59 protein-coding genes and 1 rRNA gene (1 of these 60 running past the window's edge) are annotated in these 57671 nt (G+C 47.4%); 49 read left to right on the top strand and 11 right to left on the bottom strand.

Annotation, left to right across the window (positions count from 1 at the left end):
- From IPJ67_03015 to IPJ67_03000, 4 genes are all read right to left on the bottom strand, one after another.
- Positions 1-577, bottom strand: the 5' portion of a protein-coding gene (locus IPJ67_03015; protein ID QQR77103.1) for an FAD:protein FMN transferase. 401 nt of this gene lie to the left of the window's left edge; the window shows 577 of its 978 coding nt (coding positions 1-577); its start codon is at positions 575-577; its stop codon lies beyond the left edge, outside the window.
- 24 nt (positions 578-601) lie between these two features.
- Complete coding sequence (locus IPJ67_03010; protein ID QQR77102.1) at positions 602-988, bottom strand: hypothetical protein; 387 nt, start codon at positions 986-988, stop codon at positions 602-604.
- Between the two features lie 15 nt (positions 989-1003).
- Positions 1004-1369 (bottom strand): hypothetical protein, encoded by a 366-nt coding sequence (locus IPJ67_03005; GenBank protein QQR77101.1) that lies wholly within the window; start codon positions 1367-1369, stop codon positions 1004-1006.
- A gap of 138 nt (positions 1370-1507) precedes the next feature.
- Positions 1508-2416: a magnesium transporter CorA family protein gene (locus IPJ67_03000; GenBank protein ID QQR77100.1), complete on the bottom strand. Its 909-nt coding sequence runs from the start codon at positions 2414-2416 to the stop codon at positions 1508-1510.
- Between the two features lie 46 nt (positions 2417-2462).
- Between IPJ67_03000 and yidD the strand changes: the two genes are divergently transcribed.
- On the top strand, positions 2463-2726 hold the full coding sequence (gene yidD / locus IPJ67_02995; GenBank protein ID QQR77099.1) for a membrane protein insertion efficiency factor YidD: 264 nt from the start codon (positions 2463-2465) through the stop codon (positions 2724-2726).
- A gap of 15 nt (positions 2727-2741) precedes the next feature.
- On the opposite strand, the gene IPJ67_02990 is transcribed toward yidD, so the two are convergent.
- On the bottom strand, positions 2742-3233 hold the full coding sequence (locus tag IPJ67_02990) for a DUF4931 domain-containing protein (protein ID QQR77098.1): 492 nt from the start codon (positions 3231-3233) through the stop codon (positions 2742-2744).
- A gap of 95 nt (positions 3234-3328) precedes the next feature.
- A complete protein-coding gene (locus tag IPJ67_02985) occupies positions 3329-3826 on the bottom strand; it encodes an adenylyltransferase/cytidyltransferase family protein (protein ID QQR77097.1) in 498 nt (165 codons plus the stop codon).
- Positions 3827-4049: 223 nt separating this feature from the next.
- On the opposite strand from IPJ67_02985, the gene IPJ67_02980 reads away from it, so the two are divergent.
- From IPJ67_02980 to IPJ67_02945, 8 genes are all read left to right on the top strand, one after another.
- Positions 4050-4796, top strand: a complete 747-nt coding sequence (locus tag IPJ67_02980) for a hypothetical protein (GenBank protein ID QQR77096.1) — start codon at positions 4050-4052, stop codon at positions 4794-4796.
- A gap of 39 nt (positions 4797-4835) precedes the next feature.
- A complete protein-coding gene (gene grpE, locus IPJ67_02975; GenBank protein QQR77095.1) occupies positions 4836-5726 on the top strand; it encodes a nucleotide exchange factor GrpE in 891 nt (296 codons plus the stop codon).
- A gap of 69 nt (positions 5727-5795) precedes the next feature.
- Positions 5796-6200 (top strand): Hsp20/alpha crystallin family protein, encoded by a 405-nt coding sequence (locus IPJ67_02970; GenBank protein ID QQR77094.1) that lies wholly within the window; start codon positions 5796-5798, stop codon positions 6198-6200.
- Positions 6201-6297: 97 nt separating this feature from the next.
- Positions 6298-8205 (top strand): molecular chaperone DnaK, encoded by a 1908-nt coding sequence (gene dnaK / locus IPJ67_02965; protein ID QQR77093.1) that lies wholly within the window; start codon positions 6298-6300, stop codon positions 8203-8205.
- Positions 8206-8558: 353 nt separating this feature from the next.
- On the top strand, positions 8559-9506 hold the full coding sequence (locus IPJ67_02960; protein QQR77092.1) for a glycosyltransferase family 2 protein: 948 nt from the start codon (positions 8559-8561) through the stop codon (positions 9504-9506).
- Positions 9507-9529: 23 nt separating this feature from the next.
- Positions 9530-10840: a UDP-glucose/GDP-mannose dehydrogenase family protein gene (locus tag IPJ67_02955; GenBank protein ID QQR77091.1), complete on the top strand. Its 1311-nt coding sequence runs from the start codon at positions 9530-9532 to the stop codon at positions 10838-10840.
- 9 nt (positions 10841-10849) lie between these two features.
- Positions 10850-12025: a glycosyltransferase family 4 protein gene (locus IPJ67_02950; GenBank protein QQR77090.1), complete on the top strand. Its 1176-nt coding sequence runs from the start codon at positions 10850-10852 to the stop codon at positions 12023-12025.
- On the top strand, positions 12022-12975 hold the full coding sequence (locus IPJ67_02945; GenBank protein QQR77089.1) for a flippase-like domain-containing protein: 954 nt from the start codon (positions 12022-12024) through the stop codon (positions 12973-12975). Before IPJ67_02950 ends, IPJ67_02945 begins: the two co-directional genes overlap by 4 nt.
- A 4-nt stretch (positions 12976-12979) precedes the next feature.
- On the opposite strand, the gene IPJ67_02940 is transcribed toward IPJ67_02945, so the two are convergent.
- Positions 12980-13708, bottom strand: coding sequence for a hypothetical protein (locus IPJ67_02940; GenBank protein ID QQR77088.1), 729 nt, complete (start codon positions 13706-13708; stop codon positions 12980-12982).
- A gap of 192 nt (positions 13709-13900) precedes the next feature.
- Between IPJ67_02940 and IPJ67_02935 the strand changes: the two genes are divergently transcribed.
- Complete coding sequence (locus IPJ67_02935) at positions 13901-14323, top strand: hypothetical protein (GenBank protein ID QQR77087.1); 423 nt, start codon at positions 13901-13903, stop codon at positions 14321-14323.
- Between the two features lie 31 nt (positions 14324-14354).
- On the opposite strand, the gene IPJ67_02930 is transcribed toward IPJ67_02935, so the two are convergent.
- Together IPJ67_02930 and IPJ67_02925 are read right to left on the bottom strand one after the other, a co-directional pair.
- Positions 14355-15128 carry a ComF family protein gene (locus IPJ67_02930; protein ID QQR77086.1) on the bottom strand — a complete coding sequence of 258 codons (774 nt, stop codon included), beginning with the start codon at positions 15126-15128 and terminating at the stop codon, positions 14355-14357.
- Positions 15125-17629, bottom strand: a complete 2505-nt coding sequence (locus tag IPJ67_02925) for an ATP-dependent Clp protease ATP-binding subunit (protein QQR77085.1) — start codon at positions 17627-17629, stop codon at positions 15125-15127. Before IPJ67_02925 ends, IPJ67_02930 begins: the two co-directional genes overlap by 4 nt.
- Positions 17630-17818: 189 nt before the next feature.
- On the opposite strand from IPJ67_02925, the gene pilM reads away from it, so the two are divergent.
- The 28 genes from pilM to pgk all read left to right on the top strand — a co-directional run bounded on the left by pilM (position 17819) and on the right by pgk (position 42876).
- On the top strand, positions 17819-18886 hold the full coding sequence (pilM, locus tag IPJ67_02920) for a type IV pilus assembly protein PilM (protein ID QQR77084.1): 1068 nt from the start codon (positions 17819-17821) through the stop codon (positions 18884-18886).
- An 83-nt stretch (positions 18887-18969) separates the two neighbouring features.
- Positions 18970-19497: a hypothetical protein gene (locus IPJ67_02915; GenBank protein QQR77083.1), complete on the top strand. Its 528-nt coding sequence runs from the start codon at positions 18970-18972 to the stop codon at positions 19495-19497.
- Positions 19498-19578: 81 nt separating this feature from the next.
- Positions 19579-20412, top strand: a complete 834-nt coding sequence (locus tag IPJ67_02910; protein QQR77082.1) for a hypothetical protein — start codon at positions 19579-19581, stop codon at positions 20410-20412.
- A gap of 61 nt (positions 20413-20473) precedes the next feature.
- Entirely contained in the window at positions 20474-22141 is a 1668-nt protein-coding gene (locus tag IPJ67_02905) for a type II/IV secretion system protein (protein QQR77081.1), read from the top strand.
- Positions 22142-22189: 48 nt separating this feature from the next.
- Positions 22190-22591 (top strand): response regulator, encoded by a 402-nt coding sequence (locus IPJ67_02900; GenBank protein QQR77080.1) that lies wholly within the window; start codon positions 22190-22192, stop codon positions 22589-22591.
- A 75-nt stretch (positions 22592-22666) separates the two neighbouring features.
- On the top strand, positions 22667-23746 hold the full coding sequence (locus IPJ67_02895) for a PilT/PilU family type 4a pilus ATPase (protein QQR77079.1): 1080 nt from the start codon (positions 22667-22669) through the stop codon (positions 23744-23746).
- 245 nt (positions 23747-23991) lie between these two features.
- Positions 23992-25203 carry a type II secretion system F family protein gene (locus tag IPJ67_02890; protein QQR77078.1) on the top strand — a complete coding sequence of 404 codons (1212 nt, stop codon included), beginning with the start codon at positions 23992-23994 and terminating at the stop codon, positions 25201-25203.
- A gap of 72 nt (positions 25204-25275) precedes the next feature.
- The gene (locus IPJ67_02885; GenBank protein ID QQR77077.1) at positions 25276-25692 is read left to right on the top strand and encodes a type II secretion system protein; all 417 of its coding nucleotides are present in this window, start codon (positions 25276-25278) and stop codon (positions 25690-25692) included.
- A gap of 76 nt (positions 25693-25768) precedes the next feature.
- The gene (locus IPJ67_02880; protein QQR77076.1) at positions 25769-26182 is read left to right on the top strand and encodes a type II secretion system protein; all 414 of its coding nucleotides are present in this window, start codon (positions 25769-25771) and stop codon (positions 26180-26182) included.
- Between the two features lie 145 nt (positions 26183-26327).
- Positions 26328-27134: a prepilin peptidase gene (locus IPJ67_02875; GenBank protein QQR77075.1), complete on the top strand. Its 807-nt coding sequence runs from the start codon at positions 26328-26330 to the stop codon at positions 27132-27134.
- A 126-nt stretch (positions 27135-27260) separates the two neighbouring features.
- Complete coding sequence (locus IPJ67_02870) at positions 27261-27797, top strand: type II secretion system protein (GenBank protein QQR77074.1); 537 nt, start codon at positions 27261-27263, stop codon at positions 27795-27797.
- Between the two features lie 60 nt (positions 27798-27857).
- Positions 27858-28421 carry a prepilin-type N-terminal cleavage/methylation domain-containing protein gene (locus IPJ67_02865; GenBank protein ID QQR77073.1) on the top strand — a complete coding sequence of 188 codons (564 nt, stop codon included), beginning with the start codon at positions 27858-27860 and terminating at the stop codon, positions 28419-28421.
- 12 nt (positions 28422-28433) lie between these two features.
- Positions 28434-28997: a prepilin-type N-terminal cleavage/methylation domain-containing protein gene (locus tag IPJ67_02860; protein QQR77072.1), complete on the top strand. Its 564-nt coding sequence runs from the start codon at positions 28434-28436 to the stop codon at positions 28995-28997.
- A gap of 99 nt (positions 28998-29096) precedes the next feature.
- On the top strand, positions 29097-31196 hold the full coding sequence (gene ligA / locus IPJ67_02855; protein ID QQR77071.1) for an NAD-dependent DNA ligase LigA: 2100 nt from the start codon (positions 29097-29099) through the stop codon (positions 31194-31196).
- A gap of 11 nt (positions 31197-31207) precedes the next feature.
- A complete protein-coding gene (gene gatC, locus IPJ67_02850; GenBank protein QQR77070.1) occupies positions 31208-31495 on the top strand; it encodes an Asp-tRNA(Asn)/Glu-tRNA(Gln) amidotransferase subunit GatC in 288 nt (95 codons plus the stop codon).
- Between the two features lies 1 nt (position 31496).
- Positions 31497-32954, top strand: coding sequence for an Asp-tRNA(Asn)/Glu-tRNA(Gln) amidotransferase subunit GatA (gene gatA / locus IPJ67_02845; protein ID QQR77069.1), 1458 nt, complete (start codon positions 31497-31499; stop codon positions 32952-32954).
- Positions 32955-32971: 17 nt separating this feature from the next.
- On the top strand, positions 32972-33502 hold the full coding sequence (locus tag IPJ67_02840; protein QQR77068.1) for a hypothetical protein: 531 nt from the start codon (positions 32972-32974) through the stop codon (positions 33500-33502).
- A gap of 183 nt (positions 33503-33685) precedes the next feature.
- Positions 33686-33874, top strand: coding sequence for a preprotein translocase subunit SecE (gene secE / locus IPJ67_02835; protein ID QQR77067.1), 189 nt, complete (start codon positions 33686-33688; stop codon positions 33872-33874).
- A gap of 24 nt (positions 33875-33898) precedes the next feature.
- Positions 33899-34444, top strand: coding sequence for a transcription termination/antitermination protein NusG (nusG, locus tag IPJ67_02830; protein ID QQR77066.1), 546 nt, complete (start codon positions 33899-33901; stop codon positions 34442-34444).
- Between the two features lie 116 nt (positions 34445-34560).
- Complete coding sequence (rplK, locus tag IPJ67_02825) at positions 34561-34983, top strand: 50S ribosomal protein L11 (GenBank protein ID QQR77065.1); 423 nt, start codon at positions 34561-34563, stop codon at positions 34981-34983.
- A gap of 64 nt (positions 34984-35047) precedes the next feature.
- Entirely contained in the window at positions 35048-35737 is a 690-nt protein-coding gene (locus IPJ67_02820; GenBank protein ID QQR78034.1) for a 50S ribosomal protein L1, read from the top strand.
- A 351-nt stretch (positions 35738-36088) separates the two neighbouring features.
- Complete coding sequence (locus IPJ67_02815) at positions 36089-37006, top strand: hypothetical protein (protein ID QQR77064.1); 918 nt, start codon at positions 36089-36091, stop codon at positions 37004-37006.
- Positions 37003-37818 carry a hypothetical protein gene (locus IPJ67_02810; GenBank protein ID QQR77063.1) on the top strand — a complete coding sequence of 272 codons (816 nt, stop codon included), beginning with the start codon at positions 37003-37005 and terminating at the stop codon, positions 37816-37818. The genes IPJ67_02815 and IPJ67_02810 overlap by 4 nt, the downstream gene beginning before the upstream one ends.
- 317 nt (positions 37819-38135) lie before the next feature.
- On the top strand, positions 38136-38846 hold the full coding sequence (locus IPJ67_02805) for a segregation/condensation protein A (GenBank protein QQR77062.1): 711 nt from the start codon (positions 38136-38138) through the stop codon (positions 38844-38846).
- Positions 38847-38853: 7 nt separating this feature from the next.
- Positions 38854-39444 carry an SMC-Scp complex subunit ScpB gene (scpB, locus tag IPJ67_02800; GenBank protein QQR77061.1) on the top strand — a complete coding sequence of 197 codons (591 nt, stop codon included), beginning with the start codon at positions 38854-38856 and terminating at the stop codon, positions 39442-39444.
- 53 nt (positions 39445-39497) lie between these two features.
- Positions 39498-40496: a D-alanyl-D-alanine carboxypeptidase gene (locus IPJ67_02795; GenBank protein QQR77060.1), complete on the top strand. Its 999-nt coding sequence runs from the start codon at positions 39498-39500 to the stop codon at positions 40494-40496.
- 57 nt (positions 40497-40553) lie between these two features.
- Complete coding sequence (locus tag IPJ67_02790) at positions 40554-41663, top strand: hypothetical protein (protein ID QQR77059.1); 1110 nt, start codon at positions 40554-40556, stop codon at positions 41661-41663.
- A gap of 169 nt (positions 41664-41832) precedes the next feature.
- Positions 41833-42876: a phosphoglycerate kinase gene (gene pgk / locus IPJ67_02785; protein ID QQR77058.1), complete on the top strand. Its 1044-nt coding sequence runs from the start codon at positions 41833-41835 to the stop codon at positions 42874-42876.
- A gap of 39 nt (positions 42877-42915) precedes the next feature.
- Here the strand turns inward: pgk and IPJ67_02780 are convergent, their stop codons facing one another.
- Positions 42916-44403, bottom strand: coding sequence for a PEGA domain-containing protein (locus IPJ67_02780; GenBank protein QQR77057.1), 1488 nt, complete (start codon positions 44401-44403; stop codon positions 42916-42918).
- A 132-nt stretch (positions 44404-44535) separates the two neighbouring features.
- On the opposite strand from IPJ67_02780, the gene IPJ67_02775 reads away from it, so the two are divergent.
- The 9 genes from IPJ67_02775 to IPJ67_02735 all read left to right on the top strand — a co-directional run bounded on the left by IPJ67_02775 (position 44536) and on the right by IPJ67_02735 (position 53941).
- Complete coding sequence (locus tag IPJ67_02775) at positions 44536-45033, top strand: hypothetical protein (protein ID QQR77056.1); 498 nt, start codon at positions 44536-44538, stop codon at positions 45031-45033.
- A gap of 351 nt (positions 45034-45384) precedes the next feature.
- Positions 45385-46844: ribosomal RNA gene (locus IPJ67_02770) — 16S ribosomal RNA — on the top strand.
- 333 nt (positions 46845-47177) lie between these two features.
- A complete protein-coding gene (locus IPJ67_02765; GenBank protein ID QQR77055.1) occupies positions 47178-47612 on the top strand; it encodes an LAGLIDADG family homing endonuclease in 435 nt (144 codons plus the stop codon).
- 748 nt (positions 47613-48360) lie between these two features.
- Positions 48361-49251: an RNA-directed DNA polymerase gene (locus IPJ67_02760; protein ID QQR77054.1), complete on the top strand. Its 891-nt coding sequence runs from the start codon at positions 48361-48363 to the stop codon at positions 49249-49251.
- Positions 49252-49383: 132 nt separating this feature from the next.
- On the top strand, positions 49384-49851 hold the full coding sequence (locus tag IPJ67_02755) for a hypothetical protein (GenBank protein ID QQR77053.1): 468 nt from the start codon (positions 49384-49386) through the stop codon (positions 49849-49851).
- A gap of 260 nt (positions 49852-50111) precedes the next feature.
- A complete protein-coding gene (locus tag IPJ67_02750; protein QQR77052.1) occupies positions 50112-50405 on the top strand; it encodes a YggT family protein in 294 nt (97 codons plus the stop codon).
- Positions 50406-50533: 128 nt separating this feature from the next.
- On the top strand, positions 50534-52717 hold the full coding sequence (locus IPJ67_02745) for a fibronectin type III domain-containing protein (GenBank protein ID QQR77051.1): 2184 nt from the start codon (positions 50534-50536) through the stop codon (positions 52715-52717).
- Positions 52718-52921: 204 nt separating this feature from the next.
- Positions 52922-53572: a hypothetical protein gene (locus IPJ67_02740; GenBank protein ID QQR77050.1), complete on the top strand. Its 651-nt coding sequence runs from the start codon at positions 52922-52924 to the stop codon at positions 53570-53572.
- 9 nt (positions 53573-53581) lie between these two features.
- Positions 53582-53941 carry a hypothetical protein gene (locus IPJ67_02735; GenBank protein QQR77049.1) on the top strand — a complete coding sequence of 120 codons (360 nt, stop codon included), beginning with the start codon at positions 53582-53584 and terminating at the stop codon, positions 53939-53941.
- Positions 53942-54107: 166 nt separating this feature from the next.
- On the opposite strand, the gene IPJ67_02730 is transcribed toward IPJ67_02735, so the two are convergent.
- Complete coding sequence (locus IPJ67_02730) at positions 54108-54935, bottom strand: hypothetical protein (GenBank protein QQR77048.1); 828 nt, start codon at positions 54933-54935, stop codon at positions 54108-54110.
- Positions 54936-54998: 63 nt separating this feature from the next.
- Between IPJ67_02730 and IPJ67_02725 the strand changes: the two genes are divergently transcribed.
- Entirely contained in the window at positions 54999-56054 is a 1056-nt protein-coding gene (locus IPJ67_02725; GenBank protein ID QQR77047.1) for a 23S rRNA (adenine(2503)-C(2))-methyltransferase RlmN, read from the top strand.
- Between the two features lie 3 nt (positions 56055-56057).
- Entirely contained in the window at positions 56058-57197 is a 1140-nt protein-coding gene (locus IPJ67_02720; GenBank protein ID QQR77046.1) for a MiaB/RimO family radical SAM methylthiotransferase, read from the top strand.
- Positions 57198-57671 lie beyond the last annotated feature (474 nt).

Raw genomic sequence — 57671 nt, 5'->3', positions numbered from 1 at the left:
CCATCATATCACCACCCGAGTCAACGAGGAAATTGTGCCAACCATCACTTTGTATTTGCTCTGCCATTTTGTCTAGAATATATCCTTTGGCGATTCCGGAAAAGTCCATAGGTGTGTCGAGTTGCACCATTTCACCCCAGACTTTGAGATCGTGCTTGAGTGGAGTGATGCGCGGGGAGAAGAACCTTTCAAGTATCGGCGATTGGGATTGTATATTGGAGAAGTCCGAGCTATATCCGATACGTTCAAGAACGGAGAGAATACGCGGATCAAAGAGGCCATCACTCTTTTTGTGAAATGAGAGTGCATGAAGCGCGATAGCGAGCATGTCAGGTGAAGCGTTTCGAAACTCTCCGATATGTCTGTTGAATTGTGAAAGTTCACTTTCGAGGTCGAATCGATTGAAGATCTTTATTTTTTCAAAGCAGCACTCGACGGCTTTTGCGAGTGAGTCTTCTGCTCTTCGGGTCTCGCCTTTTCGGTGGATTATTTCGAGATACGTTTCCGTTCCCATAGCACGAAAGAGACGGGTTGTAGAGAGAAGCGCCTCCTTCGAGTTGTGATGCTTCGGAGTCATGGACGTTCCGAAAAAGAGGGTGGTTTATGGGGAAGATTCGAAACGATCTGCGATGCCATTTTTGTTATCATCATGCACGATGTAAATTTCTGGAATATTTGGATGAGGATCTTCGTTGTCGTAGAGCCCGTCTCCGTCACTGTCCGTGAGTACAGTCGTGACTTCTTGCTGCGTGACTGTGGTTACAGGAATCAATGTTGGCTGATTGGTAATGGATGATTGTTTGGTAGGAGATGTATTATCTGTATTCGTTTTCTTTGTTTCATTGCTTTCATGGTCGTCTTCATCATGTTCTTCCTCGTGTTCTTCTTCGTCATCTTCGGCATGGAGGATGTTTTGATAGGTGGTGAGTGCTACCGAACCGAAGACAAGGAATAGAAAGGAAAATATGAAGAAGAGGCGTTTTTTCATAAGGGAGCGTATATTCTAAGATGTTTTCGTTGTTCGGTTTGACTTTTTGGGAGTCGTCGTGGAGCTTGGATTGGTTGATGCTGTCTGCTGAGCAGGGACAAGTGTTGTAGTTGTGACGGGTTTTGTTTCGGTGATGGTTTTCTGTAGGGCGGGGGTGGAGCTTTTGAGTTTTTGTTCCCGGTCTGCTTGTATGTTTCGTTGGATCTCGGAAAGTTTCGGGTCAATCGGTATGGTCTCGATACTGGGCTCGGCATTTTTAGCAAGACGCTCTGCGTCGGCGACACGGAGAGAGAGCGTTATTGCCACGATAACCATCACGCCAAGAAGAAATGTGAGCGATGTGACGGCGGGGTTTTTGATGGGGGATTGGTAGAAAGGCATAGGTTTGAATCTTGCTGATGAAATATTCTGTATCTTTCTGTGTCTGTTGTGTAGATTTCATTTATTGAAAAATGCATTGTTCGGGTATGTTCTGTGTCAGAATCTCTCGAGAGATCTCTCTTCCTTTTGGTATGCGCTCTAAAACCACTTTTTGGCACGGAAGACGATAATAGTGGCGAATGAGATGCAGAACATGATGCCGACATGGATCCAGAAGGCATAAGGGCTATTGGCAAAAGGAATGCTTGCGCTCATGGCGAGCACATTCGAATAGACAGTCATTGGGAGCATGATGGCAGAGAAGATAGTGAGCACCTTCATGGTGAGGTCGAGCTTGTTTGAGAGAAGAGAGTTGTTGGTTGCCTCGAGTGATTCGATAATCTCCTTGTTGTTTTCAAGGATATTCCAGAGGCGAATATTTGTACCGATGAGATCTTGGAAATACATAGTGAGACTGCTTGGAATAAACGGGCTTTGTTTCTGGGATATGGATTCAATGATGGATCGTTGCGGTTTGAGTGTCCGGCGGAAATTGAGAATGTCCCGTTTCACGACGGAAATTTCAAATACCATTTCTTTCTCCTTACCGTTGAAAACGTTGTCTTCGATGGCGTCGAGATTTCGTGCGATGTGATCGAGACGCGGAAAGCAGGAATTCATGAGCAAATCGAGGATATGGTACATGAGATGCGCAGGCGTTTTGTCCATGTGCAAGCGGCGCTTGCCTTCGTTTTTCTCGAGTGCTTCGAAGAATTCCGTCACCTGAAACATGTCGTCGTGATGTCCAGTGATGAGGTGTGTATCGGTCAATATAATGTCTATTTCTCCTGGGTAGGTGGTGCGATTTTTGGCGTCGAAGAGGGGAATATGAACGGAAAGAAAGAGACAATTGTCGAAGTTTATCGCTTTGGGCTGATAGGTTGGTGTGGAGAATTCTTCGATGGCTATCGGATGGATATTGAAATCCTCCTGGAGATGGAGTATATCTTCTGGACCAGGATTCGACATATCGACCCAGGAAATAGCACCGAAGGAGACAGTTTTCATAGCTTTTTGTTTGAAAATGAAGCCTCTTCATTATACCATAGAGACTATGAAAAAAGCGCTTCTTCTATTGATTACTTTCTATCAAAAAACCCTTTCCCTCGATCATGGGTTGTTGGGAAAAATTATGCCACTGCGTTTTTGCCGTTTTTATCCGTCATGCTCGGAATATGCGCGGCAATCAGTCGAGCGCTTCGGGGTTTTCCGAGGCGGGTACTTTGCTCTCCGACGGCTTTTGCACTGTCATCCGTGGCACTCCGGCGGGTACGACCCTGTCCCTTCGGGAAAAGAGAGAATGTCTCTCAGTGAGTAACTTTTCTATTTCTCTTTATGATTTCTTGGAAACACCTTCTTGTGCAATTGTATCCTCTATTCGTTTTCTTGTTTCCTCTGGGGGTATAGAGACAATGTGGAGGTCTGCCAATGTATTCATGACAGTGATATTTTTGAATGTTCTTGGAATGATTTGCCAGTGAATGTGGGCTATTGATGCTCCAGATTCCGGACCAAGGTTCATGCCAATATTGAAGGATTCTGTCTTGAAAACTTTCTCGAGTGTTCTTTTTGTCTTTAAGAGAAGCTGGCTGAAGTGTCTCCATTCTGTGGCGGTTATTTCTTCGAGTGTTTCGATATGTCGATTTGGAATGAGCATGACGTTTCCATCCATGTAGGGGAATCGGTTTGCTATGATTCGCCAGTACTTATTTTTTAACGAATGAATTTCAAGGGTTTCGTTTTCTTTGCAGAAGACGCACACGCCCCTATTTTTATCTCTGAACGACTGTGTGTACTGTGCTCTATTTGGATCGAGTATTCTCATAGAAAGATGGAGAAAGTAGGGTTAAGGGACGAGTAGTATAAGCGAAAGAAATCGACTGCCCTTCGAACGAGAGGGGCAGTCGAGAGTTATGCAGTCTAAGCGAAAGCACTTTGCGCTCGCGCAATGATATTCGTAGTTGACTCTTCTTTGTGAGCCGTTAACTCAATGATGGCTGTGCCCATATTCTGCAATGTTTGGAGTCGGTAGGTGTCATCCCAGATGCGAATGTGAGATGTATTAGATGCCACGTATATATCTGGTTGCACTGTTCGTATGAGCTCTACGTCGTCATTGAATATAACTGCAAGCTCAACTGGTTCGAATCCTGCAATCGTAAACAATCGATCTTCCTGTCCTCGCAGCGGTCTTGATGATCCTTTGAGTCGTCTGACGAAAGCATCGCTATTTACGCCAACAATGAGGAAGCCATATTTATTGGCATCGCAAAGATATTCGAGGTGTCCGCCGTGTAGGATGTCGAAACATCCGCTTGTAAGGACAATCTTTTCCTCATTATTATTGCGCACGATCGCCTGTCGTTTCTTGGCAAGGTCATTGAGTGAATGTGCTATCTTATCTTGAAAGTATTGCATCTTGTATTCTCCGAGGAAGGTTGTTGTGGAAGGTACTTCTGTTAGTATATCCAGGTTAGGTATTTCGTCAAAGTGCTTCATGCTGCATTCCTCTTGGGAATTTGAGCAGCTTCCTCCCTGATTATTTAGGTAAGAACGTCATCTTAAGCTGTCCCTGAGCCAAAAAATTGGAATTAGCACTCATACTTGACGAGTGCTAATTGATGAATTATACTTGAGATATATGAATGAAAGGCAGCAAACCATTCTTTCGGCGGTGGTGGAGCTCTACACAAAGAGTGCGCTCCCGGTTGGGTCGGAGGCGCTTCTCTCGCGGGTTCATCTGCCAGTGTCGTCTGCGACAGTGCGGAGTGATATGGCGACGCTGGAAGCGGAAGGCTATCTCTATCAGCCACACGTTTCGTCTGGGCGCATCCCGACTGATCAGGGCTATCGATTTTATATCGAGCATGGGATGAAGGAGGAATTGCTTTCGAAAGAGGAAGAGGCTCAATTAAAGAAAGAACTCCTGGTGCTTGAGGCGCGGAATGTGCGCCTCTCGCGCACGACAGCCAAACTTCTCTCGGCATTTTCGGGGAGTCTTGCGGTGTCGGGTGTCGTGAGTCGCGATGAGTTCTATGACTTTGGGATGAAGGAGCTGATGGGAGAGCCGGAGTTTCAGGAGCTTGACGAAGTGTGTCGATTGGTAGAAGCGCTCGATTCGATTGATGAGAATATTGATACGTTGCTTGCGAAGATGAAAGACGGCGAGGTGAAAATATTTATCGGTTCGGAGAATCCTATCAAAGAGATTTCCAATTGTTCCATGATGGTTTCTCCGTATCAAAATGCCGATGGTGATCGAGGAGTCCTCGCTATTATCGGTCCAAAGCGTATGAAGTATGCCAAGAATAAGTCGCTTCTCGAATATATGAAACGAATGCTTGGCGGGTCGATGAGCGTCGTCGCGATGTTTATCATTGTGCAGTAGACTGAAGGAGTTTTGAGATTTTCTTTTGAAATTATTCGTATGGAAACAAAAACTGTTGACGGAAAATTCATAGCGGATGCAAAGGGACATGAGCTCTTTCAGATATCGCAAAAACTTGTTGTGTATGATCCAGAGAAACAGACTTTCTTGATGTTGAAGATTGCTGATACGGAGAGTTTCTTTGTGGAAAAATATGGATTGTGGGATTTCCCTGGTGGACGAGTGGACGTTGCGGAGAGTCTTGAAGATTCTTTGTCTCGAGAACTTGGCGAAGAAATTGGTTTTGATGATGTTGATACTGTGAAGCAGACTGGCGTCTTTCTTGCTGAATATCGCAAGAAGCGGGTGCTGACTATTGGATACGTTGCTTTCATCTCTTCTTCACGTGTTATTGAATTGAGTTCAGAACACAGTGAATATCGATGGGTGACAGCAGAAGAAGTTTCGAGTGGTGACGAATTTGGTCACATGGCAAAATATTTTGTAGCAGCTACTACAGAGCGACTCAAAGAACAAGAGTACTTGAATGATGTGAAGCGGATTTCGGCGGACTTTGAAAATTACAGACGACGGCAGGAGGAAAGAATGAAGGAATTGTCGGCGATGAGCGCGGAGCGGGTTGCGATGGATATTATTCCGGTTATCGACAACTTTCGCGCGGCGGCGCTTCATGTGCCAGAAGAAGAAAAGTCAAATGCATGGATGACCGGCATTACCTATATCGGGAAGCAGCTTGACGAAGCGCTCGCAACAAATGGCATCTCGTCATTTGAGGCGAAAGAAGGCGAAACATTTGATCCACATTTGCATGAGGCAGTGAGTCGGGAAGAGGGTGAATCGACAGAAGAGGGCACGGTCGTCAAGATGCTCCAGCGAGGATACAAGAGTGGCACGAGAGTAATTCGCCCAGCGAAAGTAGTGGTAGGGTAAAGAGTAAGAAACTATCCTGTCATTCCCATGGAGGCGGGGATGACGAAATAAGAAAGGAGGTGAGTACTTATGACACGAAGCATTATTCATTGGGCACCGATGCGCGATCTTGATCGTTTCTTTGATGAGGATGTATGGGCACATGGTTTTGCGCCAGCGGTGGATATCCGCCAGGACAGTGATCATGTGATTGTGGACTTTCAGATTCCTGATATCGATCCGGCAAAGGTCAGCATCACCATCGAGAACGACGTGCTCACGGTTTCCGGTATGAGCGAGGAGAAGCATGAGGTGAAGCGCGAGGATTATTATCGCAAAGAAATCAGTCGCGGCGAATTCTCTCGCTCGATTATTCTTCCGATGAAGGTGGAAGGCGACAAAGCGGAGGCGTCGTATGAGAAGGGTCTTCTCACAATCACCGTTCCCAAAGCGGAAGAAGTGAAGCCGAAGAAAATCGCCGTGAAGGTGAAGTAGAGTCTGTTGGTTCCGACACTCCTTGAGCATTAAGCTTGAGGAGTGGAAGGAGCAGGCAGAAAGAAGAAGTGTTGCATAAAATTTTAAGTACAACATTATGGCAAAGATACTGGGTATAGATCTCGGGACGACGAACTCGGCGATGGCATTTGTGGAAGGTGGGGCACCAACGATTATCGAAAACAAGGAAGGGAATCGCACAACACCGTCAATGGTCGCCGTATCGAAGACGGGTGAACGGCTTGTGGGACTCTTGGCAAAGCGACAGGGCGTGACGAATCCGGAGAATACGCTGTTTTCGATTAAGCGACTTATCGGGCGACGATTTGACGATGAGGAAGTGACGCGCGATCAGAAGACGCTTCCCTACAAAATCGTGAAGGCTGGCGAAGGTGTGAAAGTCGTGATGGGTGGTAAGGAATATTCGCCGCAGGAAGTATCGGCGATGATCTTGCAAAAGTTGAAGACCGATGCTGAAGATCGATTGGGAGAAAAAATAACCGAAGCGGTTATAACGGTACCCGCATATTTCGATGATTCACAGCGCAAAGCAACGAAAGAAGCGGGCGAAATCGCAGGGCTCAACGTGCGTCGCATTATCAATGAACCGACGGCAGCGGCACTTGCCTATGGATTCAACAAAAAGCAAGATGAGAAGATTGCAGTGTATGACTTGGGAGGTGGTACATTTGACATCTCTATACTTGAAGTTGCGGCGGACACGGTTGAGGTGCGATCCACCAATGGCGACACGCACTTGGGCGGTGATGACTTTGATCAGAAGGTGATTCACTGGATACTTGACGAATTTAAGAAGCAAGAAGGTATCGATCTCTCCAAAGATCCGCTCGCGCTCCAGCGTATCAAGGAGTCGGCAGAGAAGGCAAAGATTGAACTTTCGACCGCGCAGGACACGGAAATCAATCAGCCCTTTATTACCAGTGATACTTCTGGTCCGAAGCACTTGGTCATGAAATTGACACGAGCAAAGCTGGAAGAACTGGTGCATGATCTTGTCGTTGCAACACTTGCCCCGGTGAAGCAGGCGCTCAAAGATGCCGACATGACGGCGAAGGATATCAATGAAGTTGTGATGGTGGGAGGTATGACGCGTATGCCGCTCGTCATCAAGACGGTTGAAGAATTTTTCGGCAAGAAGCCGGATATTTCTGTGAACCCGGATGAGGTAGTGGCAATCGGTGCAGCGATCCAAGGGGGTGTGCTCGAAGGATCAGTGAAAGATGTGCTCCTCCTCGATGTGACGCCTCTCACGCTTGGTATCGAAACCTTGGGCGGGATGCGAACCCCGATTATCGACGCCAATTCGACCGTGCCTATTTCGCAGTCCAAGACGTTCTCGACGGCAGCTGATAGTCAGCCATCGGTTGAGATACATGTGCTCCAGGGCGAGCGCGAGACTGCGGCGGACAACAAGTCGCTTGGGCGGTTCATTTTGGACGGTATTCCACCGGCGCCTCGCGGCGTGCCGCAGATCGAAGTTGCCTTTGACATCGATGCTAATGGTATTCTCTCGGTGACCGCAAAGGATAAGGCGACCAATAAGACGCAGTCTATCCGTATCGAATCTTCAACCGGACTCTCAAAAGAAGAAATTGAGCGTATGAAGAAAGATGCGGAGCTTCATGCTGAGGAAGACAAACACAAGAAGGAATTGGTCGAGGCGCGCAATATGGCGGATAGCCTTGTTTATACGACCGAGAAGGCGATACGCGATGCAGGAGACAAAGTGACAGCAGAGGAAAAGAAACCTGTCGAAGAGGCAATCGAAGAGCTCAACAAGGTGAAAAACGGTGATGATCTCGAAGTGATCAAGAAAGCCTCGCAGACACTTTCCGAAGCCGCGCAGAAAATCGGCGAGAAACTCTACAAGGCTTCGCAGGAATCGGAAACGCCTCCCACATCAGAGTCGGGAGAGGCACCGAAAGCCGAAGGCACTCCCGAATCTCCGAAGGACGCCGAGGTAGAAGATGGAAAGAAGGAATAGGAGCTAGCTGATAAGATGGGGGCGAGGCGAAAGCCTCGCCCTGTTTCTTAAAGTATAATGTGTTTCATATTCAGGACAGAATGAATAAAGATTTTCTTTCCTGTCATCCCAATCGGAGCGATTCCGCTTTAGAGGGAAGAGTGAAATGGAGGGATCTGAGCTTTGTATTTGGTGAGCGCTTTTGTAAAGAGGAAATTCCTCGGCTTCGATTGGAATGACAGAAAATGAAGGGCGTTTCTTTATTGTGAGACAATGGGAAGATATTCGGAACTTCTTGGGGAATGATGCTTTCCTTGCCTCTGGGTGGGGTTTTGGTACAATGGGGGAAGTAGGGGACTTTGTTTTTTCTTTCTATGGAAACAGATTCGCGGGTGCGGTATTCTGTCGTGGTGCCGATATATAACGAGGAGGGGAATGTTGAGGAGCTTCACCGGCGCATCAAGGCGTCGCTTGAGAAGCTTGGCGGTTCGTACGAAATTATCTTTGTCGATGATGGGTCGAAGGACGCGACACTCGAGAAGTGCCACTCTCTTTCGCCGCTTACGCTTGTCGTTTTTCGCAAGAATTTCGGACAGAGCGCGGCATTTGATGCGGGGTTCAAGAGGGCAACGGGCGATATTGTCATCACGATGGATGGTGACTTGCAAAACGATCCGGCGGATATCCCGCTTCTTTTGGCAAAGCTCGATGAAGGATATGATGTGGTGTCCGGGTGGCGGGTGAAGCGGCAAGATTCTCTCAGTAAGAAAGTTTTTTCGCGGGGCGCGAATATTCTTCGGAAGGTTCTCATCCACGATGAGATTCACGATTCGGGATGTAGCCTCAAAGCGTTTCGGAAGGAATGCTTTGAGGATTTCGACCTTTTTGGCGAGATGCACCGATTTATTCCGGCGCTTCTCGAGATCAAGGGCTTCCGTGTTGCGGAGGTGCCTGTCTCACACCATCCGAGAGTTCACGGTGTTACCAAATACAACTGGAAGCGAAGCGTAAAAGGATTTGTCGATATGCTCGCGGTGTGGTTTTGGCGGAAGTATTCGCATCGTCCGGTACATCTCTTTGGCGGCGGCGGATTCTTGCTTTCGGTATTAGGGTCGGGGATTTTGCTTTGGATGTTTGTCGACAAAGTGTTTTTTGGGGCGTCACTTTCGGAGCGTATTTGGCCGATGATTGGCATCTTTTTGCTTCTTGCGGGTATTCAGTTGTTCATCTTTGGGCTCATGACGGATATGATGGTTCGCGCGTATTATCGAAGTCACAATGCGATGAATTATGCAATTAAGACAGTCATTGAGAGACAATAAATAATCGGTTAATCAGAAATGGTATGAAACTCACGTTTGTCGGAGCGGGATATGTTGGACTGGTGTCGGGAGCCTGTATGGCAGAGATCGGGCATACGGTTGTGTGCGCGGATGTGGATGCGAAGAAGATTGCAAAGTTGAAACGCGGTGGGATTCCTATTTATGAATTTGGGCTTGAAGAATTGGTGAAAGAGAATGTTCGACAGGGGCGACTTTCTTTTACGACCGATATCGGGAAAGCGATTCGTGAATCGGATGCGGTTTTTAGTGGAGTGGGGACGCCACCGGATCCTAAGACGGGAGAAGCAGACCTTCAGTATGTGTTCGCGGTAGCGGAAACATTTGGCAAGAACTTGAACGGCTACAAGGTGCTCGTGAATAAGTCGACGGTGCCGGTTGGGACAGCGGATCGTGTGCGCGAGATTGTGGCGCAGTCGAGTGATGGAACGCAGGAATTTGACGTGGTGTCGAATCCGGAATTTTTGCGCGAGGGAACAGCGGTCAAGGACTTCTTGAATCCCGATCGCGTTATTGTCGGGACGGAATCGGAGCGTGCTTGGGCTATCATGGAGCGAATCTATCGTCCTGTCGCGCGTGCAGGGCGCCCTATCATTCAGACGGATGTGAAGAGTGCGGAGATTATCAAATACGCCTCCAATTCGTTCCTGGCGACGAAGATTTCCTTCATGAATGAAATCGCGAATTTCTGCGCGATTGTGGGTGGCAATGCCAAGGAAGTGGCACGCGGTATGGGATTTGATACGCGAATCGGTTCGCGGTTTCTTTCGGCGGGTATTGGCTATGGTGGATCGTGCTTCCCTAAGGATGTGAAGGCGCTTCTTCATACTGGTCATGAGCATGGCTATGATTTTACAATTCTCGAAGCAGTTCGCGCGGCAAATGAGAAACAAAAACTTCTGCCAATCGGGTTTCTGAAAAAGTCACTCAAAACATTGAAAGGAAAAAGAATCGCGATTTGGGGTTTGTCCTTCAAACCGCGTACTGACGATGTGCGCGAGGCGCCAGCACTCCTCATCATCGAGACATTGCTCAAGAGCGGCGCCTCTGTAACGGTCTTTGACCCGGTTGCGACTGAGAATGCAAAGACAGTGCTCAAAAGCAATGCTCGGCTCAAATTTGCCAAAGATCAATATGCAGCAACAGATGGCGCGGATGCGCTCGTCATCGCGACGGAGTGGGACGAATTTCGCACGGCGGACTTTGCCGATCTCCAGAAACGCATGCGGGGTACGGTCATTGTCGATGGTCGCAACATCTTCCGACGAACCGAAGCTGAGGCAGCCGGATTTACGTATTATGGGGTAGGAGTGTAATATTCCTCGATGAAAATTCTCATTCACAATTATGAATACCCGCCGCTCGGCGGGGGAGCGGGGAATGCGACGGAATATATGCTCCGAGAATTTTCGGCGTTTCCGGATATGGAAATCGTGCTTGTGACATCGTCGGTCGATGATGTGCATCGGACGGAATATCCAGCGCCAAATGTTCGCATAGAGCGACTTCCGGTTGGGAAGAAGGATGGTGCGCGCGATTTGCACTTTCAGTCGAAAGCAAATCTTCTCGAGTATTCGTGGAAGTCGTGGATATTTTCTCGGAAACTTTTGAAACGGGAGACATTTGACTGTATGCATGCGTTCTTTTCGGTGCCATCGGGATTTGTTATGCGACTGCTCTCGATGGAATTTCATATCCCTTATATTGTCTCGTTGCGTGGGTCTGATGTGCCGGGGTATAGCGAGCGGTTCAAGAATTTGTATCTCTTTCTTCGTCCGGTTACGCGTTTTATTTGGAGAAATGCGGCGCAGGTCATAGCAAACAGTGAAGGTCTTCGGACACTTGCGCTCCTTACGGAGTCATCTCGAGATATTCTCGTTGTCAGAAATGGCGTTGATATCAAAGAGTTCTTTTCGGTTCCACGGAACTATTCAAGTGATATCTCTGAGCCATTTCAGGTACTCGCCATTGCTCGTCTCACGCCTCGGAAGGGTCTTCGGTCATTGCTCGAGGCAATGCGTATGCTGAAGACTTCAGAAGAGCGGAAATTTCTTCTCGACATTGCCGGAGACGGGCATGAGCGTGAGTCGCTCGAAGCATTTGTTGTGGAACACAATCTCTCCGATCGGGTGCGATTTGTCGGGCGGGTGCCGCACAGCGAGATTGTACCGCTCTATCATCGCGCGCATGTTTATGTGTTGCCGTCGCTCAATGAGGGTATGAGTAACAATGTGCTTGAGGCGCTCGCTTGCGGGCTCCCGATTATTACAACCGATACCGGCGGAACACGCGAGTTGGTCGAAGACGGTGTAAACGGGTGTATTATTCGTATGCGTGATTCGCAGCATATTGCCGAGAAGATTGCATTTCTTGCGTCGCATCCGGAAGAGGCAAAGCGCTATGGTGAGGAGAGTCGACGTCGTGCAGAGAGTCTTGGATGGAGTGAAGTGGCGAAGTCATACCGGAGGGCATATGAAGACGCGATAACTTCGAAATCATGAGTACCAATATCCGAAAGCGACTTTCGTTTTTCCTGAAGCTTTTGGTATCGGGAGGATTCGTCTTGTGGCTTGTATGGCGAATCAATTGGGGAGAAGTATTTCGGAGAATCTCAGAGGTAGATCTTCCGTTCCTCGCTCTTTATATCGGTATTCTTCTTTCGGGTATTGCGATATCGTCGAAAAAGTGGCAAACGATTGCTTGTGCCAAGGGATTCAATCGACCGTACCGCGATTTTTTTCGCGCGTATCTTACGGGTACATTTATCAATAACTTTTTGCCTTCGACGATTGGCGGTGACACTTATCGGACACTGTGGCTTGGGAAGCAAGAAGGAAGGCTTTCACCAGCGCTCTCGACAGCCCTCTTTGATCGGTTTACGGGTATTTGGGCAGCGATGGTATTTGCGATTCTCTTTTCTCTCTTTCACCTGAAGTTGGTGTTTGCAAATCCATTTTGGCTTTTTTTGGATGTTGCGATTCTCTGTTCACTGTCTTTTGATTTTGCATTGCCGGTATTGCGGAAATTTCGTATGCTCCGTGTCCTCCTTGGGAAATTGCCAGAACGGATGCAACGTCTGGTGCGAGAAGTGATGAGCTATCCGTTTCGCAGGACGACTGTTCCTGTGCTTGGGTGGTCGCTTCTCTTCAATCTCGTTGGGGTGGGACTGGCGAATCTGGTTTTGTTTCGAGCGCTAGGGGGTGAAGTGCATACTATTGAGTACCTCGGCGTGATTTTCTTAGTGACAATTGTTTCGAATATCCCCATTAGTATCAATAATATCGGCGTTAAGGAGTGGGCGTATGCCACGTTCTTTGGATACCTTGGTACCTCGGTTGAAGCAGCTGTCGCTGTCGCTGTGACGAGTCGATTTATACAAATGATAGTAAGTTTCTCTGCAATTCCGTTCTACCTTCGCTCCCGAGATATTTTGGGGCGGGATGCGGAGTGAGTTTTTATTTGGAAGATAGTGTGTCGCTCTGGTTTTTCTCGAGCTCTTCTTGGATACGTGCTTCGAGTCCTCTCGGCGCGTTGCGGAAATGGTCTTCGATGATGGTAGCGCCATGATGCGCTTCCGGGTATTTTTTCCCCATGCCCATGAGGAATCGCTCATGAAGTTCGTGGAGAAGGATGAAATGGCGTTCCTTTTCAGGGAGTGCTTCTTCAATCCATATCTCCTGGTTGGGAATCCATGGGTAGACGCGATCGTGACCGCCGGCGTCGTAGTTGAGGAAGAGGATATCTCGGACAAGCTTGCCATCGACAATCCAAATGGCGAGTTGATCGGAACTATATGGTGCAAAATGCTTCCGATGAATCTTTTCGATAAGCGCCTTCCTGGTACTCTTGAGTCTCAAGATCTCGCGAGAAAGTGATTCTTCTCGTTCGTGTTGTTCGAGCGTGGCGCCAATTTCCTCGGCTTTCTTGAGCCTCGTTCCATTTCTGATGAGTGTTTGTACAGCAAAGAATCTATCCATGAAGAATTGGTGTTCGCGAAAATCCGTATCCGCATCGATCCAAAATTCATCTGTTGGGATAAAAGAGAAATGTGCGTGATGATCACTTTGTACAAAATTTTCATTCAGGTCTTTCCGAACCTTTCCGCCATCAACGAGCCAGACGGATACATTGTCTATTACCCCTATCTTTTTGATATGGTAAGGGTTTGAGAGTTTTGTTTCCATAAAATGAGGTGGTATTGATTTGAATGCGTGACTCTCCATACGAGAGAGTATACTGGCAGTATACGATATTTCCCCTTTTGTCTCTACAAGTCTTCTTTTGCTGGCTGTTGACAAGATGAGCCTTATTGTCCTACGATTTCAAATCGTTCTTTGTTTATAGGATATGGAAACAATGGTGTAGGAGGTGCTTTTGTGAAAAGGAAAAAACTGCGAGTGTTCTTTACTCGAGGTATGACGGTGGCGTCTCTGCCGGTTTTGTTTGGCGGTATCTTAAGGGGAGATCAATGCGTTCAGTTGCGCTACTTTCTTGTCACTGCTGGTCGAATTCCGAATATATCGGGGTGGCCAATTCGTGAAGTGCACGTTTCTCATTCGGTATACGGTCTTCTTTTGGAGACGATGAAATCGTCGAATCTCTCGATTGAACACTCAGAGATGGCTATAGATTCATCGGAAGAAGGGAATGAGATTATCTTCCATGTTCGTTTTTGTCACCCATCTTTGCTGCGGGGAGTTAATCGGAGATTTGGTGTCTTTGATACACAGCAAGGTTTGTTCTTCCCATTTAGTAAGAGGCAAGAAGCAGTAGATATTTCTTCTGTATGTGAAGAATGAAACCGGCGAATATTTTGTTCGTCGGTTTTCTTTATCTCGCGACAACGATGCCGAAGACGTGTCGCGCACCGTGCTCTTTGAGTGTTTGTGCGCAGGTAGCGATAGTTGAACCGGATGCAGCGACATCGTCGATAACCCAAAAGTTTTTTCCGACTATCTGCAGTTGATGTTGTTGATGTTTCAAAATTTGTCTCTGATTGCCTGTACTTATTTGGAATGCTCCTTCGATGTTTTCTTTTCGGAGACTCTTGTCTTGCAGCGACATCTGCGGTGCTGTAAAGCGAGTTCGGATGAGTGTGTCATTGAGGATTGGTGGAGTGATTTCTTGCGGGAAATTTTGTACAAGCGACTTGGCGAGGATATCTGCCTGATTCCATCCGCGCCAGCGTTCACGCCGAGGGTGGAGTGGGACAGGGAGTATAGCGTCCGGAAGTGGGAGTTCTGATTGAAGAAGGGCGGTGGCGAGGAGTGCGCCAAGAGGCGTCCCGAGGTCGCGGACAAATCGGTATTTGAAGAGATGGATGATGTGTGCGATGCATGGGTTGTTGTAGTGAAGCGCGGCAAATATGCCGTCATGAGGAGCGGCTCCCGCACAAGCAAAGCAAATTTGTCCTTCGGGTGTTTCGCGTGCACCACAGTGCCCGCATACCTGAGACTGCCGGCGTCCCTGTGAGAGTATGGAAAAACATGGTTCGCAAAGAAAGGAGCCTTCTTTGTGGCAGATACTGCAAAATTGTGGAAAGAAAGTCTCTTTCCCGAGAGAAAAAAATCGCTCGAGGAAACGCCGATATGCGATCCAACTCATGACGTTACTTTCATCGTTATGCGGTCTCTGGACGCAGGGAGAGAGAGGGAGATTCCTTTTGGGGTGCGCTTTGCGGTAATAAGCAGGTCGGCGATTGGATCTTCGATAAGGGTGCCAATGACCTTCCGAACGGCTCGTGCGCCACCGGATTCCTCGGAGCTTTTTGCGCCAATAAACTCGGCGAGTCCGAGTGCTTTTCGGAGTCGGATATTTTGGCGTTTCATGTTTTCTGTGAGATGGTCGAGTTCTTGGGTGGCTATTTTTGAGAGCGATGTTTTGTCGAGTGGACGAAAGACGATGGTGTGATCGAGACGAGCGAGGAGCTCCGGGCGAAGTGAATGTTTGAGTTCGCGAAGTGCTTCCTCTTGGAGGGATTCGAATGAAGGAGTTATTTTGTCGCCGAAGCCGAAATGTTTCTCCTTGAGAAATGATTCTGTGCCGATATTCGATGTAAGAATGACGATGCTCTCGCTGAAATGCGCCTGTCGTCCTTCGGCGTCGGTGAGGATGCCTTCTTCGAGAATCTGTAGGAGGAGATTGAGTACATCTGGGTGCGCCTTCTCGACTTCATCAAAGAGGACGATGGATGCTGGATGACGACGCAGATGCTCAGTGAGTTTGCCGCCTTCGCCGAAACCGATGTATCCGGCAGGCGATCCAATCATTTGTGCCATGGTGTGCCGTTCTCGGAATTCACTCATGTCGAAACGAATGAAGGAATGTTTGGTGGCGAAGAGTGTTTCGGCGAGCGTTTTTGCTGTGAGTGTTTTTCCGACGCCGGAGGGTCCGAGGAAAAGAAATGACCCAGAGGGGCGATGCGAGTGGTCTCTCAATCCGAGTCGAGAGCGGATGATACTCCGAGAGAGAGTTGTTAACGCCGCTTCTTGACCGGAAATTTTGTCGGAAAGTTTCGGAAGGAGTGTCGTGAGTGTGTCACTTTTTGTGCCGAGTATTTTTTCGAGTGGCGTTTCTGTCATGAGCGCGACGGTTTCGGCGACGACAGCTTCCGAGAGAGTGACGCTTTGCGTTTTTCCCCGCAGTTCTTCTTCACGAGAAAGTTCTCGAAGTTGGTTTTCGAGAGAAGCTTCTTCGATACGCAAAGTTTTTGCTTCTTCAAAATTGCGATCTTTGATGAGTTGGTTCTTGAATGCTGAGACCTTCTCATGTGCGAGAGAAAGGGTGGCGTATTGTTCGGCGTCGTCGGTGGTGAGTGTGCGGCGGCGAAGGAGTGAAGCGGCTTCGTCGAGGAGGTCGAATGCTTTGTCGGGAAGGAAACGAGCGGGCATGTGACGGATACTGAGTGTGACTGCGGCGCGAAGAGCGTCCTTTCCAATGGCGATATGATGGTGTGTTTCGTAGTCTCGGCGACTTTCTTCGAGCATATCGAGTGTTGCTTTGGCGGATGGCTCGGCAATTCGAATTGGCTGGAATCGTCGTTCGAGTGCGGGATCTTTCTCGATATGACGCTTGTATTCGGCGGAGGTGGTTGCCCCAATACATCGTATGTCGCCACGAGAGAGCGCGGGCTTCAATATATTTGCCGCATCGAGTCCGCCGCTTGCATTGCCGGCTCCGACCAAGGTGTGTATTTCATCGAGGAAGAGAATGATATTGGGATGCTCGCGCGCTTCTCGGACAATTTCTTTGAGTCGTGCTTCGAATTCACCACGGAAGCTCGTTCCAGCGACAAGTGCGGGAAGATCAAGGAGTATCACTTTGGCATCGCGAAATGCTGGACCGGCGAGACCTTTGGTGAGGCGCTCGGCGACTGCTTCCACGATGGTGGTTTTTCCGACTCCGGGATCGCCAATGAGGAGAGGATTGCTCTTGGTCTTCCGTCCGAGGGTGCGGAGTATGCTTTCTATTTCTGTTGCGCGCGTACGGTATGTTCGCTTGGAAGCATTGTCGCCGAGAGGGAACCCGTATTCATTGAGAGAAGGAGTGTCTGATTGGGACGCTGATCGATCTGAAACGAAGCCGATGTCGGGAAGATCCATCATTCGAGAGAATCCGGGGAGCTCTGGAATATCGAGCGGCGTGTCCGACGAGGTCTTTTTTTGTGCCTTTTGATTGGTCGACTCTCGATGGAGAGAGAGAAGCGGCTCAATATCCGGGTCGTGCGATTCGATGAGTGCGTGTACGAAATGCTCACTCCCGACATAGGGGTAGGAAAAGCGATTAGCAAGAAGGAATGCGCTTGCGATGATATCTCGCGTTTTTTTTGAGAGTGAAGGTTCTTCTCGAGTCGGGGATGTCTTTGCGGCAGAGATGCTCCCTGTCTTATCGTGAGTCTCTTCGAGGCGGATGCCGAATTTGTCGAGGAGGGTATTGCCGAGCGAGCCTTTCTCGACGAGGATTGCTGTGAGGAGATGCCGTGGTTCGACTTCTTTGGCGCTGCTTCCGCGAGCAATATCAATCGACGCTCGGAGGATTTTCCGCGCATTGAGACTGAGTTTCTCAAAGAAAATTGGCTCTTCGAAGGTGTTTCTAGGGGTTTTCATAGAGATTTCCGTGTCGCCTTATTGTATTTTTTCTCGAAGCTTCTGTCAATGTTCCTCGTGCGGAAAATTGCGGACAATTGTTGTGGTTCGAAGAGAGGAGGTGTTTTAGTATTTTTTCTTTTGTGTACTTTTTTGTGCTATACTTCTCACTGGTTGTGAATGTTGGCGTAATACAAAAAGACACGCGTCATGTTTGGCATCAATAAACCCTACTTTCTCGGTATCGATTTTGGAACATCGTATATTAAAGCCGTCGAATTGACTCTTCGCAAGGGTTTGCCTGAGCTAGTCAATTACGGCTATATCGAGATGAGTTTTACAGAGGGAAAGAACGCTGCTCTTGCAGCGCAGTCGCCAGAGAAGTCAATTCATGATTATCTCAGAGCGCTTTTGAAGTCGCTTTCGCCAAAAGCAAAGGCAATTAATATGGCGTTGCCTGGGTTTAGCGGACTCATCACACTTATTGAATTGCCAGAAATGGAGGCTAAGGAACTTGATCAGGCGATTCAGTTTGAGGCACACAAATATATTCCGGCACCTCTTGAAGATGTAGCTTTCAGCTGGGAAGTGATTTCGCGGAATGGGAAGAGTGGTGATGTGTCCGAAAAAAAAACCATGGAGGTATTGCTTGTCGCAGCATTGAAAAAGGAAGTATCAAAATTTGAACGATACATTGATGGTATAGGTATGCCTGTGGATCTCTTGGAGTTGGAGATCTTTTCTTTGGCACGAGCAGTCTCTGGTGATAAGGTTGGTTCTTCGCTCATTGTTGATATTGGATCGCGCGCTACAAATCTCGTTCTTGTTCGAGATGGAGATGTTCGATTGAATCGGAGTCTCAATACGGGTGGCAATGAGATTACCTCGACCCTTTCGGAAGGACTGGGTATTTCGTGGGAACGTGCCGAAGAGTTGAAGTGTGGCACAAAAGATTTCTTGACACAACCTGAATCGGCGTTGGTCTTCTCGACACTCGATGTCATTACGAGTGAGGTACGGCGTATCTTTACGATGTATGCGGCAAAGGAGGGTTCGGATGCGCTTCGCGAAATTATTCTCTCGGGAGGAACAGCGAAGATGCAGGGGCTTCCGGCGTACCTCACAAATTTGTTTCATGTGCCCGTATCAATCGCGGATCCATGGCAGGGTATTCAGGTTGCAGATGCGCTTCGTCCAGTGGTTGGGAAATTGGGACCTTCTTTTGCGATTGCTGTTGGACTCGCGCTCGGAGGCGTTGACCGGTACCGAAAAAAATGAAATTTTTGTTTTCGCGTTTTTTTCATGGTATACTCTGAGGAGAAAATACAAACATAAATAATTTATACGAAATTCTCGTACCTATGTCTCAAATTAATCTCATGTCAGGAGGAGAAGAATCGAATCGTCCGGCGAAAAGTTTTTTTGGCGGTTCTTTATTTCTCTCTATCGCTCTGCTTGTTGTCACTTTTGGCGTGTATTTCGGAGTGATGTATTACTCGCAATCCCTCGAGAGAAGTGTCGCCTCTCATGAAGAAGAACTCGTTTCAAAGAAGAATCTTGTTGCTGGAGATAAAGCGAATCGCGTCGCTAATTTCGCTGATCGGCTAAGTGTCATTGACGAAAATCTTAAGAAGACCGCCTCTTTACCTAATGATCCTCTCTCGCGAATAGAACAATCTATCATGCCGGATGTCAATATTTCTTCGTACTCCTATGATGTCGAGACAGGGATGGTAAAAGTATCTCTGATAGCGGATTCCTTTCGGTCGGTTGCTCAGCAAATTGTTGTTTTGAAAAGAGATAATGCCTTTGCTGCGGTTTCTGTTGAAGGGAGTGTAGGGATTAATACAGATGGAAAGATTGGTGCAAATCTCAATCTTTCTTTATAGGCTAAATACCTGTGGAATTTGGGAATATTTTTTCTTACGTGTACGAGATGAGGGTTGTGTTGCTTTTAATATAAAAATGTTATGAAAGTGAAGCTTCTTCTTTTTCCGCTCTCGATTGTGATTGCGCTTGCGGTTGGAGTGTTCTGGATACAGCCGGGAATTTCTTCGGCGCTTATGCTCCGCACGCAAGATAGTCAAGCACAGGCACGGCTCGATCAGATGGATCAGGTGATTGCCAATATTGATACGCTCGATAGTAGTCTCACGAAGAATGACGGGGATCGTCAATTTGTGGAGACGTATCTTCCGAAAATGGGAAGTGATGACGTTATTATAGACGAGGTAAATTTTCTTGCGGGTGAATCGGGGATTCTCCTTGTTTCAACTGATTTGAAATCGGTATCGAGTGATTTGACAAAAGCAGCTGCTCTGCAGGTACAGGCAGAAAGCGACCGGGCGGAGGTTGCCGCGAACTCTCCGGGGAGTCTGTTGAATACGGGGATGCCTTCTGATCAGGAACTCCTCTTCACAAAATCTTCTCCGGACGCTCGTGTTCGGTCGACAGAAGTGTCTGTTTCAGTGCTTGGGAAGTATGACCAGATAAAGGCATTTGTTGACCGAGTGTATCATGCCAATCATTTCCAGGGCTTCGTATCGGTAGATATTGCCGAGAAACCTCAAGGGAAAACGGAAGTTGAATCCGCCGATGTTGCCCCTGATGTATTGAGTGCCGATATGGTGATTCGATTCGGCGTTCTTCCTGAAACGACTCTTTCCTCGGGTGTGCTTCTCGATACCTTTAAGACGTCGGCGTTTGATCTTGCTGTTGTTCAGGATCTCCGCGGACGAGTAACAACTGAATTGCCAATGCTTGATGCAACGCCGTCCGAGCGTCCTAACCCGTTTGTTCGATAGAGGTGAATGATTGTGCGGACTTCAAGAGAGATTTCTTTTGCTTATTTCGAGATTCTTGTTTATGCCGGATACTTCGTCTCATCCACACAATCCGGTTGTTTCGTCTCGTGTTGATAGCTCGAAGACGAAGGTTGGAGCAGGGGAGAAGCCATTTGTTCCGCTTAATATTGCTGCTGGAAAGATAGAGAAGCGAACACTGAATTTTATCGCAGAGGATACTGCTAGGCGACATCGCATGGTTTCGTTTGAGCACGATGGTTCAGTCTACAAGGTTGCCATGGAAAATCCGCAGGATATCGAAGCGTTGAATGTGCTCCGGTTTCTTGCAGAAAAAGAAGGTGTTGAGGTTCGCACCTACCAGATTTCTAAAGAAATGCTGGACAATGTTTTGTCTCAGTATTCTGGCACTGAAAAGGCTTTGTCTGAGGCGATTCAATCACTTAGTGATGATGATGTTTTTGATGATTCTTCTGTTGTGGTAGAAGAGAGCCAAGGGGCATTTCAGGATGCGCCGATTGCAAAATTGGTACAAGTTGTCATAGGACATGCGATTGATGGACGAGCAAGCGATATCCATATTGAGCCGATTGAGGGGAATTATCGAATTCGTTTTCGCGTGGATGGTGTCCTTTACGCCTCTCTCGTTTTGCCAGTTTCAGTTGGGAAAGCAGTAGTCTCTCGCATAAAAATTCTCGCTAATCTCAAAATCGATGAGAAACGAAAGCCTCAAGATGGACGTTTTCGTGTGACTGAGCGCGGGAAAACAGTAGATCTTCGTGTTTCAACATTGCCAGTAGTTGAAGGAGAAAAAGTAGTGCTTCGCGTGCTTGATAAATCCGCTGGACTTGCGAGTCTCGAAAAGATGGGATTATCCGGGCGGAATTATGAAGTATTGACACGGAAAATCATGGAGCCGTACGGCATTATTCTCATGACTGGTCCGACAGGATCGGGAAAATCGACGACTCTTTATGGATTCCTGAGCATTCTCAATAAAGAGGAACGGAATATCGTGACTCTTGAAGATCCTGTCGAGTATTTTCTTGATGGTATCAATCAGAGTCAAGTGAAGCCGGAGATTGGATATACATTTGCGAGTGGACTTCGAAGTATTTTGCGTCAGGATCCAAATGTGCTCATGGTAGGAGAGATTCGTGACAATGAAACGGCAGAGCTTGCGATTCATGCAGCGCTCACGGGGCATCTCGTTTTCTCGACGCTTCATACGAATGATGCGATTGGCGCGGTGCCGCGCCTCATTGATATGGGCATCGAACCCTTTTTGCTTGCTTCGTCACTTCAAGCAGTTGCAGCGCAGCGACTTGTGAGGCGTATTTGTGAACACTGCAAAGAACAGGTATCAACGCCGGAGAGAGTACTTGCAAAAGTACAGGAATTTCTTGCGGATATTTCGCCAGAAGAAGCGGCGCGATATCATGTGACTCTTGGCGGGACGCTTCAGTTTTTTGCAGGAAAGGGCTGTTCGGAATGTAATGACTCGGGATACAAAGGGCGTATTGCGCTTCACGAGGTGCTTGAAATGACCGATTCGCTTCGGGCCGTTATTGCCGAGCGGAAGGGGAGCGAAGCGGAGGTGCAAGAAATTGCCAAGAAACAAGGTATGACTTCGATGAAGCAAGACGGAATACTGAAGGCGCTTCGAGGAGATACGACGATTGCTGAGGTAGAGCGCGTCACTGAGGGCGCGACGCTCATCGATGAAGAGTAAGGTTTCACTAGGTTAACTTCTTCAAGAGAGTTTATGAATACAGAGAATATGAAAGGAAAGAAAGTTATGATTGTTGAGGATGATTTTTTTGTGAGTGATATTTACGAGACGAAGTTTAAGCATGAGGGGTGTGATGTTGTCGCGGTCGGGGATGGCGCAAAGGCAATTGCAAAACTTCGAGAAGGCTTTGTGCCCGATGTGATTCTGCTTGATCTTATCATGCCGAATATGGATGGGCGGGAATTTCTTTCGGAAGTGAAGAATTTTCCAAATCTTGCCGCTGTCCCTATACTTGTCCTCTCAAACCTTTCACAAGAAGAAGACGTGAATGAAAGTCTTGCTCTGGGTGCGAAGGATTATATTATCAAATCTCACTTGACCCCAACAGAAGTATTTCAACGTGTGGGTGATTTCTTGCAGGACAATGTTTCAGGAGTGCCAGAAGTATGATAGGATAGAGGAAGAATTTGTAGAATTGTATCAAATACGTTTGCGGAAATATTTTGAGATTTGATTTTTTTCACTATGGATCTTCGGTATGAACAACGCATGAAGAGTATCCTCCTTCTGGTTGGGCAAGAGGGGGCGTCTGATTTGCATCTTGCTGTTGGGCGGTACCCGACGCTTCGGATTGATGGGCGTCTCGTGCCAATTTCTAAAGAAGAAATTTTGACGCCGGATGATACCAAGGGGCTTGCCGACGTGATTCTTCGTGAGGAGAACAAGAAAGAGCTTCTCGAAGAAGGGCAGACAGACTTTTCCTATAATTTTGACAACAAGGCGCGTTTTCGGACCAATGTTTTTTTTCAGAAAGGGTATATTAGTGTCACGATGCGGTTTGTAGGAGAACGTATTCGGACGCTTGAGGAGCTCAATATGCCACCCTCGCTCTATGACTTCACAAAGCAGTCGCAGGGACTCGTGCTCGTTGCGGGACCGGTAGGGCATGGGAAATCCACGACACTCGCTGCACTCATTGACTCTATCAATCACAATCAGGACAAGCATATTCTCACTATCGAAGATCCGATTGAATATGTGTATGTGCAGGATCACTGCATTATCAACCAGCGTGAAGTCGGTGAGGATGCTAAGGATTTCTCGAAAGCGCTTCGAGCGGTATTTCGCGAAGATGCAAATGTTGTACTTCTTGGAGAATTGCGTGATTTGGAGACGATGGCAACGGCGATGACGGCGGCAGAGACAGGGCATCTTATCTTTGCAACGCTTCATACGAATGATTCTGCGCAAACTATCGATCGCGTGATTGATGTATTCCCTGCCTATCAGCAGAATCAGATTCGAGCGCAGATGGCGAGTGTGCTTCTTGGCGTCGTGTCACAGCGACTCTTGCCACGTATTGGCGGCGGACGTATTCCGGCAATCGAAATCATGATTAAGAATCATGCTGTTGAAAATCTTATCCGCGAGAATAAGAGTTTTCAGATCGACAGTGTTATCGAGACGAGTCTGAAGGATGGTATGGTTTCTCTTGATCGCTCGCTCGCTGATTTAGTGCAGCAGGGATTGGTAGATGTCGAAGATGCTTTCCGGTATGCCAAGAATCGCGATTATTTCCGCATGCTGGTTGGTGGCAAGTCGTAGGATTCTTGTTTCTTCCGAGTTTCAGTTTTCCGGGGCTTTCCGTTATGTGGGGACTTCCGTTTCCAAGAGAATAAAAGAAAACAAGAATCTCTTTGAGGAAAGCAATACTTTGTTTTAAAAAACGTTTTTTGAGAAGAGTATGGTACAATAGAAATAGAATTTTCTTAAGAGTCTCGAAGAGTCTTTCATCTCACGGCGATGAGTATGCAAGGAACGGCGAGGCGGAATAAAATACAAAATTTTCTATGCGGTATATATTTACAGCAAAAGATGAGGCAGGGGAAATGAAAAAGGGTACTGTGGATGCGCTTACAAAGGAGCTTGCAGCGCAAATTCTCCAACGGAACGGTTTGGTTCCGGTTGCGGTTGATCGCGAGAGCGCCGGCTTTTCGGTGGAGCGGGAGTTTCAGAAGATGCTCGATCGTGTGACGCAGAAGGAGCTTATGGTGTTTTTCCGCCAGCTTTCGACGCTCATCGAGGCGCGCGTGCCAGTGGTGAGTTCACTTCAGGCGATTGCTGATCAGTCGGACAACAAATATTTGCGGCTTATCGTCAAAGAAGTAGCGGATGATCTCGAGGACGGTATGGCGTTTTCTGAGGCGCTCGGGCGTTTCCCGGATACATTCTCTCCGCTTGTGGTGAATATGGTGCGCTCGGGCGAGCTTTCCGGAAATCTCCAGAAATCCGTCACATTCATCGCGGACAATATCGAACGAAACTACCTTCTTTCTTCGCGTGTGAAGGGCGCACTTTTTTATCCGGGGTTTGTCGTGGCGGTTGCTGCTATAATTTCATTTATCGTGGTTTCATTTATTTTGCCGAAGCTTACGGTGATGATCAAGGATCTCGGCGTACCAATTCCGTGGTACACGCAGGTAGTTATGAGTGTCGGAGATTTCATGAATTCCTATTGGTGGGTAGTGCTTCTCATGTTGATTGCCGCTTTTGGCGGTGCGATTTTCTATGCGAAGAGTGAAGATGGGCGTCGCGAATGGAATTATCTGCAGTTGAAAATCCCCGTTATTGGGACGCTCTTGCGCTATGTGTACATCGCGCGCTTTGCTGACAATCTTAGTGCGCTTCTCTCGAGCGGTATACCGGTTGTCCGAGCACTCCATATTGTTTCCGATGTGGTAGGCAATACCGTGTATCAGTCGGTTATCTTGCGCGCCGCCGACGAAGTGAAGACAGGAAAGACGATTAGCTCGGTTTTCGTACGCTCCTCCGACATTCCACCTATTGTCTCGCGCATGCTCATGATTGGTGAAGAGACCGGCAAGATGAATCACGTGCTCGATAGCACCGCGCGCTTCTATAGTCAGGAAGTCGACAATATCACGCGCAACATGACATCGCTTATCGAGCCGATACTCATTGTTTTTCTTGGAATCGGCGTGGGTATTCTCGTGGTTTCTGTTATAATGCCTATATACAATATTACGGGTTCGATTTCGTAAGGGCATGTTTACTTGGATAAGTGCTTTGTTGGGGGTGTGCAAAGGAATAATACAAAATCAATCATCGGCTCTATGCGACAAAAGAAATTCTCTCTTTCTGGATTTACACTCATTGAGCTTCTTATTGTTATTGCAATTATTGGGATTTTGGCAAGCATTGTACTTGTGAGTTTGCAAAGCGCAAGAGAAAGAGCAAAACTTGCTCGGTTTAAGGCAGTTGTTCATTCTATGCAGACCAAGGCTATCGAGGTTTGCGATAACGGTTCGTTGGATTTCACTGATGTGAGTGGATCGTTCGGAACATTTCCAGCAGATATTGATGCTGGAACTATCGGCAATGACGTTGATGTGGAAGATTGTGGTATTAGTTCAGGGAATTCATTTCAGGTATCTGTTCAATCGGCGAATCTTGCCACACAGTGTACGGCAATTATTGAAGAAACGGGCATTACGAGCTTCAAACTTTCTGATGGGATAACTGACTGTTAGTGTCTTCGTCTCTCGTAAACAAGAGTATCTTTGACGAGAGGATTCAAAAATTAAAAAAGAAAGGAGGTGAGAAACTATGAAAAAAACAAAAGGTTTTACACTTATCGAACTTTTGATTGTTATTGCGATTATTGGTATTTTGGCATCTATAGTCTTGGTGAGTTTGAGTAGCGCTCGAGACAAGGCGAAAATTGCAGCGTATAAAGCGCAAGTACATTCTATTCAGGCGGCTGCGATTTTGGCATGTGATTCCCTTGCTACAGATTCGGTTGCCGCTCTTAAGGCTGCAATAGTGGCAGCTCCTGGAGGTCTTCCTAGTGGAGTGTCCTTCGCGGGTTCTGGTGTAGGTGGTACAGAAACAACGAGTTGTGGCAATGCGGGAGCTGGAACATTCCTGTTGAACATAACGTCAAGCAATGTTCCAACAGCGAATAGTTGTCAGCTGAGTGAAGTCCAAGATACTGGAGCGGCATTTAACAGTGGTTGTTAGGCGTCTTTCATTCTCATGATGAATAACTGAATTTTCTGCAAAACCCCCGCAATGTCGGGGTTTTTGCTTTTCGTCTTTGATGTAATGGGAGGGTGGTATATGGTATACTGATATTCGAGAGGGAATTTTGTAGAACAGAAATCGTATGTTTATTTTCATTGCTTTTTCTGTATTTGGTCTTATCATTGGGAGCTTTCTCAATGCGGTTTCGTGGCGGATGAAAGAGGGGATCGGGCTTGGTGGGAGGAGTATATGCCCTGCGTGTCGAGGGAAAATTGTGTGGTACGACAATATTCCGCTTCTTTCGTTTCTGCTTCTTGGTGGGAAATGTCGATCGTGCAAGATGAAGATATCGTGTCGATATCCACTTGTCGAGGGGGCGACTGGTGTGCTTTTCGCGCTTCTTGGGAGCACGTTTTTCTCGTGGTGGAATGTGCCATCGTGGGCGCTCACGGTGTTTTACCTCGTGTCGGCGAGTGTCCTCGTGCTTATCTTCCTCTTTGACCTTGAGAGTATGGAGATTCCGAATATTCTTCTGTGGATTGGGGTTGGTTGGGCGCTTCCGATGTTGCTTGTTCTTGATGCCTTTGCGCCTTTGCCGCAGACATCGATATGGTCGCTTCATCTGTATTCGGGTGTGCTCGCTGGGCTGATTGCTTTTCTCCCGCTTTTCCTCATGGCGGCGATTTCGCGGGAGAAATGGATGGGGATGGGAGATGGGTTTCTTGCATTTTTCTTGGGGCTTGTCGTGGGGTGGCCACATATGATGCTTGCGCTTATTCTTGCGTTTGGCATGGGGGCGTTTGTTGGTGTACTACTTATTGCTTTTGGGAAAAAGGGGATGCAGAGTCAGGTTCCTTTGGGACCGTTTCTTATTCTCGGTGCTTTTCTAGCGCTTCTTTTGCCGGAGTGGTTTCCTGTCGCGTTCAGTGCGCTTTTTTGGTATTGGTAGAAGTGAAATTTTTTCTCTGATATTAAGAAGTGTGGTATACTGAAATTGTTAGTGGAATGCATTTCGGTAAGTATTTGTTGCAGTGGGAACATTTTCTTTTGTATTGTTTCTTTGTTGAATTTTCCTATGCGCTCCGTTCGTGGATTTTCTCTGGTTGAATTGATGACGGTGATTGCGTTTATCAGCATCATGATGGCGGTTACCTTTGTATCATTCTCAGGGAAACGAGATGAAACCGCGCTCAAGACATCGGCACGTGAGGTGGCAGCCGTCGTCCGAACGGCTCAGAATAACGCGCTTGCCGGAGTGAAAGAACATGGGAATGATAGTGGGCTTTGTCGGCATATAGCAAGAGCGACGAGCTTGAGCTCCTATGGGATTTCTATACGACACCTGAAGCCGATGAAGCCAGATGGTGACTGTTCTCAGTTTCCCTCAGATACAACTGAGTCTTCGTCTAGCACGTATTCACTTAGTTCTGGAGTTACTTTTGAGTCGTCATCGTGGGAGGTTTCCTTTGGGGTTCCTCGTGGAAATGTGCTTGAGTCAACGGATCAGAATATTGTTCTTCAGAGAAATGGCAAGTATTCAGCAGTGTGCGTGCTCACTTCCGGAGTGGTAATTGAAAAGCCTGTTTCGTCCACGGTCCCTTCGTGTCCTTGAGTATTTCTTGTTGTTTCATTGCTGTTTCGTGAATAGCTGTTGTTTTCTGTAATTTTTCCTATGCTTTTTTCACATTGGCGTTCTCGAAAAATTCGATCACAAAAGGGCTTCTCTTTTGTAGAGGTGATTATTTCGCTCTTTGTGCTTTCGATTGGATTTTTGGGCGTAGTGAATCTTTCGACGACGACGCTTCGAAATTCTTTTTTGCAACGTGACGCGGTTGTTGCTTCGATGTTGGTACAGGAGGGGGCGGAACTCGTATACAATATTCGTGATACCAATCTCGCAAAGGGCGCTACGGCATTTGCGGGTGTATCTGAAGGAACGTATCGCATTGATTTTGAAAATCCCACTTTGGTATCGGGTTCATATCAAGTATCCTTGGATAGTAATGGTTTCTACGGGCATTCTGGAACGACGCCGACAAAATTTTCTCGGAAAGTTATTGTTGCAGGTACTTCTTCCGGTGGCGTGGAGAGTCGGAAAGTAACCGTTGTCGTTGTGTGGGGTGGCACGAATTTTCCTACGACTATCGATACGGCGCATTGCGGCAAGTCTATTGTCAACCCTTCTGGACCGACGATTCATTGCGCTTTTTCGCAAACGGAGCTTCAGGAAAATTAATTGACGTATTGTATGCGGACTTCTTCTCAAAACTCACGAGGGTTCTCGCTCCTGGAAGTGCTCTTGGCGACGTTTATTTTCTCTATCATCATGGTGGGCGTGACGTCGTATTTCGTGAGTATTACCGTGGCGAATCAGAATACGAAGCGTCTCCAGCAGAATCTCGAAGACATTCAGTTTACTATGAATCGTATTGCAAAATCGTTGCGGACATCGGTGGTTATTTCCTCACATGGGGATCTACGTGTATTCGACTATTCGCAGTCGCTTTGTCTTCGATACAAATTTGAAGGGAATGGTATGGTTGAATATTCCGCACTCCTTCCAGAGGGAGAACCTGATGAAAAAGTGTGGTGCAACAATCTTTCTCCGTCATCGTTTACCTCGAGCACTCTTGTGAGTGTGACGAATGGCGCAGCACTCAGCGGACAATTTTTTGTATCTCCCTCAAGTGATACTCCTGGTAGCGAGGCTGCCGGGCGGATAACAATGAACGCAACCATCTCACGTCAGGGCAGTTCTTCGACTATTCAGACGACGGTTTCTTTGAGAAATTATAAGGAAACATTTCCGTAGGAGACAACGTTGTTTGTGGGGGAGTGGTGAATTCTTCGCGCTCGGCCAATGGTCGAGCGCTTCTTGTTTGTGGCTTCTGTCTGCGATATACTTCTCTGTATGAATTCCATCGAAGCAAAAGATCGAATCGAGAAATTGCGCGCCGAGATACATCGGCATCAGCGCTTGTATTATGCGCTCGATACGCCGGAAATACCGGACTCGGCATATGATTCGCTCATGGCGGAATTGATTGATTTGGAAAGGGCTTTCCCAGAGTTTAATTCGCCGACAAGTCCATCTCAGCGTGTTGGATCGGCGCCGCTTGCTGCTTTTGTAAAGGTGCGACACGAGGTGGAGCAGCGATCTTTTGACGATGCTTTTGATGCTCATGAGATGCGGAAGTGGGAGGAGCGAAATATGAAAATTTTGGAGAAATCTGAAGTAGTTTCCGGGGGCACTGTGTATGATTGCGAGCTCAAGATAGACGGACTCAAAATCGTACTGACCTATGAGCGAGGTATGCTCGTGCGCGCGGCGACGCGTGGCGATGGAGCTGTTGGTGAAGACGTCACGCAGAACATTCGGACGATTGCGAGTATTCCGCTTCAGCTTACTTCCTCGGTCGATGCGATTATTGGCGGAGAGATTTGGCTTTCCAAGAAAGAGCTTGCTCGTATCAATGCTGAGCGGGCGCGAGAGGCCGAGCCACTCTTTGCAAATACGAGAAATGCTGCTGCCGGTTCTATTCGCCAGCTTGACTCGAAAGTGACGGCAGGGAGGAAATTGAGCTCGTTTATGTATGATGTAGAGAGGATAGAAGGAGAACTTGGGAAGATACAATCGCAGACGGAAGAATTGGAACTGTTGGAGCGGTTGGGATTCAAGGTGAATTCGGAATTTCGAGTGTGTAAGAACCTCACCGAAGTGGAATCCTACTACGAAGAGTGGGGAAAGAAGCGTGCGCGTTTGGATTATGAGATAGATGGTGTTGTTGTGAAGATTGAGTCACTCGCGTTGCAGGATCGGCTTGGTGCGACGGGGAAAGCACCACGATGGGGCATTGCCTACAAATTTCCGGCAGAGGAAGTCTCCACTGTGGTAGAGAAAATTACGGTGCAAGTGGGGCGAACGGGTGCGCTTACGCCGGTTGCGCATTTGCGTCCAGTGCGCGTTGCGGGGTCGACGGTTTCTCGGGCGACGCTTCACAATGAGGATGAAATTCGTCGTCTCGATATCCGGACAGGCGATACGGTGATTCTCCGCAAGGCGGGTGATGTGATTCCGGAAATAGTGCGTGTCCTCGAAAACTTCCGTACGGGAAAAGAGAAAATATTTCATATGCCGAAAACGTGTCCCGCTTGCGACTCGCCGGTTTCGAGGATTCCTATTGGGCAGGCAAAGGGGCATGCGTCTGATACGGAGAGTGCTGCGCACTACTGTACCAATCCGAACTGCGCTGCAGCGGAGAAGGAAAAAATTATTCATGCGGTCGGACGGAAGGGATTTGATATTTCTGGCTTTGGCGAGAAGGTTTCTGGGCAACTTTTTGAAGAAGGTATCGTTTCGGATATTTCCGATATTTTTGAACTTGAAGAAGGCGATCTCCAACCCTTGGAGCGCTTCGCGGAAAAGTCGGCAGGAAAGCTCATCGCTGCTATTCAAAAGAGTCGAAAGATTTCCTTTCCGAAGTTTCTTTTTGCGCTTGGCATTCGCCATGTGGGAGAAGAGACAGCGTATCTTATCGGTACGGAACTTCCGACTTTGAACGTATGGCATGATGTTGGAGAACAAAGCTTGAAAAGCATCATCACGATTTTTCCAAAAATTTCCACCGAAATGTGGGTGAGTATAAAAGGCATTGGTGAGAAAGCAGGAGAGAGCCTTGTTGGTTGGTTTCGGGATACGAAGAACCTCGAACGCTTGCGAAAGATGGAGCGGCTCGGCGTGGACGTTTTCTTTGAAGGGCAGAGGCTTTCCGCTCAGACTTCACTGGTTACTGGGAAAACATTCGTTTTGACGGGTGAACTCACTCGCTTTACACGAGACGAGGCAAAAGATATGATACGGAAGAAGGGTGGGAACGTCTCTTCATCGGTCAGTAAGAAGACGGACTTTGTTGTTGCTGGTGACAACGCTGGTTCGAAATTCAACACAGCGAAGGAGCTTGGTGTAAATGTATTGAGCGAAGAAGAATTCGTGAAAATGATGGAGGAATAAATCTGTTTCTTATGCTTTCGAAAGAAGACGTACAACATATTGCGCGGCTGGCGCGGATCGGGTTGGAGGAAAAAGAAATCGAGACATTCCAAACGGATCTCTCGGCGGTTTTGGATTCGTTTCGGGAATTGGAGCAAGCGGATGTGACGGGCGTGCCAGCCGAAGGACTCTTACCTGGGCGGCAGAATTCGCTTCGCGAGGATATACCGAAGCTTCCCAATCCAGACGAACGCGAGCGAATTATCTCGCTCTTCCCGCGCAAAGATGGGAATGCCCTCACAGTGAAAGCGGTGTTTTGATATGATTCGAAAACTTCACCAAAAATTATTGGACCAGGAGACGACTTCGACGAAATTGACCGAAGATTATTTTGACGCGATTGAAAAGAGAGATAGTGAGATTGGGGCGTATCTCACGCTTACGAAAGAATCGGCGCTTCGCGCGGCGCATGAAGTTGATGAGCGGATCAAGCGGGGCGAGGAAATTGACCTCCTCGCGGGGATTCCGTGTGCCATCAAGGACAATATGTGTATGGTAGGTGTCCGGACAACAGCCGCTTCCAAAATTCTCGACAACTATATCGCGCCCTATGATGCGACGGTAGTCGCGGAACTCAAAGATGCGGGCGCGATTATACTCGGGAAGACCAACATGGATGAATTTGCGATGGGTTCCTCGACCGAGTCGAGCGCGTACCAGCAGACGAAGAATCCTCACGACACCGATCGTGTGCCAGGAGGATCGTCCGGCGGTTCGGCGGCAGCAGTCGCGGGGGAGCTCGCTGTTTTTGCTCTTGGGTCGGATACGGGTGGCTCTATTCGTCAACCGGCGTCTCTGTGTGGTGTTGTGGGATTGAAACCAACCTATGGTAGGGTGTCGCGACATGGACTTATCGCCATGGCATCGAGTCTTGATCAGATTGGACCATTGACGCAGACGGTCGAGGATGCGGCAATTGTGCTTTCGCGTATTGCAGGCGAAGATGCGCTTGATGCGACGAGTGCCGAGAGTAGCGGCAAATCGTACGAGCATTTCCTTTCGGAGGATATGACGGGGAAGCGCGTTGGTGTCCCAAAAGAATATTTTTCTGAAGCACTTGATCTATCTGTTCGCGCCGTTGCTGAGCGGGCGATTGAACGGTTTCGGAGTTTGGGCGCTGAGATTGTTCCGATATCGTTTCCGTCGAGTCATTTGGCACTTCCGACCTATTACATCATTATGCCGGCGGAAGTGAGTTCAAACCTCGCTCGTCTCGATGGCATTCGCTACGGACTTTCGATTGATGACGAGAAGCGATCATTTCTTGAGAAATCGGGACTCTTCGAAACATATCTCGATACGCGTCAGTATGGATTTGGAACAGAAGTGAAACGGCGCATCATGCTCGGCACCTATGCGCTCTCTGCCGGTTACTACGACGCCTATTATACGAAGGCGCAGAAGGTTCGAACGCTCTTGCGGCGCGAATTTGAAAAAGCGTTTCTTGATGTAGACTTTATTTTTTCGCCGACCGCACCGGAAGTAGCGTTTCGATTTGGCGCGAAAGCCGAGAATCCGCTCTCGATGTATCTTTCCGATATCTATACCGTGACGGCAAACCTGGTCGGCGTGCCAGCACTTTCTTTTCCCATTGGTTTCCTCGAAGAGGATGGGAAGAAACTTCCGCTTGGTGGGCAATTGATGGGAAAATGGTTCGACGAAGAAGGAATTTTGAATGCAGCACATGCGTTTGAAAAAAGTCTCCAAAGTCTTTCTTGAAAACACAAAAATATTCTATGGACTCTTCCAATGAGATCATTCCAATTATCCAGACGGCTTTCGAAACCGTCATGGCTTCGACGACACTCTCGTTTCTTGTCGGATTCCTCGGGCTCTATTGTTTGGTCTTGTTTGCGGATATTATTTTGCTTTTCATGCTTCGGGCGGTTGGTGGCGATCTCAAGAAGGGATTTTTCGGTACCAAAGAGCGTCCACTCACATCATCGCGGCGTCTTTTGAAGGAATGGAAGTCTCTAGAAGCGCGTCTTGCATCGGGGCAGCCTTCGGAGTACAAAGTGGCTCTTCTTGAGGCAGATGCTTTTGTGAACAAAGTTCTTTCGGAAATGGGCTATGAAGGGAAAGATGCCGGTGAGCGTTTCAGTGCGATTCCTCCGGGGCACTTTTCGGGGCTTGGTGGACTTATCGAGGCACATGAGATTCATAACCGTATTGTGCATGAGAGAGACTTTTCACTCGAACAGAGCGAGGCGACGCGGATTCTTTCGCTTTATCGAGATGTGCTTGAGGAAGCGGAAATATTCTCCTAAAATGCCTGCGAGGAGTCGTTTTGAAGAATTCCCCCCATTAATGGGCCGGCGTTTGACAGAAAGGGGATTTTCGAGTACTCTGAAAGTACAGAGAGAGCCCACAAGAGTCCAGAGGGGCTCTTTAAAAAACCCAAAATCGCGTATTTCACAAAGAAAAAGCTTGATTTTCCCTGTAGCTGGTCTATGCAAAAAATAGTTGAATATTTCCTTGAAGCGAAGGCAGAGGCGCTCAAAATAAATTGGCCGTCGCGGGAGCAGGTGACGCGGTATACACTTATTGTGCTTGCTGTTTCGGCATGTGTTGCGGTGCTGCTTGGGACGCTTGATGCTCTCTTTGGGGCACTTTTTCGTAAATTTATTCTTGGAGTCTAGCTCGAATTTTTCTCTTTTTTCATTATGGCAAAGCAAACACAACATCATGGGCGGGCGTGGTATGTGCTTCACACCTATTCCGGTTACGAAGACAATGTCTCACGAAACCTCAATCAGCGAATCGAGTCCATGGGCATGCAGGAATTTATCTTCGACGTCATGGTTCCGAAGGAAAAGAAAATCAACATGAAGAATGGGAAGCGTGTCGTGGTAGAGGAGCGGATTTATCCCGGGTATATCTTGGTTGATATGATTGTGACGGATGCCTCGTGGTATGTGGTTCGCAATACACCAAACGTGACGGGGTTTATCGGGCTTGGAACGACGCCGACACCCGTTGATCCCAAAGAAATCGACGCGCTCAAAAAGCGGATGGGTGTCGAAGAGCCGAAATTCAAAATCGATGTTCGAAAGGGCGATCCGGTCAAGATTGTGGACGGTCCCTTCAAGAATTTTGATGGAAAGGTAGAAGAAATAGATGACGCGAAGGGAAAGGTGAAAGTGCTTGTATCTCTGTTTGGTCGCGAGACTCCGGTCGAGTTGGACTTTCTCCAGATTAAGAAAGTATAGCTTGTATATTTTGACGATACGTTTCACGGTATATATAAATTTCTGTTGTTCGAGGTTCCGAGTGCTTCTTTCGGAATTTGGGATACGAGAGGTATCATTGTTCTAATTTTTCTCTTATGGCAAATATCAAGACCGTTATCAAACTTCAGATTCCTGGAGGAAAGGCAAATCCAGCGCCGCCAATCGGACCGGCTCTGGGGCAGCATGGACTCAATATCCAGGACTTTTGCGTGAAGTTCAATGAGGCGACAAAGGATAAGATGGGAGATATCATTCCGGCTGAGATTACGGTGTTCGAGGATCGCACATTTACATTTGTTCTGAAGACACCGCCAGCGTCCGAGCTCCTCAAAAAGGCAGCAAAGGCATCCAAGGGCGCCGCAAATCCTCTGAAGGATACAGCCGGGTCTATTACAAATGACCAACTGCGTGATATTGCTGCAGCGAAGATTGTCGACTTAAATGCAAACGATGTCGAAGCAGCAATGAAGGTAGTTGCCGGTACAGCGCGGAGTATGGGTATTAAGATTCAAGGATAATTTTTTGTCTCTGTGGGAGTCTTCCTCGTCTTGACGAGAGGGACGTATGCACCACGATACGACTATGAAACAAGGGAAAAAATATCGGAAGATTGCCGAGCGTATTGAGAAGGGAAAAGTGTATGAGGTACGCGAAGCACTTTCTTTGCTTCGCGAGACGCCGGTTGCAAAATTTGATGAGTCGGTAGAATTGCATCTTCATCTCGGTATTGATCGCAAGAAGACCGATCAGCTGGTTCGTGGAACAATCATTTTTCCAAATGGTTTAGGTAAGTCCAAGAAAGTCGCCGTTATCACATCGTCCAAGGCAGCAGAAGCCAAAGAGGCAAATGCGGATGTAGTTGGCGGGGAAGAGATGATCGCGGGTATAAAAGAAGGGAAGGTGCTTCCTGGGACGGACTTCGATATTCTCCTTTCGACGCCGGAAATGATGCCGAAGCTTGCGCAGATTGCGAAGATTTTGGGACCGAAAGGTCTTATGCCAAATCCGAAGAATGAAACGGTGACAACGAAGATAAAAGATGCCGTTCTCGCTCTGAAGAAGGGAAATAAGGCGAGCTTCAAAACAGACGACTCTGGAAATATTCATCAAGCGGTTGGAAAAGTTTCTCTGGAGACTGAGAAGATTGCTGAGAATGTCACTGCTTTTATCGAGACGGTTCAACGCCTGAAGCCAGATGGCTTAAAGGGGAGGCTTATCGTTTCCGCCACTCTCGCCACCACCATGGGTCCAGGCGTCCGTGTGCGAGTGTAACGGCTTCTCATTCCGAAGAATTTTTTTCTGCATCCCCTTTCAAAAAGGGGATGCTTTTTTGAATTTTGAAGGAGAAAAAACGGAAGCAGGATTGTTCAGAGTGGTTCGAATAGAATGGACGGAGGACGGGTTGCAAATCGAAATATTTTTTCAATCACTTCAATTATTTGATGGAATATTGGGAGGTTTTTAACCTGAAATTATATAGAATAGCAGTGTTATCTTGACATATATCACCTCCCATGGTATTCTCTCCTTCGAGCATCAGGAATGATGCTCGTTTTTCAAAGTTCTTTCTCAATGAGGGATTTCTTCTCCAATCATTCATCTGTGCTACAATAAGGGGCATATATGACTATTTCGTGGAAATCAAAACGGGTATGGGCGGTGTTGTCCATCGCGATAATCGGACTCTTGGCTATTACCAATGCGTTCGCTTCGCGGCTCTCCGATAATGCGTTCTCGTGGGCACCAAGAGCAGTATCTCTCTCTGGTACTCCTGGCAGTACAGTTTCATTCTCGGTCACAGCTCATGCGGGACCAGTGCTTGCCAAGACGTTCTGTGCTCTCGGCGCCAAGACGTCTGCAAAGCTCTCTGATAATCTCGCTTCCATAGCGAGTATGGTCGAGATTGTTCCGGGAAATATCTGCGAACGCGATACGGTTGTTTCGGTGACGCTACATCTCTCACCGTCTGCTTCAGTGGGGTTAGTTGATGGCTCTCTCCGTCTGTATCGCACGGTGCGTATATTCGGCAAAACAGTCGTGACGCCAATCTGGCTTGCGGAATCGTTGCCTGTATCGCTCTCTCTTGAGATGACGGATGATGGTCTCCCTACCGATCCGGGCGAAGCTGGAAAAGTGACCCTTGCTGGAATCGACTCTGATGGTGACGGGATACGCGATGATATACAGCGGTATATTGCGCTCACCTATCCTGGGGATGAAAATATCAATGTTCGAAAAGCATTGAGGCAAGATGCTGAAGGGTTTCAGTTGGAGCTCCTTGCATCGTCGGATAAGGAAGAGTCTGTGCGATTGTTGCATGATCGCGAGAAGGATGGGAATTGCCTAGCGGGAGTTATGGGCATTGATGCGTCGGCTGATGCTGAGGATGCAATGAAAGAACGGATTCTCAATACCGAACTGCGTTCTCGTGCATGGATTGCCTTTAATCGGCATATTGGTGGGGAAGTGAGTGGCGCTATCCATCCATGGGAGTACCTTACGCAGTGCGATTTTGACACTACTCAGGTGGGAGGTGAATGATGAAGGTGTGGCTGTATTTGTTGAGTTTCATAGTTGTCCTCTTTGGAGTGGGTAGCGCGTCGGCGTATGCTGATGTCGACTGTTCGTCCATATCCAATCCGCCGACCGTGTTTTTTGTAAACGGGATGCGGACGGATAAAGCTTCTGCTGAGAAGACGAGGAGAAAGTTGGAAGAAACTTACCTCTCCTTTGTTAATTCTCTGCCGAACCAATCCTACGTTGCGGATGAAATGCGGTGTGTGCGGTTTCAAGCTGCGCACAATCAGAAGGAGGATGCTTGGCTCGAGCTTCTCGAAGTCTTCTTGCAGTCTGTTCCAGATGACACTACGACATTTTGGCAATGGATTGATATGGCAGCGGGCATCTCCGTTCCAGAGTGGTTTCGGGAAGCACAGTTGAATGTCACAAAGACGATTTCGACTGCTTTCGCCTATATTGTAGATGAAGATTTGCAACAGCATGTTGAAAACTATGCTGGGACTCTGGGCAGACGCTTGGTTGTAGCGCATTCTCAGGGGAACTTTTATGCAACGGAGGCAAATCTTCTTCTCCCTTCAAGTCTTCGAGTGCCTGTTTTCGCTGTTGCGACGCCTGAAAGTGTCGATTCCTATAGAGGATATCTCACATATGGAAGTGATGAAGTGATCAATGCGATTCGCAACATAACGGGCGCACTTCCGGCAAATGCAGAAGGGATCTGCGGAGCGGATGACTGGAGTTGTCACGGGATGCGGGAGACATATCTGGAAACGAGCGGACAAGATATTGGACGGGCAATTTATGAAGCGCTCTCTCCTGTATTTCCTCTCTGATGTGCAGTAAGAAAATCAACCCCCTTTGCTATAGAATAGCGAAGGGGTTTTTGTTTCTTTTGCAATACATGGGTAGGTTTTCAATTGGTTGATGTTGCAGTATATTTTCTGTGCTTTTCTGAGGAGTATTTCTTTATCTCTCCAGTCGCACTGGTATATCGATTGCTTACTGTAAATCCCGAGTCTTTTTGGTTTCTATTTTGGCTTTGTGGTACAATAGAAGCTACTTGTGGATGTGTGGATTTTCTTTATAGCACTGATAAATTGTTTGCTTTTCTTGTTGTGTTGGCTTTTGTTGAGGTTTCCTTTTCTATTTTATGTACCACGTGCGGTTGGAGCAATTCGAGGGACCGATGCCACTTCTCCTTTCTCTTATTGAGAAGGAGAAACTTGATATTACGCGACTTGCGCTTGCTACTGTCGCCGATCAGTATCTCGAGCATATTGCACACGAGAATGATGTCCCGCTCCCACATCTCTCGCAGTTTCTCGCGGTTGCTTCGCGACTTTTGTTACTCAAATCCCGAGCGCTCTTGCCAGTACTTTCATTCACAGAGGAAGAAGAAGGCGAGATAGAAGATCTCGAGTGGCGGCTACGGGAATACAAGCGGTACAAGGAAGCATCGATGAAACTCGGGAGCTTGTTTTTGATGGGACATCGAGGTTTTCATCGAGAATCGTTTGTCAATGTTCCGGAGGTATTTGTGCCGCCATCCAATGTTCGTGCTGAGAATATTCGAGAGGCGTTTTCTGCTGTATTGGGAGCTATTCCATTGCCTGTTTCTCTGGATGAGCATGTCGTTGAAGAGGTAGTGACGCTTGAGGAGCGCGTGGCGTTTTTGGAGACTCGGATTGAGCGGTGTCTTGAAGTGGCGTTTTCTGAAATAGCGGCGGAATCACGCGATCGAGTGGAAGTCGTAGTTTCTTTTTTGGCACTTCTTGAATTGGTACGGCGGAGGACATTTGAGGTTAATCAGGGAGAACTTTTCGGGGAAATACGATTTCGTCGAGTAATGGTGTCTGCATAGATTTCTTATGGATATACAGAAAATAGCATCAATTGTGGAGGCGCTTCTTTTTGTCTCGGGGGACCCAGTGTCGGTTTCTCGACTTGCTGAGGTGATAGACGTTTCCGAGGAAGAATTGGAAGCGGCGTTGGAATTGCTCGGGAAGTCGTACGAGGAAGATAATCGAGGGCTTTTTCTGATTCGGAAAGACGGCGATATCGTGCTGACGAGCCATCCGGATAGCGCTCTCTTTGTCGAACGATTTGTCCGCAGTGAACGAGAAGGGGCGCTTTCTCGAGCAGCACTGGAGACGCTTTCGATAGTTGCCTACCGCTCGCCGATTGGGCGCGCTGATATCGATTCGATTCGCGGAGTGAACTCGACTATGACGCTGCGCAGTCTTCTTTTGCGCGGTCTCATCGAGCGACGCGGGAATCTGGATGACACGCGGGGCTATCTCTATAGCCCGTCGCTTGCATTTCTGGAAACACTCGGACTTGCGAATTGCTCGGAGCTTCCTGATTTTGATCATCTTTCGAAAGACGAACGTCTCTCGACGTTGGTTCCGGATGTGGATACTCCAAAGAAGGAGAATAATGAAGAGTCTGAAAATATATGAACACTGCGCATTTGTCACGACCCACTTTTTTGAGAACCTCTTTTCGAGTAGGAATGCTCGTTGCAATTCTTTGCGGCGGTGTGTTTTTCGTAAAAACAAAACTTTTTTCTAGTAATGAAACTTCTCCTCAGATTGCTGAGGCGCTCGTGCCGGAAGTGGAGGGTGTTTCGGATGCTCATGAGGAAAACTTTCCCATCTCATTTGAATCTCGGGATCATGCTGCGGAATTTCGACCGATTCGGAAGGAAGGTGTATATGATTTGGCACTTCCTTCAGCACATGCAAGTGTGGTGATGGATGCCGAGTCGGGGATTGTTCTTCAGGAAAAAAATTCGCATGAGGAGAGACAAATTGCCTCTCTGACCAAACTCATGACGGCGATACTGGTTGTTGAACGCATCAAAAATCTGGATGAGTTTGTGAAAATCGATGAGGAGATGATTACTGCGGAAGGAACAAGAGTTGGTTGTCCTCGGTCAGGATTTTGTAATGGAGTGCGTTTGCATGTTGGAGAGGAAGTCTCTGTGAGGAGTCTCCTTATGGCGATGCTGATGAATAGTGCCAATGACGCGGCGCAGTCGCTTGCAAAGCACACAGCTGGGTCAATGAGCGCATTTGTCGATCTTATGAATGCCAGGGCTCATGCACTGGGACTTTTGGATACGCATTTCTGTACACCATCGGGGTTGGAGCCAGATGGTCATGAGTCGAGTTGCTATTCTTCGGCATTTGATATCGCGCGAATTGCCTCTCAAGCGCTGAAGTATGATATCATTTGGGAGTTGGCACGAACGCCTGGCACGACGATTGTATCGAGAGATGGGAAATATGCACATGATATTTTCAATACGGATGTGTTGCTTGGTGAAGACTCTCGCCTTATCGGTACCAAGACGGGCTTTACCCCGCTTGCCGGATATTCACTTCTTGCAATTTCATTTGACCCAAATCGTCAGCACAAAGTGGTATCGGTAGTATTGAATGATCCGGAACGGTGGTCGAGTATCAAAAAGATGTTCTCTTGGGCATTCCAGTCACACTATTGGCGCTAAAACTTTTTTCTAAAAGCTCTCGTGTAAACGAGTGCCCATGTGACTTTTAGCATACTTATGGTACAGCTCTCTGACATACAAACCATTCCGGAAGTGGTGCATGTTCTCAAAGTCTTAGTGACGGGACTTCTTGCTTTTTGTCTCGCTTTTTTCTTGACGCCCCTGTGGACGCATATTCTCTATCGGAACAAGATTGGGATTCGCATCAAGGAATGCGGCGTCTCCGGCGACAAACTCACTGTCGTGAATTCACTTCATGCGAGGAAGGCGGGGACACCAACAATGGGCGGTGTTATTGTGTGGTTTTCTGTTGTTGTCCTGGCACTCTATTCTCACTTCGTCTTTCCGGCACTCGCCGGTTTTTTTGGGAAAAATTTCATTGCGCGGCTCGACTTCTTCAGTCGATCACAGGTGTGGCTACCGCTCTTTGCGCTCACGGCAGGGGGGCTACTTGGTCTTCTTGACGACTGGATGAGTGTTCGAGGTATTGGAAAGAACAAGGGTGGTGGCATGAGATTTCTCATGCGATTTTGGTGGCTTTTTGCGATTGCCGGAACGGGGGCATGGTGGTTCTATGCCAAACTTGGCTGGGACCGGATTCATGTGCCAGCCGTCGGAGATTTCTCGATTGGATGGTGGTACATCCCCGTTTTTATACTGGTGATTCTCTTTGCGGCAATTTCATCAAATGAAACGGATGGACTTGACGGACTCAATGGCGGTGTCTTGTTGATGGCATTTGGTTCTTTTTCACTTATTGCGTTTTTTCAAAACAAAATGGATCTTGCAGCATTTTGTTCCGCGATTGCTGGCGCATTGCTTGCCTTTCTTTGGTTCAATATTTATCCGGCGAGATTTTTTATGGGCGATACGGGCGCAGTGTCGCTTGGTCTCACACTTGGTGTGGTCGCTATGCTCACCAACTCTGCGCTCGCGCTTTTTGTTATCGTCTTCATCTACGTACTCGAATCGGGAAGTGCCGCTCTTCAGCTTATGAGTAAGCGATTGTTCCATCGGAAGATTTTCTTGGCAGCACCGATACATCATCATTTCGAAGCGCTTGGTTGGCCCGAACCGAAAGTGGTGATGCGCGCCTGGATTTTCACAGTGATTACTGCGACTTTGGGCACTATCATCGCTATTCTCGGCATGGGGAGGTATCACTAGTGTTGCCTACAAAAGTTCTGACTCTCAAGAAAGTCTCTACAAAAATACTCTCTTGGAATTGATATGTCCAGAATTAATGTAAGATAGTAGTACTCATTTTTTTTGTTGCTTGTGTTTTGAGTTTCCGTGTTTCAATGCTGTGGCTGTATCAATTTTTAATGTTTCATATATGACTCTACGAAGTGTGCGAGATGCGGATGTAGCTGGGAAGAAGGTGTTGGTTCGAGTGGATTGCAATGTTGAACTCAATGAGAATCGGGATGTGAAAGAGAAGTATAAGGTGGATGCTGCACGGCATACAGTGGAGTATTTGCTTTCAAAGGGTGCCAAAGTGGCACTTGCGACACATTTGGGGCGACCCGAGGGAAAGCGCGATGATGCGTTTTCCGTGAAGTATATTGCAGACGATGTTGAGCGGATTCTTGTAAGGAAGGTTCATTTCGTCGATGATTGTGTCGGTGACCAGGTTGTTGCTATGCTGAGTACTCTTCCGGAGGGGGAGATTCTTCTTCTGGAGAATGTCCGGTTCTCTCCTGGAGATGAATCGAATGATCCGGAATTTGCACGAGCGCTTGCGGCGCCGTTTGATGTATTTGTGAATGATGCCTTCAGTGTGTGTCATCGGGATCAGGCGAGTGTGACCGGTGTCACGAAATTTCTGCCGAGTTTCGCCGGACTTCATCTCTTGGATGAAGTGAAACATCTGACAGATGCGCGCGAACATCCGGCGCGTCCGGCGGTTGCCGTGATTGGTGGTGCGAAGATCGAGACGAAGCTCCCGATTATTCGTATGTTCGAAGAGAACTACGATCGCGTGCTTGTTGCTGGAAAGGTTGCGTGTGAAGCGGAGGATGAAGGAATTTCATTTTCTGATAAGGTGTTGCTTCCGGAGGATTATGCTCCTGATCGACAAGATATTGGTAGGAAAACTTTGCTTCGTTTTCGCGAAGAGATATTGAAAGCAAAGACCGTCGTGTGGAATGGTCCTTTGGGAAAGTTTGAGAATCCCGAATATGCTGCGGGAACAAATATGACACTTGAGAGTATTATCGAGAGCGGGGCGTTTTCTATTGTTGGTGGCGGCGAAACAATCATCGCTCTTGAGGAAGCAGGAGTGTTTCAGAAAATTTCTTTTGTTTCAACGGGTGGCGGCGCTATGCTTGAGTTCTTAAGTGGCGAGACACTTCCAGGACTGGTAGCCCTCGAAGGATGAGGCTGGCTGAAAATGTAATTTGCATCTTGTTTGCTGCGACTATTGTCCAAATCCGAAGAAGCCGAGGGGCTCTGGAAATGTAATGGAAGAAAGTGTAGAAAGAGATGTTGATTGTGTGTCCGGTAGAAGGAAGAGAATTTCGTTTTTTGAGCCGATACTCGATATCTGAAGTGGCACGGAGGGAAGATTGAGAACCGTGACCATATCTCGACTTCCACGGTCGTCGAGTTCGATTGCTCGTATGTCATTCCCGGAGAAGAAGATGATGTGCTCGTAGTCTTTGGTCCATTGGACATCATGTATGGTATTTGAAAATCGTCCGATATCGAGACGGTCATTTTCTTGACGGACGGGCTGTACTTCCCATTTTCGCGTGAAGAATGTGAATATTTCCCAATCAGTCCAGTAGAGAACTTTTTTTCCATCGTCGGAAAACTGCACGCCTTTTGCGTCTTTTGAGAGGCTTTTGAACCATTCGCCTCCCTGTCCTTTATTGAAGAGGAAGAGGTCTCCTGTGCCATTATTGAGAAGAGTAATTCTCGTTTCGTCGTAGGCGATGAGGGAGAATGGCGTGGTGTATTTGTGAGAGAATCCTTCCGGAGGAGCGGTCGTGAGTTGCTTTTTTTGAGCGGGATCCCCCAGTGGGAATTGGTAGAGTATGCCGGTTTTTGGTTCAAGTGCGATGAGTGTGTTTCCAACGGTGTCGTAGCTTTCGATATTGTCGGACAGTGCTGTCTCGTGAAGGGGCGTGTCTATAGGGAGACTGAAGAGCGTTGCTCCCGAGAGGAAGAGAATCGTGTTGGCATTCGGATTCCATCGTACTTCTCGTGGATGTGGAACGTTTACAATATCTTTGATATCAGTTGTGGTTGCTATGTCTGTTTGGATAAGAAATGTATGCTCCTCTTGTGTTTCTCGAGAGAGAAGGGAGAGGAGGAAATGTGTTGCATCTCGTGAAGACCACCGCAAAGCATTTCTTGGAGCGTCCTTGCTGAGGAAAAAGTCCGTGCTGCTAAATACTTGCTCTCGATTTCCGGTTGTTGTGTTGAGCACGGTGACGGTTGTTTCTTGATCATTCTCTGATACTATGGCAATTTGATTCTTCTGGGGGAGAGGAAAAAATGCCTGACCATCTTTGAAAGAAGCGAGTACTTTCTGGGGGTATTCAGTTCGGGCAAGAAGTATATTCCAGAATTCAGTGGCGATACCGCTTCGGACGGTGATTTCTTTGGACCAGGTGCTAAATCCGGGTGCGGAAACAGAAACCGTGTGTTTCCCCGGAAGAATACCTTCGATATGATAGGAGCTGTTGAGGCGATTGCTGTCGGCGGATACAGGCTTGCCGTCTATTTGTATATCGATGTTTTGTGCGGGGTTTGCTTGGATGGAAACGGAACCCGTGTATATGAAAATGCCCCGCTCGAAACTGTAGCGGTATCCCATGAGGAAGAGCACGATAATGGGAGTTGTCACGAGAAAGGTGAGTGTGAGTGCCCAAAAAAACACGCGCCGACGAATCGGACTCATAGGAAAGTAGTATAGAGATGAATGCCCTTATAGTATCGATTCGGAGCCTTTTTCGCAAGCGTTGACCAGGAGAGTGGCGCGGTGTACGCTTTGAGTGTGTACTCAAAATTCGATGTTTTTTCGATGAATCATATGAATGTCCTGACCTCCTTTTTTTCCTTTGTGCCGGGGAAGTTTGCGGGAGACCTTTCATTTCTCCTTCTCTTTATCGGGGGAAGTCTCGCGTTATCATTTGTGTTGGGGCGCACGCGACTCCTCAGTGTCGTCGTGTTTTCCTATGTGGCGCTTGCTCTTGTATTGACTGTTCCAGCATCGTGGATTGCTTTTGCGCCAGAGGGAAGAGCTATTATCTTTGTCGTACTTCTTGCTTTCTTGGTTATGGTGGGAGACTACATTCTCGATATTCATATCTCCAATCCGACATCGACGTTTTTCTCGCGAGTGCTCGTGATGGGGTGCTTGGGGACGGGTCTTGCGATGAGTATGGCACTTTCCTTGGTGTCGAGATCATTTGCTTTGCGGTTTCTCTCTCCGACGGTGTATGGCTATTTTTCTGACTCATGGGCGCGTCTTGTTTGGATGGCGGCGCCACTTGTCTTTCTCCTCTTCGTCAATAAGCGCCGAAGATAGGGATTTTGGCTTGTACTAGTCACATTCCTCTCTTTTCCGGCAGGGTATTACACCTGTCCGATAGAGGAAAAAGCATGGAATGGGTCGGACGCTTGACAGAAGTCTTTTTGTTCCTCTATACTGCACATGCGAAGGAAGAAAGCTTTCCGCCTTCTTTTTTATCGCCAAGAGCCCCTTAACAATTTGCGAAAGTATGATTGCAATTTTTTGCGGTCAATCCAATAGTTACATGGATCTATTTAAGTCTTCTTTATCTTCGCAAGGGGAAGGGAAGCAACTTCTCGAGAGTTTATCTGCCATTATAAGATGAGTGGTGGAGTTCGGTTTACCGGATGCTCTCGGAATATCATCTTTATTGAGAGTTTGATCCTAGCTCAGGATGAACGCTGGCGGCATGGATAAGGCATGCAAGTCGAGTGGGTTTAGACCCACGGCAAACGGGTTAGTAATACGTAGGAATGTTCCCTCAAGTCGTGAATAATTTGTCGAAAGACAAGCTAATACACGATGTGCTCTACGGAGTAAAGATTTATCGCTTGAGGAGCAGCCTGCGTCCTATCAGCTAGTTGGTGGGGTAAAAGCCTACCAAGGCTCTGACGGGTAGGGGGTGTGAGAGCATGGCCCCCAACATTGGGACTGAGACACTGCCCAAACTCCTACGGGAGGCTGCAGTCGAGAATATTCGTCAATGGGCGAAAGCCTGAACGAGCGATGCCGCGTGTAGGATGAAGGCCCTCGGGTCGTAAACTACTTTTTTCAGGGAAGAATTTCGATGACGGTACCTGGAGAATAAGAGGTTACTAACTCTGTGCCAGCAGTAGCGGTAATACAGAGACCTCAAGCGTTATCCGGATTTATTGGGCGTAAAGGGTGGGTAGGTGGTCGTGTTAGTCAGATGTCAAATCCTTCGACTCAATCGAAGAACTGCATTTGAAACGGCACGACTTGAGGCGGTGAGAGACCAGTGGAATTCACGGTGTAGTAGTGAAATGCGTTGATATCGTGAAGAACACCAAAGGCGAAGGCAGCTGGTTGGCACCGATCTGACACTGAGCCACGAAAGCGTGGGGAGCGAATGGGATTAGATACCCCAGTAGTCCACGCCCTAAACGATGCACACTAGGTATGGGAGGAATCGACCCCTTCCGTGCCGTAGCTAACGCGTTAAGTGTGCCGCCTGGGAAGTACGAGCGCAAGCTTAAAACTCAAAGGAATAGACGGGGATCCGCACAAGTGGTGGAGCATGTGGTTTAATTCGACGATAACCGAGGAACCTCACCAGGGTTTGAAATCTAGCTGGAGATCTTAGAAATAAGAAGTCCTTCGAGGCCGCTAGACCAGGTGCTGCATGGTCGTCGTCAGCTCGTGTCGTAAGATGTTCCGTTAAGTCGGGAAACGAGCGCAACCCCTGTCGCGTGTTACACGTATCACGCGAGACCGCCCCGCACCTTTTTTCTGAGCAGAATGAAGAGACGTTGCCTTTGGCAGTATTTCTTTGTTGCTGTTTACCGAAAATAATCGGGAAAAGGGTGCGGGGAGGAAGGAGGGGATGACGTCAGATCAGCATGGCCCTCTGACACCCTGGGCGACACACGTGCTACAATGGCCGGTATAAAGGGTTGCCAAGTCGCGAGACGGAGCTAATCCCAAAAAACCGGCCCCAGTTCGGATTGGAGTCTGCAACTCGACTCCATGAAGCCGGAATCACTAGTAATCGTGAATCAGCCAAGTCACGGTGAATACGTTCTCGGATCTTGTACTCACAATAAAAGCGCCGGGCAGTATATATTTCTAGAGAGTTCAAATCTCTCCCCCCGATTCGTCAACTGGGGCGTAGCTGAAGAATAGTCGTTTCTCGCGAGGGAAATGGCGAAGGATTCGGAAGCAAATGGCAGTCTGATTATCCGTCGAAAGGCGGAAAACGGTATCGACCTTTGGATAGGTGGTGAGCAGAGGGAAGATACAATACAAAGCGTTTTCAGAATGTCAGGAAGAGAAAGATATATGACCCCGGGAGATCTTACGCTGTTTCAATGTTGTATCACAATAGCATTGAATAATGGAACTTACGCGGCGTAAGAAGTCAGCTGAATCATAGTAACTTCTGGTATCTCTATCAGGACGAAGGGTTCACTCCAATGCATATGGAAAAGATAACACCAGAATATATCGTTGGTCTTGTGGATGGAGAGGGAAGCTTCACAGTATATGTGAAAAATCCCGATTCGGACAAGCGCGTCAAGCGACGGACGAAAGTTGAGCCGAGATTTTTTCTCAAGTTGATCGAGCGAGACAAAGAAGTCCTCGATGAACTGAAAGACTATTTCGGATGTGGCAATGTGTATTTTCAAAAAGATAGACGTGCCAATCATCAGCAATGTTATCGCTATGAAGTGTCCAATAGAGAACATCTGGAACGTGTTATTATTCCATTCTTCAAAAGAAATGCTTTGAGGTTACGCTCAAAGAAAAGTGACTTTGAAACGTTTTGTGTCATCTTCGAAATGATTCGCAAGAATCTCCATTTCACAGATGAAGGATTGCGTAGTATCTACGCACTTAAGCAAACGATGCATTAGAGCTCGTCGTGTGCGGGAAATCCGCAGGCACGATGGGAACATCAATTCGGAGTTTTACGAAGATAATCGCCCGTCACACCAAGAGAGCCGGCAATACCAGAAGGCCCCGTTTTATATCGGGGACGACGGTGGGGTTGGTAATAAGGGTGAAGTCGTAACAAGGCATCCGTAGCGGAAGCTGTGGATGAATCACCTCCTTTCTAGGGAGTAATGGTGAACAAGTTGTTTGTCGCAAGACAGACAATGACACACATATGGTCGTTATTTCTTTGGTTCGCCAAAGAGATACCAAAGCATCTTGAGACGTTGGATTGACCGCAGAGGATTGCAAAAGCAACCTTTCTCCTTTCTATGGGTTGTTTTAAAGATAACCCCTTTTTTCCTTCTTGATGGGTGTATACTTATTTTTAGTCTGAAATCTAAAAATATTCCAGTTTTCTTTTTTTGAGAGAATGTTGGTTGCGGATTTTAAAGATGAAAGAGTATATTTCTCCTCCTGATAGAAGTTTAGGTTTAGTTCCGCGCCGCATTTTACTAGAAAGGAGGTGGCGTATGGCAACACTGAAAACGGAAATAGAAACGTACACAAAAGTTACAAGGAAAAGCAAAGAAAGAAAGTGTCGATTCTCATTTCAGGTGTCTTTGAAAGACATTGTTCAGGAGGTTAGAACTCTTTTTGAGTTTCTGCGGAACTTATTTTCCTACTATCTTAAAACTGTTGCTTGTGCGACAGTTTTCTTTTTAACGCATGTATCCGGAACACAGACAATTTTTGCTTAACTTAGGCTTGGACGAAAAACAAGCAAGTTTTTTCTACTCGAATATTAAACGGTTATATATCGAGATTAAAATTCCAAAGAAAAAAAGCAGTGGAGGGATGAGCGAGAGGATTTTGAATATTCCAAGAAAAGACTTGCGGTTGTTGCAAAAGAAAATTCTTACTTTTCTGAAGAAAAGCATTTCTTTGTTACCGTGCGTTCACGGTGGTGTTGACAGACGTTCAATTGTTACAAATGCCAAGCCCCATGTTGGCAAAGAGTTTGTTTTGAATTATGACATAAAAGACTTTTTCCCCAGTATTCATAACACAAGAGTGCTGAAAGCTTTAAGAAGAAGGCTTAATATCTCGCAGAAGTCTCTGGGTTGGATTGTCAGAATAGCTACATATGAAAATCAGCTTCCGCAAGGGGCGCCTACTAGCCCCTTTCTTTCGAATGTAGTTGCGTTGGATTTGGACACAAAACTGTGGGATCTTTGCAAGGGGATCAATGCTGGGTATACACGTTTCTTCGATGATATAACTATTTCTGGCGGAAGGGAAGTGGAAGGTGCTTACCGAAAAGGGATGGTTGATGGAATTATTCGGCATGAAGGGTTTTTGCTCAACATGGAGAAGAAACATATCGCTCATCGTACAGAAACGCAACATGTTACTGGCTTGGTTGTAAATGATAAAATTGATTTGAGTGACTTCTTCATTGAGAGCGTAAAATGTGAAATCGAGGAAGGCTTGTGTTACTTTGTGCCAGAACACCGTCTTAGCGTACAAGGGAAGGTTAGCTTTGTAAAAAGCATCAATAGGGAGGCTGGTCTGATGTTGGAAAATTTTTACAATGTGACCATGGAGAGATTTCTTTAGCAAATGGACATTTGACTTCCTTCTCCACGAAGGTACTGTGTCAGGGCTTTGGAAGAAATACGGCAAGCTTGACAGGCTCTTTTGGAAAGACCATAAAGAAGAGGATCGCAACGTATATGGAGGTTGGTCATCATGAATGAAAGTTCTTTGACAGCAGGTATGGTATCAGGCGTACTTACCCTTTTTAGTACAGGAGTCGTTCTGGGAGTTATGATTCTTGTTTGCCTCTTATTTTCTTCTAAAGGCAGGGAGGAACCAAGGAGCAAAGATTTCTCTGAATCGTTTGATGACCTCCTTCGCAAATACGACTTGGTGGGTAAAGCGGATTTGAAGAAGGAACTCAACGTGAACAATATGTATCGCTTCACTCTTCTTCGGAAGATTACCCACGAAGCGGAACGCTGTATCCCTCTTCCGGAGGGCTTTATCGAAGAGATGCGAGCATTGGTGTATGAATTCTATGGCGATATGGCGCGGAACTCTACGAAGAAAGAGCTCGTATTTCGAGTAAGAGAACAGGGCATGACAGCCGAAGAGATTCACTGCGATCAGGAGGAATGGGAGTATCGCTGTAAGGTATTTTGGGCGAGCTATGACTGATTCAAAAAGACATGCTCGCGAAAAACGCGCGCATATCTGGGAATTGCCTAAAACGGCCACTTGAATAAGTGGGTGCCAAAACAACAAGGCTGGGGATACTTTTGAGTATTTTCCAGCCTTTTCATTTCTATTCTAGAGACACTTACTTTTTCTCCACGAAGGTGCTCTGACCGGGCTCTGGAAGAAGCGATGTGTCGATACAAGGGAATGCGGTGTTTTGTGGTATATTTGTAGAAAGAATAATTCAAACTTCTGTACCTATGTCTCTCCCGGGTATTGTTAAAAGCTTCCTCATGTTGTTGCTTGGCGCGATAGAATTTTTTCTCGGGATGCATTTTATCCTGCGGCTCTTTGGGGCGAATCCGGAGGCGTCGTTTGTGCGATTTGTTTCTGAGACGAGCGCGCCGCTTCTTGCACCGTTTGCGGATGTGTTTCGGAGCGGGCACGTGGTTGGGTTCGTATTTGATTTTTCGACGCTTCTGGCGCTTTTTGTATACGTATTTATAGGGTACCTCTTGATTGAACTCATGCAGTATCTTGATCGATCACGCTAGCATTATTGTTCGGGGGTTGACAATGATTTTCTGATATCTCTCGATATGGTATACTGACTGTGGATGTCTCCTGTCGAAGAGGCAAATATTTTTAAAACAAGTAGGAATAATAATATTAAAAGTGTCTTATGGATGAAGTTTCCTATGGGCAAGGAGGTGGCGTTTCGCCAGGAAGAGCAGGTGTGCTCTCCCGGTTTTTTCGTTTTCTCTCTGCACCGGAGCATCGCATGACCGTGTTTACGATTGTGTTCCTGGCGGTTGCACTCATTGTGCTTGTGTGGTTTATCGCAGCAAAGACATCGGGGGAAGTGGCGGATTTGCACTTGTCTCCATCATCGACTTCGGCGACCGTAGGGACGCCGTTCAATGTGGATATGAGTGTTGATACGCACAACAATAATGTGGTGGCAGTAAAGGCGGTAGTGGAGTATAACCCGGCAAATTTCTCGCTTCTCAACATAGATACGTCGACCTCCGCGTTTTCTTCGGGGAATACGTGTGTCTACAATAGCAAGCCGTGTGAGATTGTCGTGCAGGATGCGGCAAATGGCAAGGCAATTATTACACTTGCAAAGCCAACGCCAGGGGTGAATACGGCATCAGGAAAGATTGCGACGCTTCAATTCCGTGCATTGCAGCCAATTGTTCCTTCTTCGGCAAACATCACCATTCAGTATGTTGCCTATGGGAATTATACCGATTCGGACGTCATTTTTGATGATAAGCTTGGAACAGATATTTTGAATAGTGTGACGAATACCACTGTGACAGCATCTCTCGAAGTTCCTGCAGGACTTGCCGCGCCGATGAAGACTGCGACAACTGTTGGTCTCACCTGGACGGCGGCCTCGGCGAATTCAACGATTGTGAGTTATAAAATCTATCGAAATGGCACGCAAGTTGGAACGAGCGCGACGCCATCGTATACAGATACCGGACTCGCTCCTCTTACCGCCTATGCTTATCGCGTGAGTGGCGTGAATGGGAGTGGGGTTGAGTCGGCTCAATCGAGCCAGGTTTCAGCGACGACACTGGCTGATACAACGGCACCCTCTGTTCCTACGGATCTCTCAGCGATAGCAAACGGCATGGATAAAGTGGATCTTGCTTGGACGGCATCGACAGATGATGTTGCTGTGACGGAGTATCAGGTCTACCGTTGTACTGGAGCGAGCTGTTCGAATTATACCCAAATAGGGACGCCAAGCGGGACGACCTATGGCGATACGGGATTGACTGCTGAGACGACGTATCGGTATCGCATTGTGGCGGTTGATGCGGCAGGAAATGCTTCGGCACAAGGGACACAGGTGTCGGCAACGACCGGGCAAGACACAGTGGCGCCGACCACGCCAACGGGAGTTTCCGCAACAGCAGTATCTATTTCCCAGATTAATCTTTCTTGGACCGCTTCGACTGACAATATTGCGGTGACAGGATACAAGGTCTACCGTTGTACCGGATCGGGTTGTTCGAACTATACCCAAATAGGAACGCCAAGCGGGACCACCTACAATGATACAGGTTTGACTACGAGTACAACCTATCGATACCGAGTGACGGCGCTTGATGCACGAGAAAATGAATCGTCTCAATCATCAGCTGTTTCGTCGGCGACCAATTCCGACACATCTGCCCCCTCTGTCCCAACGGGACTCTCTGGCACAGCGACGTCTATGACGACTGTCGATCTCTCATGGACTGCTTCGACTGACAATGTTGGTGTAGCTGGCTATCGAGTGTTCCGTGACGGAGTACAGGTTGGGACGACCTCTGCGGTGTCCTACTCTGATACGGGTCTGACGAAATCAACCGCGTATTCTTACAGTGTGCTTGCCTATGATGCCGCAGGGAATCCATCGGCACAGACAGCTCCTGTCTCAGTGACGACGCTCAGTGATACGAGTGCACCTTCTGTTCCAACTGGACTCTCTGGTACAGCTGTTTCCATGACGGCTATTGATCTCTCCTGGACTGCTTCGACTGACAATATCGCAGTGACGGGCTATAAGGTCTTCCGTAATGGAACACAGATTGCGGATGTGACGACAGGTACGACGTATTCCGACACGGGTCTCACGCAGAATACAAGCTACTCATACACGGTGCTTGCCTATGATGCCGATGGCAATTCATCAGCGCAGACGAGTGGTGTATCTGTGAAGACGCTTGCCAAAACGTATTCTCTCTCGGACTTCACTGCCCTGGTGTCTGTCTGGCTCCAGAGTGTGACGAATAATCCGTCGGATGTGAATAGTGACGGTGTTGTGAATACGAGGGATATCGGTATCATGATGAGTAGTTGGCAGTAGCCTCTACTTCTTCGGAAAGCCGAAATCGCAAACCCTCCTTGGAGATTCAAGGAGGGTTTTGCTTTGAGTCTATCTCAAAATCTGTTCTGTTTTCGGAAAGTGTACTGAGGACTGGTTTATCATTTATGCTTCATAGAGGCGTTATTTGACCGGATTCTTTTTGAGAGTATACTTGTATATGTATAATAAGTAAACACAAAGTGTATGAATATTCTCACGCCGAAGCAGAAAATAGTTTTGCAAGCGATTCGACAGTTTTTCTCCGAAAGAGGGAAGATGCCAACCGTGCGCGAGCTTCAAGAAGAGTCGGGTCGCCAGGGACTTCGTCTCAAAAGTTTGCGAAGTTTTTTCGTCTATCTCAATGAACTTGAGGATAAGGGATATATCGAGCGGACGCATGAGGATCGCGGTATAAAGCTCAAGGAACTCACCGGAAATATGTTTGTAAATATTCCCATACTCGGAACAGCGAATGCAGGAATGGCACTTTCCTTTGCGGATGAATATGTCGAAGGGTATCTCAAGGTGTCACGCAAGATTGTGAAGAGTAGCAAAAATGTTTTTGCGGTACAGATATCGGGGACAAGTATGAACAAAGCACAAATAGAAGGGAAGACAATTGAAGATGGTGACTTTGTCTTGGTCAACGGCGATACAAAGGAATACAAGACGGGGGATAGGGTGCTCGTCGTGATTGACGGATTGGCGACAGTCAAAACATTTCGGACAGTTGATGGAAAGAATATTGTTCTTCTCCCCGAATCGACCGATTCACAACACAAGGCGATATTTCTCACTGAAGATGACAATTTTGTCTTGAATGGGAAGGTAATTGACGTACTCAAATTGAATTGATACGCGTTATTGAATATACAGAACGCATGTTTTCATCATGAAACATGGTATACTGTTTTCATGACGCGCATTACTATTTCCTTCGAATTGGGGCAGAGGATTTCGAGTACACTTTCGATAGTACTTATTCTTCTCTTGAGTGTGTTGGTTGCGCTCCTTACCTTGCGTACCGCACAGAACATTATTGATATGGCGCAATATTCACCAGCGTTTCATATCGAAAATCGCGTAAATAGCGCTCCGGACCAGCTTGATACTCAGTCGTCACTAACTGGCAGTTGTGCGAAGGATATGAAAGTGTGTTCAGACGGCTCGATAGTGAAGCGTGTTGCTCCTTACTGCGATTTCGCACCTTGTCTGAAGAAGTGAGAAACTCTGCATCGGAGGGGAATTTTGATAGCGGTAATTTCTTCGCATTGTTCTCGCTGCGCAATTAGGAAGCTCTTTTTCACATCCATCAAGAGGAAGGGGCTATGAAGTTAAATAAAGAAAAAGAGACCATCTTGATAGATAGTCTCTCTGATGATTTTTCCCTTCAATTAATGAAGAGAGATGCGGCGCCGCCTATCTCTCTTGGTTTTTCTAGATAGCCGAGAGGTGTCAGGCATAGTGCCTCCTGGAAAAAATCGAAACAGGGAATACCGCCACTGCCTGCGGGGCTTCCTGGACAACTAAACCAATGGTCTTGGTTGCATCCTTCCCAAAGCTTCCTTGGCCCTCCTTGCACTATGCAGAGGAGTGCTGATGCATGAGAAACACTCATTGGGATTTGATTGGTTGGAAATCGATTGCCTTCTTGATGAAGCAACCAGAACTGTACAGACGTCACAATGAGGTTTGACTTTCCTTGATAATCGAAAGGACGCTCGAAGTCTTTGATGTTTCCTTCCTCTTTCTTGAGGGTATCTGGATGGAAAAAATCGCAGTCATCATGGAGGGGCATTCCACTTTCTCTGCAAAGCTTAGCGAGCACCTCCTTGATGCGTAGGATGGCGTAGATTTGCGCTCCACCCTCAGCTAGAAAGCTCATTCTTGGAAAACATACCTGAATTGTTTTCTCAGGGATAGGACGTTCCAAGGTGTGTTTATCGACATCTCCGATCCCTGGAAACAGCTCATTCCAAGTGAGAACTTGTTTCTCTATACTTGGAAAAATTCTCTGTTTAAGTAGAAGGGAATCGCTGTTATTCATGGTATGTACTCCCTTTTTTCTTGAGAAAACTTCTTGAGAAAATTTTGAACGAACAGGGAAGGATACTGGAGATTCTAAGATATATTTTGACAGTGAACTATACAAAGAATCATAACCAGCACTTTCCTTACCTTGCGGGGGCATTATGGTACTAATTTGTGTTTTTGTCAATAATTTCTGTCGGAATCTTGGTTTATTTTGACGAAAAGAAAGAATAGGTTAGTATGAGAAACTATGGAACTGAAAACTCGAGAAAGTCTCTTTCAGCAACTTTTCCCTCACGAGCCGTCTTTTCGGTATCGTCAAATTGTTTGCGCGCTGTTTAATCCTATTCTCACAGGGTGGGAGAGTGTGACGACGCTTTCGAAAAGTATGCGGGATGAGCTCTCTGCGCAGATTCCTTGGATGTCGGTTCGAGCGGTTGCAGTTATGGAGAGTCGGCGTGGGGATACGAAGAAGGCCGTGCTTGAGTGCATAGATGGCGCGCGAGTCGAGACGGTCTTGATGCGGAATGCGCGCGGACACTGGAGTGTGTGCGTGTCGTCGCAGGTGGGGTGTGCGATGGGGTGCACGTTTTGTGCGACGGGGAGTATGGGCTTGATGCGCAATCTCACGACGGATGAAATCATTGATCAGTTTCGTTTCTGGCTATATATTCTCGAGGAAGAAGTGTCTTCGGAAGCGGAGTCAAAACTGATTTCGAATGTAGTCTTCATGGGAATGGGAGAACCTCTGGCGAATTATGATTCGGTGCGCGAGGCGGTACGCATATTACTTGCTTCTACCTCTCTCGGAACAACGAGGATTACGGTATCGACGGTGGGACTTCTGCCGGCGATGCGGCGACTCCTTGCGGATCCTTTGTGGTTACCGGTTCGCCTTGCTGTGTCGCTTCACAGTGCTGATTCGTCGACGCGGAAGCGTCTTATGCCCTCGTCATTTGATTCGTTTCTCGATGACTTGGCTCAGTGGACGAGTGACTATTTCGCACAACATGATGAGCGACGACGACACCTTACCTTTGAATACATTCTCCTCCGTGGTGTGAATGATGGCGTGGAAGATGCAAAGAAACTTATCGACTTTTCTCGTCGAGTTGGCAAGGTCAAAATAAATCTCATCCCGTACAATCAAACAGCAAGTGATCATCGTGAGAGTGAAGAAAGTCGAGTCTCGGACTTTCTTGTGCAACTCAAACAATCGGGTGTCGTGGCAACGGTGCGAAAGGCGATGGGGGATGATATTGCCGCCGCTTGCGGACAGCTCGTGGTGGAGGGGAATAAACAATAAACTATGCCTCGATATTTTCTCAAAACTTTTGGATGTCAGCAAAATGTTGCGGACAGTGAGCGGATTGCGTCGTTCTATGAATCACGCGGACTTGAAGCCGCAGAGTCCGAAGAAGACGCCGATACAATTGTAATCAATACCTGCGTTGTTCGTGAGAGGGCGGCGGAGAAAGTGTTTGGACTGATCCGAAATCTCGCGCATCTCAAAGAAAAGAATCCAAATCTTGCCTTTGTGATTACCGGGTGCCTTATTGGGGCGGCGAGTCGCGAGCCGTCGGGAAAGATGATGCAATCGCTTCGAGCGCGATTGCCGGATGTGGAGTTCTTGCCATTAGAAGAGGTTGGTTTTGAATATTCTCCGAAGCGTGCAATGGGACGACTTGCATCAATTCCTATTTCAAACGGATGTAATAATTTTTGCACGTTTTGCATTGTTCCGTTTTCGCGCGGGCGGGAACGATCCCGAACATTTGGAGACATTGTGGATGAAGTGCGGGCGGCAGTCGCATGCGGGCGAGATGAAATCTTGCTTCTCGGACAAAATGTCAATTCCTATGGCGCGGATCTTTTGATGGACGCGCTGGGTGGGAGGGCAGAATCGTTTCGATTGCCAAATGGCGATGAGGTGAAACCGACTATGGTGAAGCATTTGAATCGTCATCGGATTCCAACGCTCTTCCCGCAATTGCTTGAGGAGGTTGCGATGGTTCCGGGCGTTACGAATGTGTCATTTGTCTCCTCGAATCCGTGGGACTTTTCGGATGATCTCATCGCAGTGATTGCGAGGAATGAAAATATCGATCGACTGCTTCATCTGCCGGTGCAGTCGGGGAGTGATGATGTTTTGAAGCGGATGAATCGCTGGTATTCCCGAGAAGAATACCTGGGATTGATTGATCGGATTCGCAAGTGTATTCCAGGGGCGCGTTTTACGACGGATATTATCGTGGGATTCCCAGGAGAAACGCGCGAAGACTTCGAGGCAACACTTGATCTTGCGAAGCGAGCTCGATTTGAGAAAAGTTATACCGCTCGGTACTCTCCACGCCCGGGGACGGCGGCGTCAAAATTTCTGGACGATGTCCCGTACGAAGAAAAGAAACGTCGTTGGAAAGAGCTTGATTCTCTTGTTAATAAGAAGTGACACACTTGTGTTGACTGATTCTATTTTTTATGGTAAAAGAGAGATAGTCCTCGAGGGAATAATTACCTCGATTTATCAATGAAAGTGGAGGGATTGACTATGATGTCCTTGTCGTTTAAGATTGCCCTTTCAAGGGTTAAAGAATCGAAGGGAATAACGGGCTCCCTTGCGGACGATGAAGTTTCGCAAGTGGAGGTACGGAGCTATCTCTTTTCCGATATCGCTTGCGCGATTGGCGCTCTCGGAGTTTTGTTTCTCCTTATTTTTTTCATCGGGTTTTTGGTGAATTTCTCTTTCGAGAATCCGAGAATTTCCTTGTTCTTTCTCGGAGTAGTCGGTTTTTTCTCACTACTCCGGTGGGTGAAAGGTGGGATTGACCGTTTACCATCTTGGGACTAACAGAAGTTAATAAGATGTCTCAAACCCCTCTTTCACATGTTAACGCCCAAGTTCATGTATAAAAATATTTGAACC

This window comes from Candidatus Moraniibacteriota bacterium, assembly GCA_016699385.1.
GTDB lineage: Bacteria > Patescibacteriota > Minisyncoccia > Moranbacterales > UBA1568.
Note: the sequence above shows the minus strand (reverse complement) of the source record. Positions and strands in the feature narration are given on the sequence as shown.

Coding starts and splice junctions, on each gene's coding strand:
- IPJ67_02750 (QQR77052.1), top strand. CDS start 50,112: ATGTCTCTCCCGGGTATTGTTAAAAGCTTCCTCATGTTGTTGCTTGGC.
- pilM (QQR77084.1), top strand. CDS start 17,819: ATGTTTGGCATCAATAAACCCTACTTTCTCGGTATCGATTTTGGAACA.
- IPJ67_02875 (QQR77075.1), top strand. CDS start 26,328: ATGTTTATTTTCATTGCTTTTTCTGTATTTGGTCTTATCATTGGGAGC.
- IPJ67_02815 (QQR77064.1), top strand. CDS start 36,089: ATGACTATTTCGTGGAAATCAAAACGGGTATGGGCGGTGTTGTCCATC.
- gatC (QQR77070.1), top strand. CDS start 31,208: ATGCTTTCGAAAGAAGACGTACAACATATTGCGCGGCTGGCGCGGATC.
- IPJ67_02870 (QQR77074.1), top strand. CDS start 27,261: ATGCGCTCCGTTCGTGGATTTTCTCTGGTTGAATTGATGACGGTGATT.
- IPJ67_02955 (QQR77091.1), top strand. CDS start 9,530: ATGAAACTCACGTTTGTCGGAGCGGGATATGTTGGACTGGTGTCGGGA.
- IPJ67_02805 (QQR77062.1), top strand. CDS start 38,136: ATGTACCACGTGCGGTTGGAGCAATTCGAGGGACCGATGCCACTTCTC.
- IPJ67_02860 (QQR77072.1), top strand. CDS start 28,434: ATGCGGACTTCTTCTCAAAACTCACGAGGGTTCTCGCTCCTGGAAGTG.
- IPJ67_02940 (QQR77088.1), bottom strand. CDS start 13,708: ATGGAAACAAAACTCTCAAACCCTTACCATATCAAAAAGATAGGGGTA.
- IPJ67_02970 (QQR77094.1), top strand. CDS start 5,796: ATGACACGAAGCATTATTCATTGGGCACCGATGCGCGATCTTGATCGT.
- IPJ67_02760 (QQR77054.1), top strand. CDS start 48,361: ATGTATCCGGAACACAGACAATTTTTGCTTAACTTAGGCTTGGACGAA.
- nusG (QQR77066.1), top strand. CDS start 33,899: ATGGCAAAGCAAACACAACATCATGGGCGGGCGTGGTATGTGCTTCAC.
- IPJ67_02990 (QQR77098.1), bottom strand. CDS start 3,233: ATGAGAATACTCGATCCAAATAGAGCACAGTACACACAGTCGTTCAGA.
- IPJ67_02720 (QQR77046.1), top strand. CDS start 56,058: ATGCCTCGATATTTTCTCAAAACTTTTGGATGTCAGCAAAATGTTGCG.
- IPJ67_02930 (QQR77086.1), bottom strand. CDS start 15,128: ATGAGTTGGATCGCATATCGGCGTTTCCTCGAGCGATTTTTTTCTCTC.
- secE (QQR77067.1), top strand. CDS start 33,686: ATGCAAAAAATAGTTGAATATTTCCTTGAAGCGAAGGCAGAGGCGCTC.
- grpE (QQR77095.1), top strand. CDS start 4,836: ATGGAAACAAAAACTGTTGACGGAAAATTCATAGCGGATGCAAAGGGA.
- IPJ67_02950 (QQR77090.1), top strand. CDS start 10,850: ATGAAAATTCTCATTCACAATTATGAATACCCGCCGCTCGGCGGGGGA.
- IPJ67_02755 (QQR77053.1), top strand. CDS start 49,384: ATGAATGAAAGTTCTTTGACAGCAGGTATGGTATCAGGCGTACTTACC.
- IPJ67_02910 (QQR77082.1), top strand. CDS start 19,579: ATGAAAGTGAAGCTTCTTCTTTTTCCGCTCTCGATTGTGATTGCGCTT.
- IPJ67_02960 (QQR77092.1), top strand. CDS start 8,559: ATGGAAACAGATTCGCGGGTGCGGTATTCTGTCGTGGTGCCGATATAT.
- IPJ67_02765 (QQR77055.1), top strand. CDS start 47,178: ATGGAAAAGATAACACCAGAATATATCGTTGGTCTTGTGGATGGAGAG.
- IPJ67_02810 (QQR77063.1), top strand. CDS start 37,003: ATGATGAAGGTGTGGCTGTATTTGTTGAGTTTCATAGTTGTCCTCTTT.
- IPJ67_02885 (QQR77077.1), top strand. CDS start 25,276: ATGCGACAAAAGAAATTCTCTCTTTCTGGATTTACACTCATTGAGCTT.
- IPJ67_03010 (QQR77102.1), bottom strand. CDS start 988: ATGAAAAAACGCCTCTTCTTCATATTTTCCTTTCTATTCCTTGTCTTC.
- rplK (QQR77065.1), top strand. CDS start 34,561: ATGGCAAATATCAAGACCGTTATCAAACTTCAGATTCCTGGAGGAAAG.
- IPJ67_02795 (QQR77060.1), top strand. CDS start 39,498: ATGCTCGTTGCAATTCTTTGCGGCGGTGTGTTTTTCGTAAAAACAAAA.
- IPJ67_02865 (QQR77073.1), top strand. CDS start 27,858: ATGCTTTTTTCACATTGGCGTTCTCGAAAAATTCGATCACAAAAGGGC.
- IPJ67_02880 (QQR77076.1), top strand. CDS start 25,769: ATGAAAAAAACAAAAGGTTTTACACTTATCGAACTTTTGATTGTTATT.
- IPJ67_02915 (QQR77083.1), top strand. CDS start 18,970: ATGTCTCAAATTAATCTCATGTCAGGAGGAGAAGAATCGAATCGTCCG.
- IPJ67_02895 (QQR77079.1), top strand. CDS start 22,667: ATGGATCTTCGGTATGAACAACGCATGAAGAGTATCCTCCTTCTGGTT.
- IPJ67_02840 (QQR77068.1), top strand. CDS start 32,972: ATGGACTCTTCCAATGAGATCATTCCAATTATCCAGACGGCTTTCGAA.
- IPJ67_02985 (QQR77097.1), bottom strand. CDS start 3,826: ATGCAATACTTTCAAGATAAGATAGCACATTCACTCAATGACCTTGCC.
- IPJ67_02775 (QQR77056.1), top strand. CDS start 44,536: ATGAATGTCCTGACCTCCTTTTTTTCCTTTGTGCCGGGGAAGTTTGCG.
- IPJ67_02980 (QQR77096.1), top strand. CDS start 4,050: ATGAATGAAAGGCAGCAAACCATTCTTTCGGCGGTGGTGGAGCTCTAC.
- IPJ67_02925 (QQR77085.1), bottom strand. CDS start 17,629: ATGAAAACCCCTAGAAACACCTTCGAAGAGCCAATTTTCTTTGAGAAA.
- IPJ67_02945 (QQR77089.1), top strand. CDS start 12,022: ATGAGTACCAATATCCGAAAGCGACTTTCGTTTTTCCTGAAGCTTTTG.
- gatA (QQR77069.1), top strand. CDS start 31,497: ATGATTCGAAAACTTCACCAAAAATTATTGGACCAGGAGACGACTTCG.
- IPJ67_02900 (QQR77080.1), top strand. CDS start 22,190: ATGAAAGGAAAGAAAGTTATGATTGTTGAGGATGATTTTTTTGTGAGT.
- pgk (QQR77058.1), top strand. CDS start 41,833: ATGACTCTACGAAGTGTGCGAGATGCGGATGTAGCTGGGAAGAAGGTG.
- IPJ67_02890 (QQR77078.1), top strand. CDS start 23,992: ATGCGGTATATATTTACAGCAAAAGATGAGGCAGGGGAAATGAAAAAG.
- yidD (QQR77099.1), top strand. CDS start 2,463: ATGAAAAAAGCGCTTCTTCTATTGATTACTTTCTATCAAAAAACCCTT.
- IPJ67_02725 (QQR77047.1), top strand. CDS start 54,999: ATGGAACTGAAAACTCGAGAAAGTCTCTTTCAGCAACTTTTCCCTCAC.
- IPJ67_02740 (QQR77050.1), top strand. CDS start 52,922: ATGAATATTCTCACGCCGAAGCAGAAAATAGTTTTGCAAGCGATTCGA.
- IPJ67_02820 (QQR78034.1), top strand. CDS start 35,048: ATGAAACAAGGGAAAAAATATCGGAAGATTGCCGAGCGTATTGAGAAG.
- IPJ67_02905 (QQR77081.1), top strand. CDS start 20,474: ATGCCGGATACTTCGTCTCATCCACACAATCCGGTTGTTTCGTCTCGT.
- scpB (QQR77061.1), top strand. CDS start 38,854: ATGGATATACAGAAAATAGCATCAATTGTGGAGGCGCTTCTTTTTGTC.
- IPJ67_02780 (QQR77057.1), bottom strand. CDS start 44,403: ATGAGTCCGATTCGTCGGCGCGTGTTTTTTTGGGCACTCACACTCACC.
- IPJ67_03000 (QQR77100.1), bottom strand. CDS start 2,416: ATGAAAACTGTCTCCTTCGGTGCTATTTCCTGGGTCGATATGTCGAAT.
- IPJ67_02790 (QQR77059.1), top strand. CDS start 40,554: ATGGTACAGCTCTCTGACATACAAACCATTCCGGAAGTGGTGCATGTT.
- IPJ67_03005 (QQR77101.1), bottom strand. CDS start 1,369: ATGCCTTTCTACCAATCCCCCATCAAAAACCCCGCCGTCACATCGCTC.
- ligA (QQR77071.1), top strand. CDS start 29,097: ATGAATTCCATCGAAGCAAAAGATCGAATCGAGAAATTGCGCGCCGAG.
- dnaK (QQR77093.1), top strand. CDS start 6,298: ATGGCAAAGATACTGGGTATAGATCTCGGGACGACGAACTCGGCGATG.
- IPJ67_02745 (QQR77051.1), top strand. CDS start 50,534: ATGGATGAAGTTTCCTATGGGCAAGGAGGTGGCGTTTCGCCAGGAAGA.